The following is a 57,671-nucleotide window of genomic DNA, read 5'->3' as shown; positions in this document are numbered from 1 at the left end:
TGTAGTCAGGCACGCTTCTGGCATTCGGAATCTTGTGCTTGCCATTCTGATCGTGCCCATTTCGTTCAGTGCGAACGTCATTCGTGTCATGACGCTGACGCTCATCACCTATTACCTTGGCGACGAGGCCGGGCAGGGTTTCCTGCATGGTTTCGCTGGCATGGTCCTGTTTCTAAGTGCCCTGATGCTCATCATTGCGGCTGACTCCCTCGTTCGCGTGGGTGTCCGTGGAGCGAAGAGTTAGTTCAGGAAGAACCGAGCACGCGAGTGCATTTTTTTGAAGGGTTGTCTGTTGTGAATAAGAAAGTTGCGTTGATCACTGGCGTCACGGGTCAGGATGGCGCCTATCTGGCTGAACTGCTGCTGGGCAAGGGCTATGAAGTGCACGGCATCAAGCGCCGTTCGTCGTCGTTCAATACCGACCGCATCGATCACCTGTACCAGGATCCGCACGTCAGCAACCAGCGCTTCAAGCTGCATTACGGCGACCTGACCGACTCGACCAACCTGATCCGCATCATTCAGCAGGTGCAGCCCGACGAGATCTACAACCTCGCGGCGATGAGTCACGTGGCGGTCTCCTTCGAAGAGCCCGAGTACACCGCCAATGCCGATGGCATCGGCACGCTGCGGATCCTCGAGGCCATCCGCATCCTGGGCCTGACGAAGAAGACCCGTTTCTATCAGGCCTCCACCTCCGAGCTGTATGGCCTGGTGCAGGAGATCCCGCAGAAGGAAACCACGCCGTTCTATCCGCGCAGCCCCTACGCAGTCGCCAAGATGTACGCCTACTGGATCACGGTCAACTACCGTGAGGCCTACGGCATGTACGCCTGCAATGGCGTGCTGTTCAACCACGAGAGCCCGCTGCGGGGCGAGACCTTCGTCACCCGCAAGATCACGCGCGCCGTTTCCCGTATCGCGCTGGGCCTGCAGGACTGCCTGTACCTGGGCAACATGAGCGCGCTGCGCGACTGGGGCCACGCCAAGGACTACGTCGAGATGCAGTGGTTGATGCTGCAGCAGGATCAGGCCGAAGACTTCGTCATCGCTACCGGCGTGCAGTACAGCGTGCGCCAGTTCGTCGAATTCGCCGCCGGCGAACTGGGCATCACGCTCGCGTTCGAAGGCGAGGGTGACCAGGAAGTCGCTCGCGTCACCAAGGTCGAAGGCGACAAGGCCAAGTGCAAGGTCGGCGACGTCATCGTCAAGGTCGACCCGCGCTACTACCGCCCGACCGAAGTCGAGACGCTGCTGGGCGACCCGACCAAGGCCAAGGAAAAGCTGGGCTGGGTGCCCAAGACCCAATTGCGTGAACTCGTCGCCGAAATGGTGCAGGCCGACTACACGGCCGCCAAGCGCGACAGCCTCGTCAAGCTCGCAGGCTTCCAGGCCTACGACCACCATGAGTGAGGCCGTGGCCCCGATCGCGCGCGACGCGCGCATCTTCGTGGCGGGCCACCGTGGCATGGTGGGCTCGGCACTGGTGCGCCGGCTGAAGGCGGGCGGCTACACGAACGTGCTCACCACGTCGCGCCAGGAGCTCGACCTGCTCGACCAGCGCGGCGTGCATGACTGGATGCAGCAGCACAAGCCCGACTACCTCTTCCTGGCCGCAGCCAAGGTCGGCGGTATTCAGGCGAACAACGTCTATCGGGCGGAGTTCCTCTATCAGAACCTGATGATCGAGGCCAACATCATCCACGGTGCGCACCTTGCGGGCGTGCAGCGGCTGATGTTCCTGGGCTCCAGCTGCATCTACCCCAAGCTCGCGCCGCAACCGCTGCGCGAAGACAGCCTGCTGACCGGGCCTTTGGAGCAGACCAACGAGCCCTACGCCATCGCCAAGATCGCCGGTATCAAGCTCTGCGAAAGCTACAACCGCCAGTACGGTCGCCAGTACGTCAGCGCCATGCCGACCAATCTGTACGGCCCCAACGACAACTACGACCTGAACAACAGCCATGTGCTACCGGCGCTGATCCGCAAGGCTCATGAAGCCAAGCAGCGTGGCGACAAGGAACTGGTTGTCTGGGGTACCGGCACACCGCGCCGCGAGTTCCTTTACGTCGACGACCTGGCCGACGCCTGCGTGCACCTGATGGAAGCTGGCACGGAAGACGTGCTCACCAACATCGGTGTCGGCGATGACGTCACCATCCGCGAGTTGGCTGAACTGGTCAAGCAAGCGGTTGGCTTCGAGGGCGAGCTGGTTTTCGACACCTCCAAGCCCGATGGCACGCCGCGCAAGTTGATGGACGTCTCGCTGCTGGCCAGCCGCGGCTGGGTGGCCAAGACGGGCTTGCAGCAAGGCATCTCGCTGGCCTACGCCGATTTCCTGGCGCGCGCCGGCGCCGCGTCCTGACAGCAAGCGTAGGGATCACGTCACCATGCTCCGCCGCTCTCTTCTGGCTTCTGCCGTCATGGTTGCGACCGCAGGCGCCGCACAGGCGCTCAGGCCGCGGCCCGACACCGGCCCGTCGCGTTTCGGCAAGCTCGATGACCTCGTGCCCAAGCAGTTCGGAGACTGGAAGCTCGACCCCTATGCCGGCGGCGGCACGGTCGTCAATCCGTCGCTGGAGAAGGTGCTCAACACGCTCTACTCCGATCAACTCTCGCGCACCTACGTCAACGCGGCCGGCCAGCGCGTCATGCTGAGCCTGGCCTATGGCCGCCACCAGAGCCGCGACCTGCAGGTGCACAAGCCCGAGGTCTGCTACGTCGCGCAGGGCTTTCAGCTGCAGTCGTCTGCCAAGGTGTCCGTGGACACCGTCTTTGGCGCGCTGCCAGCCATGCGCATCGTGGCCAAGCAGGGCGGGCGTAACGAGCCCGTCACCTACTGGATCCGCATCGGCGACAAGGTCATCCGTGGCTGGCTGGAGCAGAACCAGGCGCGTGTCGCCTACGGCCTGCGAGGCCTCGTGCCCGACGGCCTGCTGGTGCGGGCCTCCACCATCGACAACGACTCCGCCCACGGCTTCTCGGTGCAGGAGCGCTTTCTGTCTGACATGGTGGCTGCCATCGCGCCGCAGGATCGCGCCATGTTTGTAGGCGCTGTCAGCGGCAACGCGAGCGCCGCCTGAACAACGAATGAAAATCAGTGTTGTCATCCGCACCTACAACGAGAGCAAGCACCTGGGTGCGCTCTTGCAGGGCATCCAGGACCAGCAGCTCGGTGAGCACAGCGTCGAGACCGTCATCGTGGACTCCGGGTCCACCGATGGCACGCTCGACGTAGCGGCCCGCTTCCCGGTCAACGTCGTCGGCATCCGCAAGGAAGAGTTCTCCTTCGGCCGGTCACTCAACATCGGCTGCGCGGCAGCCACCGGCGACGTGCTGGTGTTTGTCAGCGGCCATTGCATCCCAGTGGACCCGCACTGGCTCGCCGAGTTGGTCAAGCCGATCGCTGACGGCCTGTGCGTCTCCACCTACGGCCGCCAGGTCGGCGACGACAGCAGCCACTTCAGCGAGCGCCAGATCTTCGGCAAGTACTTCCCGGCGCAGGACAAGCTGCCGCAGGACGGCTTCTATTGCAACAACGCCAACGCCGCCGTGCTGAAGAGCGTGTGGCTTGAGCACCGCTACGACGAAGAGCTGACCGGCCTGGAAGACATGCATCTCGCCAAGCGACTGGTGGCGCAGGGCTACAAGATCGGCTATGCGTCCAAGTCTTGCGTCTATCACCTGCACAGCGAGACGTGGGCTCAGGTGCGCCGCCGCTTCGAGCGTGAGGCCATCGCGTTGCAATTCATCATGCCCGAGGTCCAGCTGGGCCTGCCGGACGTGATCCGCTACTTCTTCAGCGCTGTGTTCCTCGATCTCGGCGCAGCCCTGCAGGAGCGCCAGATGCGCGCTCACTTCACCAGCATCCTGCGCTATCGATACAACCAGTTCCGCGGCGCCCACAAGGGCAATCACTTCCACCGCCGTGTGTCGCGCGAGATGAAAGAAGCCTATTTCTATCCCCGCTGACTACTCACACTCTCTTCCCACCATGACATCTGCTGCCCCCCCCCGCATCGTCGCCCTGCTGCCCATGAAGGCCAACAGCGAACGTGTTCGCGGCAAGAACTTCCGTGACTTCAACGGCAAGCCGCTGTTCCGCTGGATCCTCGACACGCTGCTGGCCGTCGAGCAGATCGACGAGGTCATCATCAACACCGACGCCCGCGCCATCCTGGCCGAGAACGGCCTTGTCGACGGCCCGCGCGTGCGCATCCGCGACCGCAAGCCCGAGATCTGCGGCGACTTCGTCAGCATGAACCTCGTGCTGGCCGACGACGTGGCCAACGTGCCGGCCGACGTCTACGTGATGACCCACACCACCAACCCGCTGCTGTCCGAGCGCTCGGTGCGTGGCGCGATCGACCTCTACCTCAAGGGCATCGTCGACGGCAGCTGTGACTCCGTCTTCACGGTCAACAAGTTCCAGACCCGCTTCTACCGCGCCGACGGCAGCGCCATCAACCACGACCCGGACAACCTCATCCGCACCCAGGACCTCGAGCCCTGGTACGAGGAGAACTCCAACCTCTACATCTTCTCGGCCGACAGCTTCGCCGGCACCAACGCCCGCATCGGCCGGCGCGCCAAGATGTACGAGATGGGCCGCACCGAGTCCGTCGACATCGACGACCAGGAAAGCTGGCACATGGCCGAAGCCATGTGCAAATACATCCAGACCCAATCGACCTGAGCCCCGCCATGACGCTGAAAGTACTGGTCACCTGCCCGCCCATGCTGGGCATGATTGAAGAATTCCGTCCGCTGTTCGAAAGCCGCGGCGTCGAGGTCACGCCCGCCAAGGTCGTGCAGACGCTGAGCCAGGACGAACTCTGCGAGCTGCTGCCGCAGTACGACGGCTGGATCATTGGCGACGACCCCGCCACCCGCCGCGTCTTCGAGGCCGGCAAGGCCGGCAAGCTCAAGGCCGCCGTCAAGTGGGGCATCGGCGTGGACAACGTCGATTTCGCCGCCTGCAAGGATCTCGGCATCCCCATCACCAACTGCCCCAACATGTTTGGCGGCGAAGTGGCCGACGTGGGCATGTCCTATCTGGCCGCGCTGGCCCGCGAGACCTTCACCATCGACCGCGGCGTGCGCGACGGCAAGTGGCCCAAGCCGCGCGGCCTGTCGTTGTCCGGCCGCACGCTGGGCCTCATCGGCCTGGGCGACATCGGCCGCAACCTCGCCCGCCGTGCGCTTGCCGCCGACATGAAGGTCGTTGCCTACGACCCCTTCTACCAGGGCGAACTGCCCGCGCAAGTGCAGCGCGCCACCTGGCCCGCACGCGTGGAAGAGGCCGACTTCCTCGCCTTCACCTGCGCGCTCACGGCGGCCAACACGCACATGCTCAACGCCGACGTGCTCGCCAAGTGCAAGCCCGGCGTGCGCATCACCAACGTCGCGCGCGGCCCGCTCATCGACGAGCAAGCCCTTATCGCCTCGCTGCAGTCCGGTCACGTGCACTCCGTGGCGCTGGACGTCTTCGAGGTCGAGCCCCTGCCGATGGAATCGCCGCTGCGCGGCATGCCCAACACCATCTTCGGTTCGCACAACGGCTCCAACACCGTGGACGGCGTCGTGCGTTGCAGCGAGTTCGCCATCGCGACCCTGCTGGGCTACCTGGGCGTGCCGGAGAAGGCCTGATGACCGACGCCCGACCCGTGGCCCTCATCACCGGTGCCGCTGGCGGCATCGGTGCGGCCCTGGTCGAGGCATTCGAGGCAGGTGGCTGGCAAGTCGTCTCCACCGACCGCAAGCCGCTCACGCGGGCGGGCCATGTGGTCGGTGATGTCGCTGCGGCGGCCGACCCGGAAAGTGCCGAGGGTCGCGCGCTGATCGCCGCGCTTCGCGCAGCGACCGGCGGTCGCGCCACGGCCGTCATCCACAACGCCGCCCACCAGGTCGTCAAGCCGAGCGTTCAGCTCAGCACCGCCGACTGGGCCGACAGCCTGGGCGCCAACCTGCTGGCGCCCTTCTGGCTCACCATGGCGCTGCGCGAAGAACTCGTTCGCAACCAGGGCTGCATGCTGGCCATCTCCAGCATCCACGAGCGGCTGACCAAGCCCGGCTTCGTCGCCTACGCCACCAGCAAGGCGGCTTTGTCCGGACTCGTGCGTGCCATGGCCGTGGACCTTGGTGCGGAGCTGCGCTGCAACGCGTTGTGCCCCGCTGCCATCGCCACGCCCATGCTGCGCGCCGGCTTCGAAGGCCGCGAAGCTGCCTACCGCGAGCTCGAAGCCCACCATCCCGTGGGCCGCGTCGGCACGCCGGCGGAAGTGGCCGCCACCGCGCTGTTCATGTGCTCGGACGCCGCCCGCTTCATGAACGGTGCGTGCGTGGACCTCAGCGGTGGCATCAGTGCACGCCTGCACGATCCCGTGTGAGCCGCGCATGAAAGCGCTGCTCGCCCGCCTCTGGAACTCCCCCACCTTCACCACCTGGGGCAGCCTGGCCGTGCGCCTGGGCGGCGTCGTCCTCGTGCTGCCCTGGGTGCTGGCCACCTATGCCTCGGCCGAAGTCGCCGTCTGGCAGCTCTTCAGCAGCGTCTTCACGCTGGCGCTGATCCTCGACTTCGGCCTCGCCCCGACCTTCACGCGCATGCTGTCGTTCGCACGCGGTGGCGCCAGCCTCGAAGCCATCCAGGCCATGCCAGGAAAGGCGCGTGGCGTCACAACGCCCGTGCCCGCCGTCGCGCCAGCCTCTGACGCCAGCGCCGCCGACACGCTGGGGCGTGTCTACGCCTTGCTGCGCTGGCTCTACCCCAGGCTCGGTCTGGGCGTCGTGGCCCTGCTTGCGCTGGCCGGCAGCTATGCCATCGCCGGCCCCATCGCAGCCACCGCCGCACCCGGCCAGGCCTGGCTTGCCTGGGGCCTTGTGCTGCTGTCCACCTGGGCCGGCTTCATGGGCAACGCCTACTCGGTGGCCCTGCAGGGCATGAACAACATCGCCGTGCTGCGCCGCTGGGAGGCCGCCACCGGCCTAGCCCAGATCGGCAGCACCCTGATCGTGCTGGCGCTGGGCGGCTCGCTGCTGGCACTGGTAGCCAGCTACCAGGTCTGGATCGTGCTCAACGCGCTGCGCAACATGGCGCTGATGCGCTCACTGCACCCGCAGCTGTCGCACGTGCGGGCGCAGCGCGACCACGTGCTGCTGCGCGCGCTCTGGCCCGCCACCTGGCGCAGCGGCCTGGGCGTCGTGATGGGGCAGGGCATTATTCAGTCCAGTGGCTGGGCCTACGCCCAGGTCGCACCCGTCGCCGAAGTCGCCTCCTACCTGCTGGCGCTGCGCCTCATCACCATGGTCAGCCAGTTCGCGCAGGCGCCGTTCTACAGCAAGCTGCCGCGCCTTGCCGAACTGCAGGCCAAGGGTGAACGAGGCCAGCAACTCACGCTCGCGCGCCACGGCATGCGTGCCGCCCACTGGGTGTTCGTCGCCGGGGCCATCGTGCTCGCCGTCGTCGCCGTGCCCCTGCTCACGCTGCTGCACAGCAAGACCGCCTTCGTGCCGCCCGCCGTGTGGGCCCTCATGTGCGCGGCCTTCTTCGTCGAGCGCTACGGCGCCATGCACCTGCAGCTCTACAGCCTCAGCAACCACATCGTCTGGCACATCGCCAACGGCGTCACCGGCTGCCTGATGTTGGCTTTTGCCTTGCTGCTCTACCCGCGGCTCGGCATGCTGGCCTTTGCGCTGGCCATGCTGCTGGCCTACGCGGGCTTCTACGCCGTCTATTCGGTTGCGCACTCGCGGCGCGCCTACCAGTTCAACCTTTGGACCTTCGAGCGCGCCATCTCCCTGCCGCCGGCCCTGGCCATGCTGGCCGCGCTGGGCGTTGCCCGCCTCGTTCCCGCCTTGAGAGCATTCACGTGACCGACACCACCATCGACCCCCTGCTGGAACAGCGCGACGTTCTGAACCCCTACCGAATCGGCCTCGGCTTCATGCTGCGCCGCCTCAAGTGGGACCTGAACCCCCAAAGCTGGCGCTCGCGCGGCGTGCTGCGCGCCTGCAAGGACAGCCATGTCGGCCAAAAGGCCGTCATCCTGTGCAACGGCCCCAGCCTGCTGAAGGTCGACTTCGACGCCCTGCACCAGTCCGGCGTGTTCTGCTTCGGCCTGAACAAGATCAACCTGCTGTTCGACAAGACCGTCTTCCGCCCGAAGTGCGTCGTCGCCGTCAACCCGCTGGTGCTTGAGCAGAACCAGGCCTTCTACAACCAGACCGACCTGCCGCTCTTCCTGGACAGCCACGCGGCCCCCTTCGTGAAGGGCCGCCCCAACGTCGCCTTCCTGCACAGCAACGTCTTCCCCATCTTTGCGCGTGACGTCAGCCTGAGCCTGTTCCAGGGCTACACCGTCACCTTCGTGGCCATGCAACTGGCCTTCCACATGGGCTTCCGCGAAGTTGCCCTGGTGGGCGCGGATCACACCTTCGCCACCAAGGGCCCGGCCAACAAGACCGTCGTGTCGGGCGAAAAGGACGAGAGCCATTTCGACCCCAACTACTTCGCGGGCGGCGTCCAATGGCAGCTGCCTGACCTGTTCCAGAGCGAAGTGGCGTACACGATGGCGCGGGATATGTATGCGGCGTTTGGGGGGCGGGTGGTGAATGCAACCGAAGGCGGGAAGCTCGAGGTGTTTGAACGCCAGGCTTTGTCAGCTTTCTTAAAGGGCACCTGACATGCAATCGAATGAGAAGCGTATCCGGCCGTCAGTATTTGTTGACGCGCTTCTGATTAGTTTTGTGCCTCTGGGCCTCAACCTGCTGCGCGTCGTCGATCCGAATGGCAGCAAGCTGCCTGGTATTGCGCTGCTGCTATTGATAATTTTCAAGAATCTGCTGCTCTTGCCCGGTGTGTCTTGGCGTTATCAAAAAGTTTTTCATCGAAGCAATCTTGATGATTTTTTCGACCTGAGAATATTGACGCCACTGGTTTTGATGCTGATGCTGGGCTGCATTTCCGTCGCCAGAGGACTTGGCTATTACTACACGTTCTCGAACGTGTTTTCCAATATTATCCTGCTGCTGATAGGCCTCGTTGCGGCAGTTACGGCGTTCTTGAATACCACCAATGCAAAAGAAAGAAATCTGCTGATCTGTGCTGCGCCCGCTGGCTTGGTTATTCTGGTCGTTGCTAATTTGCTTGGCTTCGCTGCCGGGCTTGCCTCGGTGCCGATGCTGGGTGACGAGCGCTTGAATCAGACTTTGAAGATGTTTGGTATCACGGTTGGCCGAATTTATTTTCCGCTGATGGCTGGTACGAATACTTTTGGCAGTGTTTGTGCGCTTGGACTGTTGGCATCGATTGCCTTCTGGCGCACGGAGAGCGCTTTGGCAAAGGTACTGACCGGCATGTCCGTTCTGGCTTGCTTTGTCGCGTTGGTAGCGGTCGATTCTCGCGGCGCAATGCTGGCGGTAGTGGTCGCGATGATGTGGTGGATGCTCATTTCCAAGTCGTCGGTAATTCGGGTGCTCCCGTTGGGCTTGGTATTGTTGAGTCCGTTTGTACCGTTTCTGCTGTCTGCAATATTTTCGTTTGTCAACGAGCAGGGGCTCTTGTCCGGTTTGGTGCGATCGGGCACGCAGGGAAGTAAGCTGGGGGTTGGAACGGGTCGCCAATATATTTGGAATGCTGCGCTCGGCGAAATTTCCAACGGCAACATCATCCACCTGATCGGGTATGGCGCGTTCGGTCACGTTCAATCGAAACTATCCGCGGCCTATTCATGGATCTTCAACGAGTTGGGCCAGACCACCACGTCCGTGCACAACACTGCGCTGCAGATCTTCTTTGACATGGGTTACATCGGGGTGGTTGCCTGGGTCGCGCTGATGTATTCGCTCGTCTCCGGCTTGTTGAGACTTGCCAAAATTGAGGGCTATAAAGGACCGATGGTTGTCCTGTCAGCATCAATAATTTATCTTCTGCTGCAGAGTCAAACTGAAGTTGCCGTCACCATCTATACACCCGAATTGATTTTTTATTTCATAGTGGTCGCAACGGGAATATCGTGTGCCCTTAGGCGCTCCGGCGAACTGGTGGGGGCACGTTCATTGAAGGAAAAGCCCTCCATCCGTATGCCCTCGCTAGCGCATTGATTGTTAATGACCACTTCAGTTCCTTTGTCATCTAAAAATCTTTCCTTGGCCGGAGTGATCAACGTTCCTGCGCTGGATGGCTTCCGCGGCTTTTTGGCCATATGGGTTCTGCTTTCTCACGTGACCCAATTCGTTGATGGGCCGCGGGGTCTTATTGACCGTGGCGGCATCGCAGTTGATTTGTTTATGCTGGTCTCGGGTTTCTTGATGTTTTGGAACATCGAGAGTCGCTTCAAGCGAGAGAATCCGTACGTGGCAGGAACCTGGAAGAAGTTCTTTGCGCGTCGTTTTTTTAGAATCGCGCCCCTTTATTTTCTGGCGTTGGTGGTGTCAATGGTTTTGGAAGATTATTTCAAGACCGAATTGCGAGCCATCTATCTGACCCAGGGCGCTGAATTCACCCGTCCATTTGAAGCGTGTCATCGAGAGGCGATCGCGAACGTCTTTCTTCACGTAAGTTTTCTTTTTGGCTTCCACCCGTGCTACGCGGCCTCCAATGTCATCCCGGATTGGAGCCTTTCATTGGAAATGCAGTTCTACCTCTGCTTTCCGCTGCTTTATTTCGCTTTCAAAAGATGGTCGGCAATTCCTCTTGTGCTTGTTGCAGCAGTTTGTGTCGGCATTTCATTGCAGAATATTTCTGTATACACGATCGACCCTTCCAAGTGGATGTCGTTTCCGCAGCCATCTATCTTGATACTGCGGTTGAACTGTTTTGTTGCCGGCATAGTGTTGGCAAAAATCGTGTGTTCTGAAAGAGCATCCGTAATGGATTTCATCGCGTTGATGCTATCGGTTTTTCTTTTTCAGCGACTGACTTTCGCGGTGATTGCATGCTTCTTGACCGCTGTCATTCTCCGGCAATTGATTTCCAATCGGATTGGATCAAAGCTGATCGACTCCGTCCTTGATAGAAGCGCCACCTTATTTGAGGCGCCGTTTTTCCGTCGCCTCGGGGATCTGTCGTACGGGGTGTATTTGGTCCATATATTCCTGCTCATTCCCGCGGTGCGCTTCTTGCAATCCACAACTTGGTTTCTCCAGTTGGGTGGGGCTTCGCGGTTCATTTTGGTTGCCGGCGTTGTGATTCCGTTGGCTTTGCTGCTCGCGAAAATTGCTTTTGAGGCGATCGAGAAGCCGTTTATCAACGTGGGGCGCAAAGTCGCGAGTCGTTTGGCATGAAAATTTCGATAGTCACGATTGTTCGAAACGCTGAACACTATGTCGATCGGACGATTCGATCCGTATTGGCCCAGACGCATCCGGATATCGAGTACCTGGTTATTGATGGCGCCTCCACTGACGGGACGCTGGAAAAGATTCGCGCCTATGAGGGGCGCATCACCAGAATTGTCAGCGAGCCCGACAAGGGTATTTCAGATGCGTGGAACAAGGGCCTGCGCATGGCCACGGGTGAGGTGATTGGCCTGTTGAACGCCGGTGATGAGCATGCGCCCGATGCCGTGGCCAAGGTCGCTGCGGCGATTGCGGCCGGGGCGGACATCGTCTTCGGCGATACGCAATTGGTGGACGACGACGGCCAGGTGCTGATGTTCAACCAGGGCAAGTTCCATCCTTGGTTCTACTCCGCGGGATTTGGCATGTACCACCCGTCGGTCTTCGTGCGGCGCAGCGTGTACGAGAAGGTGGGCGAGTTCAACCCGACTTACCGGTATGCGATGGACTCGGACTGGCTGTCGCGCGCCTACGTGGCCGGCGCCAGGTTCCAGCATTGCGAATCCTTGACTCGCATGGTGGACGGTGGCATCAGCGTGCAGCGGCGTTTCGCGGCCTATGGTGAGCACCTGCAGGCCATGTATTCGGCGGGCATGCCAAAGAGTTTTGTCTACCGCTCCATGCTCATGACCGGCGTGCGTGGGTTGGTGCGGCTGATGCGCCCGCGTTGAGGTCGGAACGGTGATGACAGACCTGCAGGTACTGAAGAACAACGCCTTCGAGGGGGCGGCTGACGCGACGCCGCTGGTATCGGTGCTGGTGCCGTTCTACCGTTTCGATTGTTCTGCCCTGGTGGCGCGGTTGGGCGAGTTGGCGGGGCCAGAGCGTCTCGCCTTCGAACTGGTGCTGGCCGACGACGGCAGCCCGCAACCCGAGTTTGCGGATGCCGTCTGGGCGACGCTGCAGGCCAGCCCGGTGCCGGCCACGCTGCTGCGCTTCCATCGCAACCTGGGGCGGGCGGTGATCCGCAATCGACTGGCGCAGGCCGCGCGCGGCAGTTTCGTGCTCTACCTCGACGCAGACATGATGCCGGACGAGGCGGACTACCTGCAGCGCTACGTCGACCTCGCGCGGCGCGGCGCGGCGGACATCATCTATGGTGGCCGCAGTGCCAAGTTCTGCGATCGCGAGAACCCGGTGGTGCAGTTGCACCGGCGCTTCACGGAGCTGCGCGAGGCCGTGCCGGCCGAGGTCCGCGCGCAGGCGCCCGCCTACCACTTCTATTCGTGCAACTTCCTGGCCCGGCGCGAGGTACTGAACGCGATCCCGCTGGACGAGAAGTTCGTCGGCTGGGGTTGGGAAGACTGCGAGTGGGCCGCGCGAGCGAGCGAGCGCTACACGTTGCTGCACATCGACAACCCGGCCTCCCACCTGGGGCTGCTGGCGCCCGCGCAGATCCTGGCCAAGTACGACGAGTCGGTGGGCAATTTCCTGCGCATGCTGTCGCTGCGGCCGGCCATGGTGCTGCCCACCACGCTGTACAAGACCGCGCGGCTGATCTCGCGCTGGCACGCCGGTGGCTTAGTGCGTGCCGTGGCGAGGCGCCTGGCCCTGTCGTCTGGCGCGCCGATGCGCCTGCGCATTGCCTGCCTGTCCTTCTACAAGGCCGCGCTGTACAGCGCGGCGGTCTGAGCCCATGAAACCTGTTCGTGGCATGGGAAACATGCAGCGCCGCGGTGCGGCCGAGGTGTCGGCGCGATGAAGCTGCTGATCTACGGCATCAACTTCGCGCCCGAGCTGACCGGCATCGGCAAGTACTCCGGTGAGATGGCCCAATGGCTGGCCCACCGTGGCCACGCAGTGGAGGTGGTGACGGCGCCGCCCTACTACCCGGCCTGGCAGCGCGCCGAGGGCTACCCTGCCTGGGGCTATCAGCGCGAGACCCGGGGCGAAGGCGGTTCGGTGCGTGTAACGCGCTGCCCGCTGTGGGTGCCCAGCAAGCCCTCGGGGTTGAAGCGCTTGCTGCACCTGGCCTCGTTTGCGCTGAGCAGCGCCCCGGCGCTGTGGCGTGCGCTGCGCGACGGCAGCCGGCGGCCGGATGCGGTGATCCTCGTGGTGCCGACCTTGTTCACCGCCCCGGCAGCCTTGTGGTTGGGCCGCCGCTACGGCGTGCCGGTCTGGCTGCATGTGCAGGATTTCGAGGTCGACGCGATGCTGGGCATGGGCATCGTCGGCGGTGGCGGCGGGCTGGCCAACCTGGCCTACCGCTTCGAGCGCTGGTGCCTGCAGGGCGCCGCCGTGGCATCCAGCATCACGACCAAGATGGTGGAGCGCCTGCTGGCCAAGGGTGTGGCGCCGCAGCGCGCGCAGCTGTTCCCGAACTGGGTGGACTTGAGCAGCGTCTACCCATTGCCGCGTCCGAACGCCTTCCGCGCCGAGCTTGGCCTGGCGGAGACGGACGTGCTGGTGCTGTACTCCGGCAACATGGGCGAGAAGCAGGGGCTGGAGCTGGTCATCGAGGCTGCGCGCCGGCTGCAGGCGATGCCCGGGCTGCGCTTTGTGCTGGCCGGCGATGGCGGTGCCCGCGAGCGGTTGATGGCGCAGGCACAAGGCCTCACCAATCTGCAGTGGCTGCCGCTGCAGCCGGCCGAGCGCCTGAACTTGATGCTCAACGCGGCGGACATCCATGTGCTGCCGCAGCGGGCCGACGCGGCCGACCTGGTCATGCCCTCCAAGCTGACCGGCATGCTGGCCAGCGGCCGCGCGGTGGTGGGCACGGCGGCGGCGGACACGCAGCTGGGCGGTGTGCTGACGCAATGCGGCGTGCGCATCGAGCCCGGTGATGCGGTGGCGTTGGCCGATGCCTTGCAGGCCCTGGCCCAGCAACCGGAGCGCCGCGACACGCTGGGCGCGGCGGGGCGCGCCTACGCACAGGCCGAACTGGCACAGGACGCAATCCTGCTGAAGTTCGAGGCTGCTCTGCAGGCTTTGCCCAAGCGCTGAAGGCCGCGGGGCGCGCCGCCCCGTTGGTTCAGCGGTTGGCAGCGCCCTGGTTCACGACTTTGATTGACGCGACGCATGGGTGCGATTCCACCGTCGCGTCCGACGAGAACACCAGCGTGTTCAGCCGGCGCCAGGCGCCACTCTTCACGGCGAGGTTGTTCTGCGTCGTGGTCTTGCCCTCGGGTGGATGGACTTCCAACGTCCAATTCGGTTTATCCGCCCCAAGGGGTGCCTGCATGCGGAAGCGTGTCCAGCCGCCGACCGGCACGGGCGCGATTACCTTGCCAGCGACTTCGGCGCCGGCTGATGTGATGCGCACCGACGGGCCGGCGACGTAGGGCGATGCGTTGTCGCGCCATTCCACCAGCATGGCGGTGGCGGCGTCGATCTTCAATTCGAACTCCACGACGGTGTTGCCCTGCGTGTGGTTCAGCGTGGCGAATGCGGCAGGCTCCCAGCGGTTGGCCAGGGCGGGGCTGTCGTTGAAGGCCAGGCATTTGCCGTGGGGTGCACCGGCTTGCGCCTCCACCTGCAGGGTGGCAGCTTTGTCGGCGGGCAGGTAGCGCAGGTTCACGGGCCGGGCGGCAGGCGCCGTGCCGGCGATGTCCACCGTCAGGTCGGTGGGAGGCGCGATGGTGGCTTTGGCCGGCTCGGCCACGCCCGCCAGGCTGCGGGCAGCGGGCTCTGCGTTGCCGGGCGCCGCCGTGGCGCCAGCGTTTGCCGCTGCTTTGGCGGTCGGACCGTCGGGACTCTGGCTCGCCGCAGCGGCCTTGGCCGACGAGGAGCCGCCGCCGCGCCAGGTGGCGAGCGCCGTGTTGATGACGCCCATCCATGCCGGGTTGGCGCTGCGGATGTCGGTGGGTGCGGCACCGGCCTGCACGTTGGCGCTGCCCTGCGCGCAGCCGTCACCGCAGGGGCCGATGTCGGCGCCCTTGCCGCCCAGGGCCGAGCTCACCTCGTTGCCCTGGAACTGGATGTTGGCGCCGCGCGCGAACTGATCAAACGGCCGTGCACCCTTGGGCGCGATGAGGTTGCCCTGAACCTTGAGGTTGGTGTCGGCCTCCGGCTTGGTGACGCGGATCTCTGCGGCGTCGCCGCCCGCAAGGATGTTGCCCTTGAGCGTGTTGTCCTTGCCGAAATGCAGGTGATAGCCGCCGGAGTCGGTGTCGAGCACGACATTTCCCTCCACGACAAGGCCGCTGCTGCCCTCGTCGTTGTAGATGCCCCAGGCGCCCGAGCCATAGCCGTCATAGCCGCGCACGGTACGGATGATGTTGTTGGCGATCACGGTACCGGGCGAGCGTCCCAGCGTGTAGATGCCCGCCAGGTCGGCCAGCTGGCGACGGCCGATGTTGTAGATGAGGTTGCCCTTGACAAGGTTGCGGCCCGACGTGGCGGGTCCGTAGCCCCAGGTCCAGCCCACCGAGATGCCGGTGTAGGTGGTGTCGTGGATGGTGTTGCGCAGCAGCTGGTTGTCCCACGACTGGCCCACGAAGATGCCCACGGCACTCGGGAACACCTGGCCGGTTTGCGAGATGGTGTTGCCGATGAGTTGGTTGTCACCGGTGGCGCCACCGTCCGACGGCGACTGGTTGGCCAGGCCCACCTTGATGCCGCCGGCGCCCAGATCGGTGAATGTGGAGTCGGTGACCTTGGCGTCGCGCACGCTGTCGCGCAGCCAGAGGCCCCAACCGCCCGTGTGCTGCACGCTGCCGTTGCTGAAGACAAAGCCGGTGGCCTTGTTGACCTCGATGGCGGCGCCCACGATGTAGGCGGCCTGGTTGTCGGTCACGCCGGCCTCCGGCGTCAGATAGCGTGTGTGGGCGAAAGACAGCCCTACCAGATGAAGATGGTTGGCACCCTGCGCGACAACCAGTTTCTCGAGCGTCGGCAACGTGGCCTGCAAGGACTTGCCGGCCTCGTCGCTGCGGCTGATGTAGCGCACGGCACCATCGCCGTAGATCCATTCGCCGGGAGCGTCGAGCGCGGCGACCACGTTCTCGATGAAGTAGCGCTGCGACGTACCGCCCAGGCTCAGGAACGGCCACAAGGCGCGTGGCGCAATGCGCACGCTGCTGGGCGGCGTGGGCTGGCCGGACAGGCGATGCTGGCCGGTTGTCCAGGACTGGTAGACCTCGACGATGGCGCGCTTCTTGTCGGCCGCGCTCAAGCCGTTGATCCAGCTCAGGTTGGCCGGGGCAGCGGCGAAGGCTTCCGAGCCTTGCTTGCCCGCGGCTTCGCCGGGAACGCTCACCGCGCTCTGGACGAACCAGGTCTCGTTGCCATTGGGCTGGCGGGCCAGCGTGGCGCGCCGCCCGTTGACGAACAGCTGCGAGCCCCCATTCGCGGCGGCAGGGTTGGCTGGCGCCTTGTAGGTGAGGGTGGCGCCCGCACGCGAGGCGGGCTGGCTGCCGAGATCGACGCCGCCGCTGATGCGGACGGTGCCGGGCTGCCGGGCTTCGTAGCTGACAGGTGCGTCTGCCGTGCCCGAGTCAGCGGGTGTGAAGGTCAGCGTACCGCCGAGGGGGTAGTCGCCCGGGCCGATCAGCACGCGCACGGGTGCACGAGGAGCGGCGCCGGCCACCATCGCGGCAATGCGGTTGCGGGCCAGGGCCTGTGCGCGGGCGAGTGTCTTGACGGCGCCGGAGGCAGCATCGCCGTTGGCGCCGTCCGAACCGGCGGCATCCACATTGATGATCACCGCTTCGGCGGCCGCAGCCGACTTTGCGGGAGCTTCAGCCGGAGCGGCATGCACGCTGGCCGAGGCGGCCAGCACGACCAGGGAAAGCAGTTGGGGAAAAGGGCGTTGGGGCATGCGAGCAGTCCTCGCCGATCCATGCCGCAGTCCGGCGGGAGCCGGTGTCTGCGCACGACCGACGGGCGCCATGCCCGTGGCGTCGGCTGAGGTCAGCGTAACGCTTTTGCTGCGCCGCAGCGTGACCTGCTTTCAGGGGGATGTAACCACAGACAAATGATTCGCCGTCCACGCGGCTTGCCTGCCGGCCCGGAGTCAACGATCCAGGTAATCGTTGATCCGGGCATGCCGGGTTACTTCAGATTGCTGGCCTTCAGGCCGGCGATGCAAGGCGTGGAGGTAACGGCAGCGTCCGACCAGAAACCCAGCCAGTTCAGGCGACTCCAGCCGGTGTTCTTGTTGGCGATGTTGTCAATCACCACCTTTTGGCCATTGGCGCGTGTGATCTCAAGTTTCCACTTGCCCGAGCCTGCCAGGCTGGTGATCTGGAACTTCGTCCATTCCCCGGTGCTGATCGTGGCGACCACCTTGCCCGCAATCTCCACGCCCGCAGGCGTGATGCGCATCGAAGGTCCGGCAAGATAGGTGGTCGCGTTGTCCCGCCATTCATGAAAGAACACGGTCGATGCATCGATCTTGAGTTGGAACTCGGCGACCGTCGTGCCGGTGTCGTAGTTGAATTGGGCGACCGCCAGCGGCTCCCAGCGGTTGGTGTAAGTCGCCGAATCATTGAAAGCCAAGCACTTGCCTGCCGGAGCATCAGCCATCGCCGCAACTGCAATTGCCCCGAGATTGCCCGCCGGCAAATAGAGCATGCCCAGCGGCCTCTTGCCGATGGCGAGTTCTTCAATGACAGCATCGAAGTCCGTCGCCGGCGCAACCAACGCCGTTGGCGCATCCGCCACAGGCGGCAGATTGGCGGCGGCGACCTTGGCTGCCACTTGGTCGGCCGGGACACCCGACCACTGGGCGACGGCATTGGCAATCGTGGTGGAGGCCATGGCGTTCGACGTCTTGACGTCGACGGGTTGCGTCGTCGATGTCACCGATGCCGTGCCGAGCGTGCAACCCGCGCCGCATTTAGTGATGGAGACGCCAGTGCCGCTGAGCGTTGAGGACACCTGGTTGCTCGCGAAATCCACTTCGGGCGCCTGGGCAAACCATTCGAACGGTTCCTTGGTCTTGGGCGCGATCAGGTTCCCTTGGATGGCCAGGTTGATGCCTGTTTCCAGTTTTGTGACGCGCACCTCGGCGAGGTCGCCACCGGCAAACAGGTTGCCACGCACGACGTTGTCCTTGCCGTAGTGGATGTGGAAGCCGCCCCCGTCAGTACCCAGCACGACATTGTTCTCGATGACGATGTTGCTGGTGCCTTCGTCGCTGTAGATGCCCCAGGCACCTGCGCCGTAGTTCTTGTAACCCCGCACTGAGCGGATGATGTTGTTGGAGATCACCGTGCCGGGCGAGCGGCCCAGCGTGTAGATGCCGGCAATGTCAGCCAGCTGCCGTTGGCCGATGTTGTAGATCAGGTTGCCGCTGATCAGGTTGCGGCCAGAGGTAGGTGTTGCATAGCCCCAGCTCCAGCCGACTGAAATGCCGGTGTAGGTCGTGTTGAAGATGGTGTTGCGCAGCAGCTGGTTGTCCCAGGACTGGCCGACAAAAACAGCTACGGCACCGGGGAAGATATTCCCGGTTTCCGAGATGGTGTTGCCCGTCAGCTGATTGGCACCCGTGGCCGTCGTGTCGGTCGGCGACTGGGCGGTCAGACCGATCTTGACGCCGCCCGCGCCGAGGTCGGTGAAGCGGGAGTTGGTGATCGTGGAATCGCGAACGCTGTCGCGAAGCCAGAGGCCCCAGCCACCCGTCCGGTAGACCGTGTTGCCGGTGAAGATGAAGTTCTTGGCCTTGTTGACCTCGATCGCAGCGGCAATCGGGTAGGCCGCCTGGCCGTCCGTGAATCCGGTGTCTGGCGTGAGATACCGGCTGTAGCCGAAGGTCAGACCGGAAAACTGCAGGTTCACGACCGGCTTCGTGGTTTCGCCCTGCACCAGCACAAGCCGCTCAAGGATAGGCAGCGTCGCGTGCAACTGCGCACCGACTTCGTCGTCGCGGCGGATGTAACCCAGCGTGCCCACGTTCGGGATCCACTCGCCTGCAGCATCGAAGGCCGCAGGGACGTTCTCGATGAAATAGCGCTGCGAGACGCCCCCCAGGCTCAGGAAGGGCCAGGGGGCCTTGGGTGAGACGCGCACGCTGCCGGTTGGCACCGGCTGATCTGACAGACGGTGCTTGCCCGTTGTCCAGGACTGGTACAGGTTCATGACGGCGCGCTTCTTGTCCGCGGCGCTGAGGCTGTTGATCCAGGTCAGGTTGGTGGCCGCAGGGACGAAAGCCTCGGAGCCTTCGCGACCGGCAACCTCGCCGTCGACGGTGGTGGCGCGCTGCACAAACCAGGCTTCACGCTCATTGGGTTGGCGCGCCAGCGCGGCGCGCCGACCGTTCACGTACAACTGCCCACCACCGGCCACTGCAGCGGCGTCCGTCGGGGCGTCATAGGTCAAGGCCGTGGCGGTGGCCGGCGCGGTCTTGCTGCCGAGGTCTGCACCGCCGCTGATCAGAACGGTGCCGGCCTGCGCCGCCTCGTACCTGACGGGCGCCGTGCTGGTACCGGAATCCAACGGCGTGAAGGTGAGGGTGTTCTTGAGCAGATACGCCCCCGGGCCGATGACAACGCGCACCGGTGCGCGGGTGGCGGTGCCCGCCACCATCGCGGCGATCTTGGCGCGCGCCAACTGCTGGGCACGCGTGATCGACTTCACCGGGCCGTCGGCGCCGGTGCTGGTTTGGACCGCGCCGGTGTTCGTGTCGTTGCCGGTGACGGCAAGGTAGATGAAGACGTCGCCCGGGAGCGTTTCTGTGCCGGCTGCGATCTTGGCGCCGGCGCCGGAGTCCACGGTACCGGCCGCTGCGCCCGCCGTGCCGGTTCCGGAGGCAATGGACGCGTTGCCTGCCGTGCCGCCCGTCGAGCCGCTGCTTGTGCCGCCCGTGGAGGTCGCGGTGCCGCTGGATGAGCTGGTCGACGAGCTACCCGTGCTGCCGGAAGTGCCGGCTGTGGTGGGCGTGGTGCCGACGACGCCTGCGGTGGTCACCGGAGCGGAGGCTGCGGCGGATGCTGCCGCGGCAGCCTCGGATGCCGCGCTGGCGGGAGCCGAGGCGCTGTCGGCAGCTGCAGCAGACGCCGCCTGCCCCGATGGCTCGTTGGCGGCCATGGGCTTGGGAGTCTCCGAACCGCCGCTGCCGCCGCCGCATGCAGCGAGGAGGGCGCTCGTTGCCAGAAGACTTGCCAGTGCGCTGAGGCGGGCTTGCGGAAGGATGGCGCGTGATTTCATGGTGGGACCCAGGAAGTTGGCGCCAGCCGTACAGCCTGTGGCCAGCGCGATTTCATGATTGTCGACACTGCCTGCGAAGCGCTTAGTGCGATAACTCGCGGTTTCCTCGCGGCAGGGGTAAGGCATTGAAACAGCTGCGCAGTAGTGCCGGGTGGCCCGGCCAGTCGGGCCCTGCGTGTGCACCTGGTGGGTGCGCTGGCAGTGGCTGCGATTGGCGAGTTAGGAGTGTGCTCCGTTTCGTCGGGCGCGGCACGTGTCGCGCGGGTCATTGTTTGTCTAAAGTCGAGGTGACGCCAGGGTCAACGTAGGGTGAAGCCGTGGATTTGAGCCTGCATCCCTGTTGCGGTTGGGCCGAGGCCCCGCCGAAGTCACGGGTGCTGAGCGAGAATGCCGCCGCGTTGGCCCGGCGGCTCCAGGCGCCGCCCGCGTTTACCCACTGGGAGATTCCGTGAAAGTACTCGTCACCGGCGCAGCCGGCTTCATCGGCATGCATGTCAGCCAGATCCTGCTCGCGCGCGGCGACCAGGTCGTGGGCCTGGACAACCTGAACGACTATTACAGCCCCCAGCTCAAGCATGACCGACTGGCACGGCTGACGCCAAAGGCCGGCTTCAGCTTCGTGCAGATGGACGTGGCTGACCGCGCCGGCATCGCCAAGCTGTTCCAGGACGAGCGTTTCGACCGTGTCGTGCACCTGGCCGCCCAGGCCGGGGTGCGCTACTCCATCGAGAACCCGCACGCCTACATCGACAGCAACATCGTCGGCTTCACCAACATCCTGGAGGGTTGCCGCCACAACGGCGTGCAGCACCTGGCCTATGCGTCCAGCTCCAGCGTGTACGGCGGCAACACGCACATGCCTTTCTCGGAGCACCACAGCGTTGACCATCCCATCAGCCTCTACGCCGCGACGAAGAAGGCCAACGAGCTGATGGCGCACACCTATTCGCACCTGTTCGGCCTGCCGACGACGGGGCTGCGCTTCTTCACGGTCTACGGGCCTTGGGGCCGGCCGGACATGGCCCTTTTCCTGTTCACCAAGGCCATCATCGAAGGACGGCCCATCAACGTGTTCAACCACGGCAAGATGATCCGCGACTTCACGTTCGTGGATGACATCGCCGAGGGCGTCGTGCGCGTGCTGGACCGCACGGCCACGTCCGACCCGGACTACGACCCCGCCAAGGCCGATCCGGCGCGCTCCAGCGCCCCGTACCGCGTGTTCAACATCGGCAACCACGCGCCCATCCAGTTGATGAGCTTCATCGAGGCCATCGAACAGGCCGTGGGGCGCGAAGCGGTAAAGAACTTCATGCCGCTGCAGGACGGTGACGTGCCGGCGACGCATGCCGACGTCGAGGAACTGGCCGCGTGGACGGACTTCCGCCCGGCCATGCCGGTGCCTGAAGGCATCAAGCGCTTCGTTGCCTGGTATCGGGACTACTACAAGGTCTGAGCCCCGCGCGGCCACGGCCGCGCCCGCTTTGTGACTGCAACATGATTGCCATGTTGCCGCCACGGCACCGTCATGCACGCTTGCTTCAATGCCGTCGCGCAGTTTGCGACGGGAGGCTAGCGAATGAAGGTCACCACCATTGGCACCGGCTATGTGGGTTTGGTCACGGGCGCTTGCCTGGCCGAGATGGGCAACCATGTGGTCTGCCTGGATCTGGATGCTGACAAGATCAGCATGCTCCAGGGTGGCGAGATTCCCATCCACGAGCCCGGGTTGGCCGATGTCGTGCGCCGCAATGCGGCGGCGGGGCGGCTGCAGTTCACCACCGACGCGGACTACGCGGTGCAGCACGGCACGCTGCTTTTCATCGCGGTGGGCACGCCGCCGGGTGAGGACGGCTCCGCCGATCTGAGCCATGTCGTTGCGGCTGCGCGCACCATAGGCCGTCGCATGACCGACTACAAGGTCGTGGTCGACAAGAGCACGGTGCCAGTAGGGACGGCCGACACGGTGCGCAGCACCATCGCCGGCGCCTTGCGGGAACGCGCGGTCGCGCTCGAGTTCGCGGTGGTCTCCAACCCGGAATTCCTCAAGGAAGGCGCGGCGGTGGAGGATTTCATGCGGCCTGATCGCATCATCGTGGGCTCGGACGACGAGCGCGCGACGCTGCTGATGCGTGCGCTGTACGCGCCGTTCACGCGCAACAACGACCGCATGCTGGTCATGGATGTGCGTAGCGCTGAATTCACCAAGTACGCGGCCAACGCGATGCTGGCCACGCGCATCAGCTTCATGAACGAGATGGCGTTGCTGGCCGAACAGCTCGGTGCCGACATCGAACTTGTTCGTCGCGGCATAGGCTCGGACCCGCGCATCGGCTACCACTTCCTGTACGCCGGTGTCGGCTACGGCGGCTCCTGCTTTCCCAAGGACGTGAAGGCCTTGATCCACAGCGCTGCCGGTATCGGCATGCCGCTGCGCGTGCTGGCCGCGGTGGAGGAGGCCAACGAGTTCCAGAAGCAGGTGCTGGTCAACAAGGTCGTCGCACGCTTTGGCCCGGATCTGCATGGCCGGCGCTTTGCGTTGTGGGGGCTGGCCTTCAAGCCCGACACGGACGACATGCGTGAGGCGCCCGCGATCGTCATCGTCGACGAGTTGCTGCGCCGCGGCGCGAGCGTTGCGGCTTACGACCCGGTTGCGCTGGCCGAGGCGGCACGGCATTTCGGCGGCCGTGCCAATCTTGAACTGTGCGCCAGCGCCGAGGACTGTCTGGCAGACGCCGACGCACTCTTGGTCGTGACCGAGTGGCGCGAGTTTCGCGCGCCGGATTTCGACACGATCAAGGCGTCGCTGCGCTCACCGGTGATCTTCGATGGCCGCAACCTCTACGACCCGGCATTGATGCGTGCCTTGGGCCTGGAGCACCACGGCATTGGCCGCGGTCAGTCGAACTTCCTGGCTTCGGCCCAGAGTGGCGCGGTCACGTCCTTGGCCGACAGCTGGGGCGTGATGCCGGCCAGCGGCCATTCGACGCCGATGGTCGGGTCGTCCCAGCGCACGGCGGCTTCACACTCGGGAGCGTAGCGGCCGCTGGTCTTGTAGAGGAAGTCGGCGGTTTCGCTGCTGACGACGAAGCCGTGCGCAAAGCCCGGCGGGATCCACAGCTGGCGCTGGTTCTCGGCCGTGAGGTCATAGCCGACCCAGCGGCCGAAGTTGGGGCTGGACTTGCGCATGTCCACGGCGACGTCGAACACCGCGCCGGACACGCAGCGCACCAGCTTGCCCTGGGCATGTGGGTCAAGCTGGTAGTGCAGGCCGCGCAGCACGCCGCGCGCCGAGCGCGAGTGGTTGTCCTGCACGAAATGCACGTCGTAGCCCAGGGCGGCGTTGAAGCGCGCCTCGTTCCAGCTCTCCGTGAAGAAGCCGCGAGCGTCGCCGAAGACCTTGGGTTCGACGATCAGGACCTCAGGCAGTGCGGTGGGTGTGATCTGCAGCATCGTGTCAGAACGCCTTTTCGGTCAGCACCTTGAGCAGGTATTGGCCGTACCCGTTCTTGGCCAATGGCTTGGCCAATGCTTCCAACTGGGCGGCATCGATCCAGCCTGCCCGGTAGGCGATTTCCTCGGGGCAGGCCACCTTCAGGCCCTGGCGCTTTTCCAGTGTTGCGATGAACTGGCCGGCCTCCATCAGGCTGTCGTGGGTGCCGGTGTCAAGCCAGGCGTAGCCACGGCCCATGATTTCCACGTTGAGCTGGCCGCGCTTCAGGTATTCGGCGTTGACGTCGGTGATTTCCAACTCGCCACGCGGGCTGGGCTTGATGGCGGCCGCGATGTCGCAGACCTGTTCGTCGTAGAAGTACAGGCCCGTGACGGCGTAGTTGCTCTTGGGCGCCTTGGGCTTCTCTTCGATGGACAGCGCGCGCCGCTGCGCGTCGAAGTCGACCACGCCATAGCGCTCGGGGTCGTGCACGTGATAGGCGAACACGCTCGCCCCCGCGTCGCGTGACGTGGCGTTGTTCAACAGGCCGGCGAAGTCATGGCCGTAAAAGATGTTGTCGCCCAGCACGAGGGCGCTGGGCGCGCCACCCACGAAGTCACGGCCGAGGATGAAGGCCTGGGCGAGGCCATCGGGGCTGGGCTGCACGCAGTAGCTGATGTTCAGGCCCCACCGCGTGCCGTCGCCCAACAGCGCCTTGAAGCGCGGTGTGTCCTGCGGCGTGCTGATGAGCAAGATGTCCCGGATGCCCGCGAGCATCAAGGTGCTCAGCGGGTAATAGACCATGGGCTTGTCGTAGACCGGCAGCAGTTGCTTGCTGACGGCCAGCGTGGCCGGATGCAGCCGCGTGCCGGAGCCGCCGGCGAGGATGATGCCTTTACGGTTTGTCATGACGATCCTTCAGAGGATTTCTTCGAGCATGCGTTCGACGCCTTGCTGCCAGGTGGGCAGCTTCAGGCCGAAGCGCTGTTGGAGTTTGGCGGTCGACAGCCGTGAGTTCAGCGGCCGGGTGGCTGGCGTCGGGTAGTCGCTGGTCGGGATCGCGAGAACCTGATCGGCGGCAACCTTGATGTCGATACCGCGGATGCGTGCGTACTCGATGACCAGGCGGGCATAGGCGTGCCAGCTCGTTTCACCGCCGGCGACGGCGTGATAGGTGCCGCTCAGCGCCGGGTTCGCTCGCGCGGCCCGCAGCATGTGGGCGGACAGGTCGGCCAGCAGATCGGCGCCGGTCGGCGCGCCGATCTGGTCGGCAATGACCTTGAGCTGCTCGCGCTCGCGAGCCAGGCGCAGCATGGTCTTGGCGAAATTGCCGCCCCGGGCCGCGTAGACCCAGCTCGTGCGCAAGATCAGGTGCTGGCAGCCGCTGGCACGGATGCCGTCCTCGCCATCCGCCTTGGTGGTGCCATAGACGCTCAGCGGCGCGATGGCTGCTTCCTCGTCGCGCGGGCGGTCGCCGCTGCCGTCGAAGACATAGTCGGTTGAATAGTGCACCAGCAGCGCACCGGTTCGCTTGGCCTCGATGGCGAGCAGGGCGGGTGCCTGGGCATTGATGGCGCGGGCGGTTTCGGCGTCGCTCTCCGCCTTGTCGACGGCGGTGTAGGCGGCCGCATTGACGATGACCTGGGGCGCTACCGCCTGCACTGCCGCCATCAGTGCCTGGGAATTGCCGAGGTCGCCCCCGTTGTGCCGGTCGAGCGACGTGACGTCGCCGACCGCGGCCAGCGAGCGCTGCAGTTCCCAGCCGAGCTGGCCGTTCTTGCCAAGCAGCAGGATCTTCATGCGGCGGTGTAGTGCTGGCTGATCCAGTCGCGATAAGCGCCGCTTTGCACGCGGGCAACCCAGTCCGGGTGATCGAGGTACCACTGCACGGTCTTGCGGATGCCGGTCTCGAAGGTCTCGGCGGGGCGCCAGCCGAGTTCGCGTTCGATCTTGCGTGCATCGATGGCGTAACGACGGTCGTGGCCGGGACGGTCCTTGACGTAGGTGATCAGTCGCTCGTACTTGCCGGCTGGGTCGGGCCGCAGCTCGTCGAGCAGCGCGCAGACGATCCTGACGATGTCGATGTTGGCCTGCTCGTTCCAGCCGCCGATGTTGTAGGTCTCGCCCAGCTTGCCGCCGGCCAGCACAGCGCGGATGCCGCTGCAATGGTCGGTCACGTAGAGCCAGTCGCGGATCTGCTGGCCGTCCCCGTACACGGGCAGGGGCTTGCCCGTCAGCGCGTTGACGATCATCAGCGGGATCAGCTTCTCGGGGAAGTGATAAGGCCCGTAGTTGTTCGAACAGTTGGTCGTGACGACCGGCAGCCCGTAGGTGTGGTGCCAGGCGCGCACGAGGTGGTCGCTGGCGGCCTTGCTGGCCGAGTAGGGGCTGTTGGGCTCGTAGGGGTTGGTCTCGGCAAAGGGCGGGTCGTCGGCCTTCAAAGAGCCGTAGACCTCGTCGGTCGAGACGTGGTGAAAACGGAAGGCCGCCTTGGCTTCAACTTCCAGCGTGCTCCAGTAGGCACGCGCTGCCTCGAGCAGCGTGAAGGTGCCGTCCACGTTGGTGCGCATGAAGGCGCCCGGGCCGCTGATGGAGCGGTCGACATGGCTCTCTGCCGCAAAGTGGACGATGGCGCGCGGACGATGCTGTGCCAGCAGGCCGTCGACGAGAGCGCGGTCACAAATGTCGCCCTTGACGAAGACGTGGCGGGCGTCGCCATCGAGCGACGCGAGGTTCTCGAGGTTGCCCGCGTAGGTCAACACGTCGAGATTGACGACAGGCTCGTCGGACTGGCGCAGCCAGTCGAGCACGAAGTTGCTGCCGATGAAGCCGGCGCCGCCGGTGACGAGGATGGTCATCTTGGATCGTTGTGAATGAATATCGGCCTGGTGCGGCCGGGATGCATTCTCCAACAGCGCCAGGCCGAGCGACATTGCGGCGCGCTACGGATGCGCGCCGCTTGGGGCGCAGCAGCGCCCGCACGGGCCTCAAGTCCTGCCGTAGGTGTCCTCGAAACGGACGATGTCGTCCTCGCCCAGGTAGGAGCCGGATTGCACCTCGATGATCTCCAGCGGCACCTTGCCGGGGTTGGCCAGGCGGTGGGTTTGGCCCAGCGGGATGTAGGTGCTCTGGTTCTCGGTCAGCATGATGGTCTTGTCGCCGTTAACGATCTCGGCGGTGCCGCTGACGACGATCCAGTGTTCCGCGCGATGGTGGTGCATCTGCAGGCTCAAGGCCGCACCCGGCTTGACCATGATGCGCTTGACCTGGAAGCGCTCGCCCGAGTCGATGCTGTCGTACCAGCCCCAGGGACGGTGCACCTTGCGGTGCAGCGCATGCTCGCCGCGCTGGTCCGCGCCGAGGCGGTTGACGATCTGCTTGACCTCCTGGCTGCGCGAGCGGTCGCTGACGAGGACGGCATCCGCCGTCTCGACGACGACGATGTCGGTCAGGCCGACGACACCGACCAGGCGGCTCGTGGCATGCACCAGCGTGTTGCGGCTGTCGGCGAACAGCGCATCGCCCACGAAGGCGTTGCCGCTCTCATCCTTCTCCGCGACCTGCCAGACGGCTTCCCAGGCGCCAAGGTCGTTCCAACCGGCATCCAGGGCGACCATGCGCAGCGGGATGTCGGTGCCGGGGCAGCGCTCCATGACGGCGTAGTCGACCGACTCGCTGGGCACGGCGGCGAACTCGGCCTTGCCCGGGCGCACGAACTTGGCGTCGGTCTTGCGGGCGATCCAGGCGGTGCGGGTCGCTTCGGCGATGTCGGGTCGGAAGCGCTCGAGCGCCTTCATCCACGCGCTCGCGCGCAGCACGAACATGCCGCTGTTCCAGTAGTAGCCGCCCTCGGCGAGGTAGCGCTGGGCGGTTTCGAGATCCGGCTTCTCGACGAACTGGGCGACAGCCAGGGCGCCGGCGTCGGCGGTCGTGCGGATGTAGCCATAGCCCGTTTCCGGGCGGTCGGGCGTGATGCCGAGGATGGCAATGGCGCCTTCCGATGCGATGCGAACCGCCTCCTGCAGCGCCGCGGTGAAGGCGGCAGGCTTGGTGACGGTCTGGTCGGCTGGCGTGACGACGAGGACCGGATCCTGGCCGCCCTCAAGCGCGGCCAGCGCGGCCAGCGTCAGCGCGGGAGCGGTGTTGCGGCCGGACGGCTCCAGCAACACGCTGCTGGGCTCCAGGCGCGTCTCGCGCAGTTGGTCCAGCACGAGGAAGCGGTGCTCCTCGTTGCCGACGATGCAGGGGCCGGCCAGCTCGAACTCCGGCGAGGCGAGGGCGGCGAGGCGGCGCGCGGCAAGCTGGAACAGGCTTTCGTTGCCCGACAGCACCAGGAACTGCTTGGGATAGCCGGCGCGCGACAGCGGCCACAGGCGCGTGCCGGAACCACCGGCCATGATGACCGGCTGAACGGGGATCTTGTTGAGGGTAGACATAGGAGATCGGATCAATTGAAGCCGTGGGGATTGAGGTGCTGCCAGCGCCAGCTGTCCTCGCACATGCGGGCCAGGTCGAGCCGTGCTTCCCAGCCAAGCAACTCGCGGGCCATGGCCGGGTCGGCCCAGCAGGCGGCGATGTCTCCGGGGCGCCGCGCGACGATGTCATAGGGCACGCTGCGGCCGCTGGCGGCCTCGTAGGCGCGCACCAGATCGAGCACGCTGTAGCCGAGGCCCGTGCCGAGGTTGACGGTCAGTGAACCTGGCTGATCCAGCAGCCGGCGCAGCGCTGCGACGTGGCCCTCGGCGAGATCGGTGACGTGGATGTAGTCGCGCACGCCGGTGCCATCGGGCGTGGCGTAGTCGCCGCCGAAAACCGACAGCCGGTCGCGCCGACCCACGGCCACCTGGGCGACATAGGGCATCAGGTTGTTGGGGGTGCCGCGCGGGTCCTCGCCGATGCGGCCGCTTTCATGGGCGCCAACCGGATTGAAATAACGCAGGCAGGCGGTCTGCCAGGCGGGATCTGCGACGCCAAGATCGCGCAGGATCTGCTCGCCCATCAGCTTGGTCGCGCCGTAGGGGTTGGTCGCCGAGGTCGGGGCATCCTCGCGCAGCGGCAACTGCTCAGCGGCGCCGTAGACGGTCGCACTGGAGCTGAAGACCATGCGCGAGCAGCCATGACGCTTCATGGCCTCGCAGGTGTTGACGAGGCCACCGAGGTTGTTGCGGTAGTAAGCCAGCGGCTGACTGACCGATTCGCCGACCGCTTTGTAGGCCGCGAAATGCACGACGGCGGCGGGGCGATAGCGATCAAAGATCTCATTCAGCGCAGCCGCGTCGCAGACATCGGCGCGCTCGAACTCGATGGGCGCCGAGGCCAGCTCGGACAGACGTTCCAGCACGACGGGCGAGCTGTTCGAGAAGTTGTCGACGCCCACGACGCGATAACCGGCCTGCTGCAGGGCCAGCCAGGTGTGCGAGGCGATATAGCCGGTCGCGCCGGTGAGCAGGATGGTGGTGGTCATCAGTAGAGGATGGCTTGGCCGGTGCAGCCGTAACTGCTGGCGCTGTAGACGTACTGCGGCACGCTGCTGTCGCGGCTGGCGCGGTTGTACTGACAGGAGAGGCTGAGGCCACGCGAAAAAGCCCAGCGCGCGCCGATGCCATACATCTCGTCGTTGTCGAAAGCGTCCGTCACCTGGCCGCCTGAAACGCCATCGCGATGGCTTCGGTTGCGACTGGCGTTCGCGTTCAGGCCCAGCTTGGCTGTTAGCGCGTAGCTGCCGTTAAGGCGCCAACTCGTGTAGATGCGGTTCACGTCGACCGCGCTGCCCGCGGTTTCCTGGCCGGTGTCTCGTGCGTACTGAAGGCCGAGATTGATCTTGCCCGTGGGGCGCCAGTTCCAGCCGACCGACCCGGTCGTCCCACTGAAGTCCCGCAGGCCGTAGATGCCTGTCACCAGACTGTTCGTCACGCGACTGCGGCTCAGACGTGTGTTCAATGTGCTGCTGCCGCCCGTGGTCCAGTTGGTCGTGAAGTCGAAGTCGTTGCGCGTGTAGTCATTGGGCGCGACGCCGATTTGCACGATGGGTGAGTTCGGCAAGCTAGGGATGAGCGGCGCGTAAACCGGATAGCGTGGGTTGTTGCCTGTGGTGTGTCGGCCCACCAGGCCTAACCTCACGTTGCCGCCCGGCATCGCGTAGACGCCCAATTGCCCGGTGTTCTGGCTGTAGATGAACCGGTCGTACTGTTCGGCGGTGAAGTCGCGTCGCTTGTGGGTCCAGCCGCCTTCGAGCGAGTAGCGCGTCAGCATGCCCAGGCGAACGATGGCCGCGTATTCGTCGTTGCGCTCGGTGTTCTTGCCTCTGAAATCCGAATCCGCACCATTGCCGATATTGAAATCGGCCAGCGAGCGATCTGACTTCACGCTCACCACGCCGGACAGGTTGCCGACCGTCTGCCAGTTCAGCGCGCCCCGAAGGCTGTGGGAGCTGTTGTTCAGGCCGCGGTTCGTTGAATAGCGGTTGTTCTGGAGTGAACCGTCCAACGTCAGATGCTGTCGGCCCAGGCGCTGATCGATGCCGCCAAGCAGGCCGATGCTGGTGACGGTGTCGCTGTTGCCGGCATCGGCCTGGCGGTAGACGTTGGATACGTGCGAGACGCCCACAGAGCCCCCCACGTAGAACGGCGACGTGTCATCCGTCTGGCCATGGGCAGCATTCGCGAGCGCAACGCTGACAGCGAAGGCTGCCAGCCGCAGGGAAGAACAACGCGGATGAAATTTAATAGGCATGACGGTCAAACACCACCAGCCTCACGGTGCGCACGATGATCTGCAGATCGAGGGCCAGCGACCAGTTGCGCAGATATTCCAGATCGTATTCGACACGTGCCACCATCTTGTCGATGGTGTCGGTCTCGCCACGCAGGCCGTTGACCTGGGCCCAGCCGGTGATGCCGGGCTTGACCTTGTGGCGCACCATGTAGGCCTTGATGAGCTTGCGGTATTCCTCGTTGTGGGCGACGGCATGCGGTCGCGGACCCACGATGCTCATGCGGCCTTGCAACACGTTGATGAATTGCGGCAGTTCATCCAGAGACGTTCGGCGGATGAAGGCGCCAAACGGCGTGATCCGTGAGTCCCCCTTGGTAGCCTGCTTGACGACGGCACCGTTGTCCTGGGCGCGCATCGAACGGAACTTGTAGACGATGATCTCCTCGCCATCCAGCCCGTTGCGCCGCTGCTTGAAGATGACCGGGCCCGGCGAGCTCAGCTTCACGCCGATGGCCAGCGCGATCAGGATCGGGGAAATCAGCACGAGGATCAGCGAGGCAAGGACGACGTCGCTGATGCGCTTGATGAGCTGGTTGGTGCCGGTGAACGGCGTCTCGCAGATACCGACGACCGGCACGCCGCTGATGTCCTGCAGGCGCCCCTGGATGATGCTGATGCCGAACACGTCGGGCACGAAGAACAGCGAGGCCGTGGTGCCCTGGACCTGCTCCAGCAGCTCGACGATGCGCGGCTGCGAGCCCAGTGGCAGCGTGATGTAGACCTCGCGCACGCCCTTGTCGCGCACGTATTCGCTGAGTGTGGCCAGCGGGCCCAGCAGCTCGGCACCGGCGTCCGGATGCAGTCGCTCGGGGTTGCGGTCGTCGAAGTAGCCCAGGCAGATGACGCCTTGCGTGTCGCGCAGCGCGCGTGCCACCTTGTGGCCCAGCGCACCGGCGCCAACGACGACGGCCGTCCGGCGGGCGCTCGGATCGCGGGCGCGCCACTGTTGCAGGCGGCGACCGATCGCAATGGCTGCCATCTGCAGGACCGGCGTGATGGCGGCCCACCACAACAGCACTTCGTCATCGAAGTAATGCAGGCTGCTGGTGGCGTAGCCGCACAGCAGCAGGATGCCCAGCAGCACCAGCCAGGACGACACCACGTCGACCAGGGCGCTCGCGGGGTGGTCGTTGAAGCGGTTTCGGCCCGGGAAGGTGAGGGCAAAGACCAGCAGGCACAGCGTCAGCGTCGGACGCATGACCGGCTCATCGAAATGGCCGTTCACCAGCAGGAAAGTCAGGACGATGATGCCCGGCTCCAGAAAGGCGGCGATCAGCGATTCGACCGACTGCGGTGCGCTGTAGAACGTCCTCTTGTAGCTGCGATCCTCGAACATCAGGTAATTTGGTGGCCCGTTGGAATGGGCATCTGGCATGCAAAAAGCGATCCGGGATTCTCTACCAACAATTTTGACAACCGATCGCGGCTCGTCCCCTGTTCATGGTCCGCTGCCTACAATCTTGAGCATGTCTGCCCCCTGGCCTCTGCCCTCCCTGTCGCCGCTGCTGATGCCGGCCCTGCAGGACCGTCTCGTCCTGCTGATCAACCATGTGCTGTCCCGGGAGCCCATCGCCGCCCAGCGCCTCAGACCGCTGGCCGGGCGCAGCCTGGTGGTGCATCTGGCCCGCTGGCCGTCTTTGCTGCCCGCGGCGCCCGACTTGATACTGGGTGTAACGCCTGCCGGCCTGTTCGAACGGCTGGACGCCGCCCCCCCCGGGTTGGGTGGCCTGCGCATCGAGGTCGATGCGTCCAACCCCGCCAAGCTGGCCTTGGGCGCACTCACGGGTGAGGCGCCGTCAGTCAGCGTGCAGGGTGATGCCGCCTTTGCCGGCGAGATGCACTGGCTGATGGACAACCTGCGCTGGGACATCGAGGACGACCTCGCCGCGCTGGTCGGCCCGCTGGCGGCGCGTCAGCTGGCGCAGTTCGGCCGCACGCTGCGGCGTTCGCTGTCGGGGATGGCTGCGCGGTTCGCACCGTCGACGTCCGGTAGCGGCGCATGAGGTTTGTCTCGCGGCTGTTGGTCATCCTGTGGACGGTCTGGCGCTTCGGTCTCGATGACCTGGCCTTGTCGGGCCTGAGGCGGCGGCGCTTCCAGCTGTTGCGGCGCGTCACGCGCCTGGGTCGGCGCTGGCAGGAGCCGCGTGGCGTGCGCCTGAGGCTGGCGCTGGAACACCTGGGCCCCATCTTCGTCAAGTTCGGCCAGGTGCTGTCCACGCGGCGCGACCTGCTGCCGCACGACGTGGCACAGGAGCTGGCCAAGCTGCAGGACCGCGTGCCGCCGTTCCCGGCCGTGCGCTCCCGCGATCTGGTCGAGCGCGCCTTCGGCCGCCCGCTGGAGCAGCTGTTTGCCAGCTTCGACGCCGAGCCCGTCGCCAGTGCCAGCATCGCCCAGGTGCACTTCGCCACGTTGAAGGACGGCCGCGAGGTGGCCGTCAAGGTGCTGCGCCCCGGCATGCTGGACGTCATCGACGACGACTTGTCGCTGATGCGCAAGCTCGCCGTCTGGATCGAACGCTTCTCGGCCGACGGCCGGCGCCTGAAGCCGCGCGAGGTCGTTGCCGAGTTCGACATGTATCTGCACGACGAGCTGGACCTCGTCCGCGAGGCGGCCAATGCCGCGCAGCTGCGCCGCAACATGGCCGGGCTGGACATCATCATGGTGCCCGAGATGCACTGGGACCTGTGCAGCTCCGAGGTCATCGTCATGGAGCGCATGAAGGGCGTGCCGATCTCGCACCGGCCCGCGCTGGAGGCTGCCGGCGTCGACATCAAGAAGCTGGCCCGCGACGGCGTGACCATTTTCTTCACGCAGGTGTTCCGCGACGGCTTCTTCCACGCCGACATGCACCCGGGCAACATCCAGGTCAGCTTGGCGCCGGACACGTTCGGCCGCTACATCGCGCTGGACTTCGGCATCATCGGCACGCTGACCGAGGTGGACAAGGACTACCTGGCGCAGAACTTCATCGCCTTCTTCCAGCGTGACTACAAGCGCGTTGCCGAGCTGCACATCGCCTCCGGCTGGGTGCCGCCTGAGACGCGCGTGGATGCGCTTGAAAGCGCGGTCCGGGCGGTTTGCGAGCCGCATTTCGACCGGCCGCTGAAGGACATCTCGCTGGGCCAGGTCTTGATGCGGCTGTTCCAGACCTCGCGCCGCTTCAATGTCGAGATCCAGCCCCAACTGGTGCTGCTGCAGAAGACGCTGCTCAACGTCGAAGGCCTGGGGCGCCAGCTCGATCCGGAGCTGGACCTGTGGGCCACCGCCAAGCCCTTTCTGGAGCGCTGGATGAACGAGCAGGTCGGCTGGCCGGCGTTCAACAAGCAGTTGATGAAGGAGGCGCCGCGCTTCGCGCAGCTGATCCCCGAGCTGCCGCGCCTGCTGCACGACGCCCTCAAGGGCCAGGCCAAGCACAGCGGCGACGCCGAGATGCGGGCCCTGGTGCGCGAGCTGCGCAGCACGAACCGGCTGCTGTCGGGCCTGATCTGGGCTGGCATCGGCTTTGCATTGGGTGTGGCGCTGACCTGGTTGACTGCACGCTTTCTGGGCATCGCGCCCTAGCCTGGCCCCAGGCCGGCGCCTACATAATCCGCGCCAATTTTTCCGGCCCAACGCTCGTCCATCCCCATGAACACCACGCTGATCGTTTTCGTCGTGCTCTACCTGCTCGGCACGCTGGGCATCGGCGTCTGGGCCGGCACGCGGGTCAAGACGACCAGCGACTTCGCCGTCGCCGGCCGCAGCCTGCCGCTGATCATGGTCATCACGACGACCTTCGCAACGTGGTTCGGCGCCGAGACGGTCATGGGCATCCCGGCCAAGTTCGTGCAGGGCGGTCTGGGCGCCATCATCGAAGACCCGTTCGGCGCCGGCCTGTGCCTGGTGTTCGTGGGCCTGTTCTTCGCCGCCAAGCTCTATCAGAAGAACCTGCTGACCATCGGCGACTTCTACCGCCAGCGCTATGGCAAGGGCGTCGAGATCTTCTGTTCGCTGGCCATCATCCTGAGCTACCTGGGCTGGGTGGCGGCGCAGGTCACGGCGCTGGGCCTGGTGTTCAACATCCTGACCAACGGCGCGATGAGCCCCGAGATGGGCATGATCGTGGGCCTGGCGGCTGTGCTGGTCTACGTCGTCATCGGCGGCTTCCTGGCGGTGGCCTGGACGGACTTCATCCAGATGATCGTGCTGGTCATCGGCCTGTCCATCATTGCGGTGTTCTCGGCGGACCTGGCCGGTGGCGCAGGCGTCGTGCTGGACCTGGCCGCGAAGAAGGATCTCGGCCGCTTCTTTCCCGAGCCCACGTTCACGCAGATCGCGATGTTCCTCGGCGCGGCGCTGACGATGATGTTGGGCTCCATCCCGCAGCAGGACGTGTTCCAGCGCGTCATGTCCGCCAAGGACGCCAAGACCGCCCAGCGCGGCGCCATGATCGGCGGCTTCAGCTACATCGCCTTCGCCTTCGTGCCCATGTTCATCGTGCTGGCCGCCGTGGCCGTCATGGGCGACAAGGCGCTGGACCTGGCGCAGAACGACTACCAGCGCGTGCTGCCCACGTTCATCATGGGCCACATGCCGCTGCTGATGCAGATCCTGTTCTTCGGTGCGCTGCTGTCGGCCATCAAGAGCACGTCCTCGGCCACGCTGCTGGCGCCGACCACCAGCTTCGTCGAGAACATCCTCAAGCAGATCCGCCCCGGCATGAGCGACAAGCAGTCCCTCGTCGCGATGCGGGTGACGCTGGTCATCTTTGCCTTGTGCGTGCTCGCCTACTCGATCGCGCTGCAGGGCACGCCCATCTACGAACTCGTCAGCGCGGCCTACCAGGTCACGCTGGTCGCGGCCTTCGTGCCGCTCGCTTTCGGCCTGTACTGGAAGCGCGCGACCACACAGGGTGCGGTGTTCTCCATCTTTGCCGGCATCACCGTCTGGGTGGCCTTCTTCCCGCAGGTCTCGACCTGGGGGGAGTTCTTCCCCGGCCAGCTCGCCGGGCTGCTGGCCGCTCTGGTCGGCATGGTGGTCGGCTCGCTGGCGCCGCAGCTGCTGACGGACCGGCGCGAGCACGTCAGCCACCATTTGCAGCCTCATTGATCGAGCTGTCCCTTAAAATCGCGGGCTTTGCGCCTTTTCAGAGCCCGACCATGCCGATCTACGCCTACCGCTGCAGCGCCTGTGGCCATGCCAAGGATGTGCTGCAGAAGCTGTCCGACGCGCCGCTGACCACCTGCCCGGCCTGCGCAGCTGAGAGCTTTTCCAAGCAAGTCACCGCCGCCGGCTTCCAGCTCAAGGGCTCGGGCTGGTACGCGACTGATTTCAAGGGCGGCGGCACCGCCGCGGCCACCGGCGCAACCGCTGCTGCGGCCCCGGCCGCCAGCGAGGCGCCCAAGTCCGAGGCCAGCGCCTCGCCGTCGTCCACCTCCTGCGGCGGCTCCTGCGCCTGCCACTGAACAGGACTTCCGTGGCCGCCTCACTTCGCAAATACCTGGTTGCCGGCCTGCTGGTCTGGCTGCCGTTGGCCATCACGATCTGGGTGCTGGCCCAGGTGCTGGACGTCGTCAACGGCGTCTTCGGCTCCATGCTGGCCGCGCTGGCCCTGGTCATGCCGACCTCGCTGCGCGAGGCCATCCTGGAACTGCGCCATGTGCCCGGCCTGGGCCTGGCCATCCTGGTCGGCGGTCTGCTGCTGACGGGCCTGTTCGTCGCCAACATCTTCGGCCAGTGGCTGCTGACGCAGTGGGACCGGCTGCTGTCCCACATCCCCATCGTCAAGAGCATCTACAGCTCGGTCAAGCAGGTGTCGGACACGCTGTTCTCCAGCAGCGGCAACGCCTTCCGCGAAGCCGTGCTGGTGCAGTACCCGCGCGCCGGCTCCTGGACCATCGCCTTTGTCACGGGCACGCCCAGCGGCGAGGTGGCCTGCCACCTGGAGCAGGAGCACGTCAGCCTTTACGTGCCGACGACGCCCAACCCGACGTCGGGCTTCTTCCTCATCGTGCCCAAGGCCGACGTGAAGCCGTTGCACATGACGGTGGACGAGGCGCTCAAATACATCATCTCGATGGGCACCGTGGCACCGCTGCCGCATGTGGGCGACACCGCCGCGGCCATCACGGACGCGGCGCGAAATCAGCCGGGTTGAACGCCCCGGCAGGCGTTCAATCCTGAGGACCACCGAGTCCGTCAGCGCCCACCAGACACCCCTGCAAAGAATTCGGAGAAGAACACCATGCGTACCTGCTATGCCGGCCAAGTCAGCGAGAAGCTGCTCGACCAGACCGTGACCCTGATGGGCTGGGCCCACCGCAGCCGTGACCACGGCGGCGTCATCTTCATCGAATTGCGCGACCGCGAAGGCCTCGTGCAAGTCGTCTGCGACCCCGACCGCCCCGAGATGTTCAAGGTGGCCGAGACGGTGCGCAGCGAGTACTGCCTCAAGATCGTCGGCAAGGTGCGTGCGCGCCCCGGTGACAAGCAGAACGCCAACGTCGCCAGTGGCAAGGTCGAGGTGCTGTGCCACGAGATCGAGGTGCTGAACCCGTCGGTGCCGGTGCCCTTCCAGATCGACGAGGACAACCTCAGCGAGACGACCCGCCTCACGCACCGCGTGCTGGACCTGCGCCGCCCGTACATGCAGAACAACCTGATGCTGCGCTACCGCGTGGCGATGGAAGTGCGCAAGTTCCTGGACGAGCATGGCTTCGTCGACATCGAGACGCCGATGCTGACCAAGTCCACGCCCGAAGGCGCGCGCGACTATCTCGTGCCCAGCCGCGTGCACGACGGCCACTTCTTCGCGCTGCCGCAGTCGCCCCAGCTGTTCAAGCAACTGCTGATGGTGTCGGGCTTCGACCGCTACTACCAGATCACCAAGTGCTTCCGTGACGAGGACCTGCGCGCCGACCGTCAGCCCGAATTCACGCAGATCGATATCGAGACCTCGTTCTTGACCGAGGAAGAGATCCGCTCGATGTTCGAGGGCATGATTCGCCATGTCTTCCGCAAGGCGCTGAACGTCGAGCTGGGCGACTACCCGGTCATGAAGTACGCGGAAGCCATGCACCGCTACGGCTCCGACAAGCCCGACCTGCGCGTCAAGCTCGAGTTCACCGAGCTGACCGACGCGATGACCACGGTGGACTTCAAAGTGTTCTCGGGTCCCGCGACGACGCCAGGCGGCCGTGTGGTCGCGCTGCGCGTGCCGGGCGGCGCCGCCATGAGCCGCGGCGAAATCGACGCCTACACCGAGTTCGTCAAGATCTACGGTGCCAAGGGCCTGGCCTGGATCAAGGTCAACGAAGTGGCCAAGGGCCGCGAAGGCCTGCAGTCGCCCATCGTCAAGAACCTGCACGACGAAGCCGTCGCCGAGATCCTCAAGCGCACCGGCGCCCAGGACGGCGACCTGCTGTTCTTCGGGGCGGACAAGGCCAAGGTCGTCAACGACGCCATCGGCGCCTTGCGCCTGAAGGTCGGCCACAGCGACTTCGGCAAGGCCAACGGCCTGTTCAATGACGTCTGGGCGCCGCTGTGGGTGGTCGACTTCCCGATGTTCGAGCACGACGAGGACAACAACCGCTGGGCGGCCGTTCACCACCCGTTCACGGCACCGAAGGACGGCCACGAGGACCTGATGACGTCCGACCCGGGCAAGTGCATCGCCAAGGCCTACGACATGGTGCTCAACGGTTGGGAGCTGGGCGGCGGTTCGGTGCGTATCCACCGCGCCGAGGTGCAGGCCAAGGTGTTCGAGGCGCTGAACATCAGCGCCGAAGACCAGCGCATCAAGTTCGGCTTCCTGCTGGACGCGCTGCAATACGGCGCCCCGCCGCACGGCGGCCTGGCCTTCGGCCTGGACCGCATCGTCACGATGATGACCAAGGCCGACTCCATCCGCGACGTCATCGCCTTCCCGAAGACGCAGCGTGCCCAGTGCCTGCTGACCGGCGCGCCGTCGCTGGTCGACGAGAAGCAGCTGCGGGAACTGCACATCCGCCTGCGCAACGCGACGCCGGCGGCCTGACCGTCAGCGCTCAAAAAAGAAGCCCCGCCATTTCAAGTGCGGGGCTTTTTCATGCCTGCGACTTTTGACGGCTGTCGGAACGCTGGTTATGCGCGTGAGCCGGAGGCTCGTCAGGGCGCGACCGGATCGGGACTTGACGACGCGCGCCTGCGGCGCGACGCCAGCGCCACCACCAACGCCAGTCCACCCGCCATCAACGCGCTGATCCCGGGTTCGGGAACCGGCGCAGACAAGCCCGCATACATCTCGAACAGGTTCGTTCCTTCCATTCCCGGGCCGCCTGTGGTCACGCCGCTGGCGAAGAAGTAGTTGCCGTTGAAAAAGATGCCAAGCCGGGGCCCCATATCAAAGCCGTTGAGGTTCACCTGGAGATAGGTGGTGCCCGTGAACAGGGAGGCGTCGAGACCGAACACCTGGAGGTAGAAGCCGTTGTTCACCTGCACGTGTTCCGTACCCAGGTTCGCCAGCAGGTTGCCGCCGGTCGGACTGTCGTAGATGCCTTCCGTGAAGATCATGTAGGGCGCGGCGGTGATCCGGTTGCCGAACCCATCTGTCAGAACACCGGTGATCTCCAAAGAGGTGGGGTCGGCCACAGCGTGGGACATGCCCAGGACGAGGGCGGCACAGTTGGCCGTGCGGAGCGCAGTTGCAAACAGCTGATGGGCTTTCACGGGGGTCTCCTGATGGTGCGCCCACAGCAACACGTGCGAGCGGCGCCATTTCATGCCCGCTGCTGAGCAGCAGCCATCCCCTAACCCACGAGCAATGACGCAGCGCAGCCTGCTTGCCGGGCGCCTTCTGATCAGGCGTTGGACGAGCCACCCTGCATCGCCGGGGCTGCGTGCTTACTTGGACAGCGCGGCCAGCAGCTTGTCGTGGATGCCGTCGAAGCCGCCGTTGCTCATGCACAGCAGGTGGTCGCCCGGCTTGGCCGCCTTGACGACCGCGGCCACCAGCGCGTCCGCGTGGGCGCCGACGACGGCCTGTGCGCCCATGGGTGCCAGCGCCTCCTTGGCGTCCCAGGTCAGCCCCTGCTGATTGCAGAAGGCGAGATCCGCCTCCTCCAGCGCCCAGGGCAGCTGCGCCTTCATCGTGCCGAGCTTCATCGTGTTGGAGCGCGGTTCGAAGATCGCCAGGATGCGGTCGGCCGGTGCGATGCGGCGGCGCAGGCCGTTGATGGTCGTGCGGATGGCCGTCGGATGGTGGGCGAAGTCGTCGTAGACCTTGATGCCGCGCGCTTCGCCGCGCAGCTCCATGCGCCGGCGCACGTTCTGGAACTCGCTCAGCGCCGCGGCCGACTGCTCGGGTGACACGCCCACGTGCTCGGCCGCCGCGATCGCGGCCAGCGCATTGAGCTGGTTGTGTTCGCCGATCAGGCCCCATTCGACGCGCGCGACCTTCAGGCTGCCGCGCAGCACGTCGAAGGCCTGCGGCTCGCCGCGGGCGCGCAGCATGCCGGCCTCTTCCTTCTTGGCGCCGAAGCGCAACACCTCGCTCCAGCAACCGCGCGCGATGACGCGTTGCAGCGCCTCCTCGCGGGCGTTGACGACCAGGCGGCCACTCGCCGGCACGGTGCGCACGAGGTGATGGAACTGCGTCTCGATGGCGGCCAGGTCCGGGAAGATGTCGGCGTGGTCGTGCTCCAGGTTGTTCAGCACGGCCGTGCGCGGCCGGTAGTGCACGAACTTGCTGCGCTTGTCGAAGAAGGCGGTGTCGTACTCGTCGGCTTCGATGACGAACGGTTTGCCTTCGCCCAGCCGTGCCGACACGCCGAAGTTCTGTGGCACACCGCCAACCAGGAAGCCCGGCTTCTGGCCGGCATGCTCCAGGATCCAGGCCAGCATGGACGTCGTCGTCGTCTTGCCATGTGTGCCGGCCACGGCCAGCACGTGGCGGCCTTGCAGCACATGCTCGGCCAGCCATTGTGGGCCCGAGACGTAGGGCAGGCCGGCGTCGAGGATGGCTTCCATCAGCGGGAAGCGCTCGCCGCGCGTCACGACGTTGCCGATGACGAAGACGTCGGGTTTCAGTGCCAGCTGCTCGGCACCGAAGCCGGTGATCAGCTCGATGCCCAGGGCTTCGAGCTGGGTGCTCATCGGCGGGTAGACATTGGTGTCGCAGCCGGTGACCTTGTGGCCCGCCTCGCGGGCCAGCGCTGCGAGGCCGCCCATGAAGGTGCCGCAGATGCCGAGGATGTGGAGATGCATGTCTCGAAGGCGCCCCAGGGCGCGGGTATTCAGCGCAATGCGGTGCGCGCGGCCGTCAGCGTCGCGTCGATGTCGGCCGCGCTGTGCGCCGCCGACACGAAGCCCGCCTCGTACAAGGCCGGAGCAAGATAGATGCCGGCGTCCAGCATCGCATGGAAGAAGCGGTTGAAGCGCTCCTTGTCCGTCGTCATGACGGTGGTGTAGTTCTGCGGCAGCTCCGGCATCAGGAAGAAGCCGAACATGCCGCCTTCGCTGTCGGCGCTGAACGGCACACCGTTTTCGGCGGCAACCGCCTTCAGGCCTGCCACCAGCTGCTGCGTGCGAGCGGTCAGCGCGTCAAAGAACCCCGGTTTCTGGATCTCACGCAGCGTCGCCAGTCCGCAGGCCGTGGCCACCGGGTTGCCCGACAGCGTGCCGGCCTGGTAGACGCCGCCCAGCGGCGCCAGATGCTGCATGACCTCGCGCCGGGCACCGAACGCCGCCAGCGGCATGCCGCCGCCGATGACCTTGCCGAAGACCGAGATGTCCGGCGCGAAGCCGGGGATGAGCTTGGCGTAGTGCGCCTGCGCGGAGCCCAGCCCGACGCGGAATCCTGTCATCACCTCGTCCAGCACCAGCAGCGCGCCGTGCTGTGTGCACAGGCGCCGCATCGCCGTCATGAACGGCACGGACGCGCGCACGAAGTTCATGTTGCCGGCGATGGGCTCGACGATGATGCAGGCCAGCTCACTGCCGTACTGCGTGAACGCGGCTTCGAGCTGCGCGACGTTGTTGTATTCCAGCACGACCGTGTCGGCGGCCGCGCCGGGCGTGACGCCCGCGCTGGTCGGATGACCGAACGTGGCCAGGCCGGAGCCGGCCTTCACCAGCAGCGCGTCCGTGTGGCCGTGATAGCAGCCCTCGAACTTGATGAACTTGGCGCGCGCGGTGGCGCCGCGTGCGAGGCGGATGGCGCTCATCGTGGCCTCGGTGCCCGAGCTGACCAGGCGCACCTGTTCCATGCTGGGCACCAGCTTCAGGATCTCTTCGGCCAGCTCGATCTCGCGCTCGGTCGGCGCGCCGAACGAGAAGCCTTCGGCTGCGGCCTGGGTGACCGCTTCCAGCACGGCCGGGTGGCCGTGGCCCAGGATCATCGGCCCCCAGGAGCCGATGTAGTCGACATAACGCTTGCCTTCGGCGTCATAGATATAGGCACCTTCACCGCGGGCGATGAAGCGCGGCGTGCCGCCCACGGCGCGGAAGGCGCGCACGGGAGAGTTCACGCCGCCGGGGATGACGCGCGCGGCGCGCTCGAAGAGCTCGGTATTGCTGGCCATGGGGAAAGGATCAGGGTGTCAGTGCATGCGCCGAGGTGTCTTGGGCGGCTGCTCGGGTTCGGTCTCGGCTTCCTCGAAGCCCGGTTCGGTGCCGTCTTCGTCCGCCGGGGGCAGGGCCCAGAAGAAGCGGTCGGGGATGACGTTGCCCATGCCGGGCCGAAAGCCCGCGTCCAGCGACTGGTCCAGGAAGGACAGCGCCTCGCTGACGGCCGAATGCAGCTCGGCGCCCACCGACAGCAGCGCCGCCAGCGCTGCCGACAGCGTGTCACCGGCGCCGAGGAAGGCGGTCTCGAAGCGCTCGAACTTCTCGCCGGTGATGGGCCCCTGGGCGTTGGCCAGCACGTTGTCGACGAACTGGTTGGGCAGCTGGATGCCGGTCACCAGCACATGCTGGGCGCCAGCCTGGGCTGCGGCGACGGCCAGTTCCCGAGCCGAAGGTGCCCGCTCGCTGTCCCAGTCGGGCAGCAGGAAGTCCGTCATCGTCTTGTGGTTGCCGACCAGCACCACCGTCTGCGGCAGCACCAGTTCGCGCAGCGCATCCAGATACTGTTGCTGCTCGTCCTCGTCGATCCAGGCGACTGAGGGCAGGTAGGTCACCAGCGGCACGTCGGGGTAGTCGCTCAGCACCTCGGCGACGGCGCTGACGGCTTCGGCGTTGCCGAGGAAGCCGACCTTCCAGGCCGTGATCGGCACGTCCTCCAGGATGTGGCGGGCCTGTTCCGCGACGGTGTCGGGGTCCAGATTCTCGTGCTCGAAGGTCTCGGCCGTGTCGCGCAGCACAACGGCGGTGACGACGGGCAGGCAGTGCGCGCCCATGGCCGCAATCGTGGCCACGTCACCGGCCAGGCCGCCCGCGCCGGAGGCGTCGCTGGCGTTGAAGCTCAGCACGCAAGCCGGCGGTGGGCTTTCCTGTTCGTCTTGGGGTGCATCGGCCTCGGGATCGGCGGGAAGGGGAGTTGGGCTCATGGGAGGTCGTGGCGGGCGCGGCCAAAGAGCTGCCGCAAAGCGTGGAGTCTGCCGCTAAAAGGGCGCTCCTGAGGCCCAGGGCACAGGCGTTTGCCCTCAGCATTGCGCTCTCGGGCCCTGGCTAGAATGATTCGATTGTAGTGAGCAAACTCTGAGCACCGTGAGCGAACCCAGTACCTGGATGTGCCTGATCTGTGGATGGATCTATGACGAGGAGACGGGCGATCCCGAGCACGGCATTGCGCCGGGCACGAAGTGGGCCGACGTCGACATGAACTGGGTCTGCCCCGACTGCGGCGCACGCAAAGAGGATTTCGAGATGGTGCGCATCTGACTCGGCCTCACAAACCGCCGAAAGGGCCTGGCCCCGAGCTGAAGTTCCGAGGAGACGAGGTTTGAACGAGCAAGTTTCCGGTGCGGGACCCACCCGCATCCTGGTCATCGACGACAGCAACACCATCCGCCGCAGCGCGGAGATCTTCCTGAAGCAGGGCGGCCATGAGGTGGCCCTGGCGGAGGATGGCTTCGACGCGCTGGCCAAGCTGGGGGACTTCCGGCCCGACCTCGTCTTCTGCGACATCCTGATGCCCCGACTGGACGGTTACCAGACCTGCGCGATCATCAAGCGCAACCCGCAGTTCTCGGGAGTGCCGGTGATCATGCTGTCGTCAAAAGACGGCCTCTTCGACAAGGCCCGCGGGCGCATGGTGGGCTCGCAGGACTACCTGACCAAGCCTTTCACCAAGGACCAGCTGCTTCAAGCGGTGCTGCAGCACCGGCCCTGAGAAGCACCTATTGAGAGACAACGCCATGAGCATTCACAACATCCTGCTGGTTGACGATTCCAAGACCGAACTGCACGCGCTGTCCGAGATGCTGGTCAAGCGCGGCTACAGCGTGCGCACGGCCGAGAACGGCGAAGAGGCGATGAAGCGCCTGGCCGAAGCCAAGCCCGACCTGATCCTGATGGATGTCGTCATGCCCGGCCAGAACGGCTTCCAGCTGACCCGCGCGATCACGCGCGATGAGCGCTATGTCGGCGTGCCCGTCATCATGTGCACGAGCAAGGGCCAGGAGACCGACAAGGTCTGGGGCATGCGCCAGGGCGCCAGCGACTACGTCGTCAAGCCCGTCAAGGCCGAAGAACTGCTGGCCAAGATCAAAGCCCTCGGCTGAACATGGCAAACAAAACCGCCCTCCGCGAACTCCAGCAGCGCCTGGCCGAGCGCATGCAGGCCGCGCGGGAGCAGACGCTCATCGCGAACTGGCTGGCCGTGGAGTGCGCGGGCGTGGGCCTGCTGTTCTCGTTGAAGCAGGCCAGCGAAATCTTCGCGCCGGTGCCGATCAAGCCCGTGCCCTATGCCAAGCCCTGGCTGACCGGCGTGGCCAATCTGCGCGGCGGCCTGTTCACCGTGGTCGACCTGGCCGTTTATCTCGGCCTGCGCGAGCCGCTGATGAACCGCAGCGTGTCGCCCCAGGCGCGGCTGGTGTCGCTGGGCACCGACCTGAATCTGAACTGTGCGCTGCTGGTGGACCGTCTGGCCGGCCTGCGCAGCGACGAACAACTGCCGCTGGCCGCCGAGCAGCCCGCCGGGCCGCTGCCGCGTTTTGCCGGCGCGCTGCGGCGCGACGAAGCCGGTCGCAACTGGCAAGAAATCAATCTCGAAGCGCTGTCGAAGCAGGAGAACTTCCTGCACATCGTCGCGTGATGGACTTTGACAAGCCTCACGGCTCGCGCTGGAGCGCGGGCACCACAAACACTGAAGGACGAGGGTGAGATGAGCCTGCTGGACAAGATCAGGGGAAAGTCCGAAGCCGATGAGCTGCCGCACGCAGCGCCGGAGGCTGCCGACACGACCATCGATTCGCACGGTGCCGTTTTCGACACGACGCGCAACGCCGACTCCACCCTTGCCGGGATCGAGCTGCCCACGCGCACCGAAGCTTTCGTGCGCACGGAGGCGCCCTCCATCATCTCGCCGGCCGTGCCGACCGAGCCCGGCCCGAACAGCGAGTTCCCGGCCAGCTCGCTCAACTTCGCGCAGACCACCCAGGCCGCCGACCCGACGATGCTGGCGCCCCCTGCCGCCACCGGCGCCGAGAAGCTGGGCGACCTGTTTGGCCGCTACCGCCAGCGCGTGCTGACGGGCCTCGTCGTGCTGGGCCTCATCGGCACGGCCGCCTCGGTCAGCCTGGTGCTGGTCAGCTCCAACCGCAGCGCGGCGCAGGTGCGCGCGGCCGGTCAGGCGCTGATGCATTCGCAGCGCATGGCCAAGTCCGTGTCGGCGGCCCTGGTGGGCAACCCCACGGCTTTCGCGGAACTGCGCGAGTCGGTCGGCACGCTCAGTGGCGTCGTCACCAACCTGCGCACCGGCGAGGGCGAACTGGCCGTGGCGCCGGCTGCCGTTCAGCCGACGCTGGAATCGATCAAGCCGCTGGTCGAACGCGCCGAGAAGAACGGCAAGGTCGTGCAAGCCCAGGAAAAGATCCTGACGCAGGTCGGTACGGCGCTGCGCGCCATCAACCGCCAGTCCAGCGACCTGCTCGAAAGCGCTGAGGCCGTGTCATCTCAAGCGCTGCAGATCGGCTCGTCGGCGGGCGAGGTCTCCGCGGTCGGCCAGCTGGTCATGCTGACCCAGCGTATCGGCAAGAGCGCCAACGAATTCCTGACGCAGGAAGGCGTGAGCCCCGAAGCCGTGTTCCTGCTGGGCAAGGACTTGAACTCCTTCAAGCTCATCACCGAAGCGCTGATCAGCGGCAGCCCCGAGCTGCGCCTGAACGCGGCGCGCGACCCGCAGCTGAAGGAACGCCTGCAGACGCTGCTGAAGCAGTACGAGCAGACCCGCACGCAGGCGTCCGCCATTCTGGGCAACCTGCAGGGCCTGGTGTCGGCGCGTGAAGCGCAGACAGCCATCCTGAACGACTCCGAACCGCTGCGCAAAGGCCTGGAGCAGGCCGCGGCCGACCTCGAAAAATCCGGCGGCGCGGGCATCGGCCTGATCCTGCTGATGCTGGCTTCGCTGGCTGCGCTGGTCGGCGGTGCCTTCGGCTTCTTGCGCCTGTTCGTGGCGGACCAGTCCGAGCGCGCCACGCTGGCCGACTCGCAGCGTCGCGAGGCAGAGGCCCAGGAGCAAGAGGCCAAGCGCGTCAACGACGCGAACCAGGCGGCCATTTTGCGGTTGATGAACGAACTGTCCACGGTCGCTGAAGGTGACCTGACGCAGCAAGCCACCGTGACCGAGGACATCACCGGCGCCATCGCCGACTCGGTGAACTACACCGTGGAAGAGCTGCGTAACCTGGTGGGCCAGGTGCAGGCCACGGCGGCGCGGGTGACGGACACGACCGGCGCGGTCGACCAGACGTCGACCGACCTGTTGGCCGCGTCCAAGGAGCAGCTGCACGAGATCCGCGCCACCGGCGAGGCCGTGCTGGGCATGGCGAGCCGAATCACCGACGTGTCCGCGCAGGCGCAGACGACGGCCGAGGTGGCGCGCCAGAGCCGGCAGGCCGCCGAGCTGGGTCTCTCCGCGATGCAGAACAACATCGCCGGTATGAACACCATCCGCGACTCCATCCAGGAGACGTCCAAGCGCATCAAGCGTCTGGGCGAGTCCTCGCAGGAAATCGGTGAAATCACCGAGCTGATCTCGGACATTACGGAACAGACCAACGTGCTGGCGCTGAACGCAGCCATCCAGGCGGCGTCCGCCGGTGAGGCCGGTCGCGGCTTCTCGGTGGTGGCGGAAGAAGTGCAGCGCCTGGCGGAACGCTCCGGCGACGCGACGCGCCGTATTGCCGCGCTGGTCAAGACCATTCAGACCGACACCCACGACGCCGTGGCCGCCATGGAGCGCTCGACGCGCGGTGTGGTGGAAGGTACCCAGCTGTCCGACGCTGCCGGCCGCGCGCTGGAAGACATCGACAGCGTGTCCCGTCAGCTGGACGAACTGATCGGCCGCATCTCGAACCAGGCGCAGCAGGAAGCCGCATCCGCCAACGAGGTGGCCTCCAACATCCAGCACATCTTCGCGGTGACCGAGCAGACTTCGGAAGGCACGCGCTCCACGGCCCAGATGGTGCATGAACTGTCCCGGTCGGCCGAGGCGTTGCGCACGTCCGTGTCCCGATTCAAGGTCGCTTGAACACCATCCGCACCGAGCAAGAAAGCCCAGGCATGGACAGCTCCCTGCGAGACTCCGAACTCCCGGCCGACCTCAGCCCACTGGCCTGGGTACAGGAGGAATTGCGCCGTTCACTGGAGGCGGTTCACAAGACCCTGCATCGCCTCGTGCGCGACGGCAGCGACAACCGCCTCTCCGCCTTTGGTGGCGACGCCCAGCCCAGCCTGCCGCTGCAGCAGGCGGCCGCCCAGCTGCACCAGGTCAGCGGCGTGCTGTCGCTGGTCGGGCTGCCGGCGGGTGCTGCCGTGCTGCGTGCCGCCGAGACGGCCGTCGCGCGGCTGGCCGAGCGCCCGCTGGAAGTCGAGACCAGCACCGTCGAGACCATCGAGCGCGCCGACTTCGCGCTGCTCGCCTATGTCGCCCGCCTGCTGGCTGGCAACAAGACCTCGACGCTGGCGCTGTACCCCAGCTACCGCGAGCTGCAGCAGCTCAATGGTGCCGAGCGCATCCACCCGGCCGACCTCTGGCAGTACGACTGGGCCTGGCGCAGCATCCCGCTCGAAGCGGGCGTGTTGCCCCGTTCGCCCGAAGCCGTGCGCGCGCCCTTCGAAGCCGCGCTGCTGCGTCACATGCGCGAGCCCAGCTCGGCGCATGCGGCCAACCTGTCCGGCCTGTGCGCGGGCCTTGCCGCCTCCTTGCCGGCCGGCACGGGTCGCACGCTGTGGCAGCTGGCCGCCGCCGTGTTCGAAGGTCAGGCGCTGAAGCTGATAGTCAGCGACGCCTACACCAAGCGCCTGGGCTCCAGGCTGCTGCATGAGCTGCGGCTCGTGGGGCAGGGCGACCAGAACGACCCGCAACGCGAACGACTCGCCCAGGACCTGCTGTTCTTCTGCGCGCAGTGCCGCATCACCAAGGGCGCCGGCCCGCGCCTGACGGCCGTTCACGAGGCCTACCGCCTGGGCGACGAGCAAGGCGGCGACTACGAAGACGCCAGCCTCGGTCGCATCGACCCCGCCTGGGTGGCGCAGGCCAAGCGCCGCGTGCTCGCGGCCAAGGAGAGCTGGTCCAGCGCCGCCGAGGGCGACCAGCACCGGCTGGCCGGCCTGGATGAGCAATTCGCCGCGCTGGCCGAATCCCTGACCCGCCTGTTCCCCAGCGGCGAGGTGCTGGCGCAGACGCTGCAGCGCGCCGTCGTGGCGACGCTGCGCTCGCGCGCTGCGCCGACACCGGCGCTGGCGATGGAAGTCGCCACCAGCCTGCTGTATGTCGAGGCTGCGCTGGAAGATGCCGCCTTCGACCAGCCCGAGCAGGCCGACCGCGTGCGCCGCCTGGCGCGCCGTGTCGAGGCCGTCGCCCACGGCCAGCCGGCCGAGCCGCTGGAAGACTGGATGGAGGACTTGTACCGCCGGGTCTCCGACCGGCAGACGCTGGGCAGCGTCGTTCACGAGTTGCGTGCCAGCCTGTCCGAGGTCGAGAAGCAGTGCGACGACTACTTCCGCAGCCCCACCCAGCGCGAGCTGCTGATCCCCGTGCCCGGCCAGTTGCAGGCCATGCGTGGCGTGCTCAGCGTGCTGGGCCTGGACCAGGCCGCCCAGGCCACGCTGCGCATGCGCGACGAGGTCGACAGCCTCGCCAGCACCGAGATCGACTTCGAGCGCGCCGGTGCCCGCGGTGTCTTCGAGCGTCTGGCCAACAACCTTGGCGCCTTGGGCTTCCTGATCGACATGCTCAGCGTGCAGCCGCAGCTGGCCAAGCGCATGTTCCAGTTTGACGAGGCCACCGGGCGGCTTGACGCCGTCATGGGTCGCCGCGAAGGCGCCGTCGAATTGCCCGACTTCGAGGCCAGCGGCTTCCATGTCGACCTCGAGCCCGAGGTCGCACCCGCCCACGACGCGACGCAGCCGCTGCGCATCGACTTCGCCTCGCTGGACCTGCCCGATCTCAGCCTGCCCGACGTCGACCTGTCCGAGCCCGCGCCCGCCGCGCCGGCCCCGGCACCCGTGGTCGAAAGCGGCCCCAGCGTCGCCGACGACCCGGAGATGCGCGAGATCTTCCTGGAGGAAGCCGACGAGGTCATCACGAACGCCCGCGCCGCCATGGAGGCGCTGCGCGAGTCGCCGACCGATCAAGGTCAGCTGACCATCGTGCGCCGTGCCTTCCACACGCTGAAGGGCAGCGCCCGCATGGTGGGCCTGAACGACTTCGGCGAAGGCGCCTGGGCCTGCGAACAGCTCTACAACGCCCGCCTTGCGGAGGCCCATCCCCAGGCCGACGCGGCACTGGCGGGTTTCACGACCGAGGCGCTGGACTATTTCGCCCATTGGCGCGAGCAGATCGCCGGCAATGCGGCGGGCCACAGCCTGCCCGACCCGCTGCGTCGCAGCGCCGACGCGCTGCGCCTGCACGGCCAGGCGCTGCCGCTGCATGAGACCGTCGAGGCGCCGGCGGTGGCCAGCCCCGATCTGCCGCTGCAAGCCGAGGCAAGCGCCGAAGTCATCGAGGTTGTCGAGTTCGGTCCCGAACTGGTGGCCGAGGGCGAACCTGTCCTCGAGGCCGTCGACATCCCGGTGGCGGCCAACGACGAAGAAGCGCTGCCGATCGCGCCCGACTTCGTGCTGGACATCGCCGAGCCGGCGACCCTCGGCGACCAGCCGACCGAGGCCGAGATCGCTGCCGTGGCCAGCCTGACGCTGCCCGACGATGAGCCCACGCTGGACCTGAGCGACTTCGCGGAAACGATGCCGCATCCCGTGCCGAGCGAGTCCATGCCGCTGGCACCGCGCGAGGAACAGACGCTGGCCGACTTCCGCCTCGAGCTGGATCTGGATGAGCCCGCGACCTTCGAGGTCATGCCCGTGGGTGAGCCGCCACCGCGGCCGGAAGAGACCACGCTGGCCATCCCGGCGCTGCAGCCCGCCGAGCCTTTGCTCAGCCTGGTCCAGGCGCCCGCGCCTGAACCGGAGCCCGAGGCTCTCGATCCGGACGAAGGCTTCAAGGTCATCGGCCCGCTGCGCATCAGCATCGCGCTGTTCAACATCTTCCTGAACGAGGCCGACGAGCTGTCGCGCAAGCTGTCCATCGGCCTGGCCGAATGGGCCGCCGAGCTGAGCGGACCGGTGCCGCAGAGTTGCGAGGTGCAGGCCCATGCACTGGCCGGCAATGCCGGCACGGTCGGCTATGACGACTTGTCCCTGCTGGCCCGCGAGCTGGAGCACGCCCTCGGTCGCGCCCAGCGCGCCGTGCGCTACGAGCAGGCCGACGTCGACCTGTTCGTGCGCGCCGCCGACGACATTCGCCGCCTGCTGCACCAGTTCGCTGCGGGCTTCCTGAAGCCCAACGACCCCGACGTGGTCGCCCGTCTGCATACCTACGAGCCGCAGGATGAGCCGATGACGGCTGCGGCGTCGCTGGACGAGGCCCCGCTGCGCGCGAGCCACGACACCAGCGTTGCCGCGCTGGATGAGGCGCTGCCGGAGCCCGTGCTCGCCGAGGTGGTGGCCAGCGAGCCGGTCCCCGAGCCCGCGGTGGAGCCTGAGCCCGAGCCGGGCCTGCCGGACAACATCGAACCCGAGCTCTACCCGATCTTCGAGGAAGAGGGTCGCGACCTGCTGCAGCAGCTGCATGCTGCGCTGCGCGACTGGCTGGCGCACCCGGGCGAGCTGGGTCGCTCCGATGCCTGCATGCGGGCCCTGCACACCTTCAAGGGCGGCGCCCGTCTCGCCGGCGCCATGCGCCTGGGCGAACAGGCCCACCACCTGGAGTCCGCCATCGAGGCGCTGTTGCGTGCCGGTACCGCCGAGTTCGGCCAGGTGCAGGCCTTGCAGCACGAGGGTGATGCGCTGGAGCACGCTTTCGAACAGCTGGGCCGCAGCCTGATGGCGCCTGCCGTGGCGGCGTCCGTGGTGGCAGCCGCACCGGTCAGCGCGCCGGTGGCCGCTCCCGCCGTCGAGCCGCGACCCGAACTGCTGGCCCGTTTCGCGACCCCGCTGCCGGTTGCCGACGTGGCACCCGAGCCGGCCCGCGAGATCGACTGGAGCCGCTTCACCGATGCCGCGGAGGTGGCCGCCGGCAGCGACAACCTGGCCATCGGCCAGGCGCTGGTGCGCGTGCGCGGCAGCCTGCTGGAGCGCATGGCCACGCAGGCCGGCGAAGTCAGCATCCGCCGTGCGCGGATGGAGTCCGAGCTGGCCCAGATGAAGGGCGCGCTGCTCGATCTGGACGACAACCTGGAGCGCCTGCGCACCCAGCTCCGCGAACTGGATCTGCAGGCCGAGGCGCAGATGCACGCCCAGCAGGAGCTGGCGCAGCAGGGTGGCCGCGAGTTCGATCCGCTGGAGTTCGACCGCTACACCCGCTTCCAGGAACTGACCCGCATGCTGACCGAGTCGGTCGGTGACGTGGCCACGCTGCAGCGCACGCTGGGCCGCAACGTGCAGGCCGGTGAAGACGAACTGGCCGCCCAGTCACGGCTGACCCGCGAGCTGCAGGACGACCTGCTGCGCACCCGCCTCGTCGAGTTCGACTCGATCGGCGAGCGCATGCACCGCGTCGTGCGCCAGGCCGCGCGCGACAGCGGCAAGCAGGTCAAGCTGGAGATCAGCGGTGGCCAGACCGAGCTGGACCGTTCCGTGCTGGAGCGGACCGCGGGCGCCTTCGAGCACCTGCTGCGCAACAGCGTGGCCCACGGCATCGAGATGGCCGACGTGCGCACGGCGGCCGGCAAGGACCCGGTGGGCACGCTGCGCATCGAGGTCAGCCAGCATGGCAATGAAGTGCTGCTGAACTTCGCCGACAACGGCGCCGGCCTCAACCTCGCCCGCATCCGCGAGCGTGGGCTGCAGCTGGGCCTGATCGCGCCGGACGCCGAGCCCGACGATGCCCAACTGCGCCGCCTGATCTTCGCGCCCGGCTTCTCGACGGCCAGCCAGATCACCGAGCTCAGCGGTCGCGGCATCGGCATGGACGTCGTGCGCGCTGAGGTTGGCACGCTGGGCGGCAGCATCGAGACGGCATCCGTCGCCGGCGAGGGCACCAACTTCCTGCTGCGCCTGCCGCTGACCACCGCGCTGACGCAGATCGTGCTGCTCAGGAGTGGCGACCAGGTCGTCGCCGTACCGGCGGCGCTGATGGAATCCGTGCAGCGTGTGCCGGTCGATGCGGTGGAAGCTGCCTATGCCACCGGCAAGCTGCAACACGCCGGCGCCGAGCTGCCCTTCTACTGGCTGGGCGGCCTGCTGGGCCATGGCGGCCGCGGCCACCCGCACGGGCGCCACGCGCCCATCGTGCTGGTACGCAGCGCGCAGGGCTCGCTGGCCTTGCACATCGATGAAGTCATCGGCAACCAGGAAGTCGTCGTCAAGAACCTGGGTGCCCAGCTCAACCGCGTGCCGGGCTTGGCGGGCATCAGCCTGCTGGCGTCGGGCGAGGTGGCGTTGATCTACAACGTCGTCGCACTGGCCGACTGGTACGGCGTCGACGCCCAGGCCCGCCTGGCGGCGGCCCATGCGCTGTCGCAGTCGCCGCTGCCGGCCGTGACGGTCATCGAGGACGCGCCGCAGGCACCGCTGGTGATGGTGGTCGACGATTCGCTGACGGTGCGTCGCGTGACCCAGCGTCTGCTGGAGCGCGTGGGCTATCGCGTCACGCTGGCCAAGGACGGCTTGGATGCGATGGAGAAGCTGGCCGGCGACGAGCTGCCGTCGGTGGTGCTGTCGGACATCGAGATGCCGCGCATGGACGGCTTCGACCTGGTGCGCAACATGCGCGCCGATTCGCGGCTGGCCGGCTTGCCCGTCATCATGATCACCTCGCGCATCGCGCAGAAGCACCGCGACTACGCGGCCCAGCTGGGTGTCGACCACTACCTTGGCAAGCCCTATGACGAAGAGCATGTGCTGAGCCTGATTCGCCAGTACACGCAGGCCGCGGTGGTAGCCTGACGACATGTCCCAGGTTGTCGACCATCTTGCCGAGCTGACGGGGTTCCGTGACCGCGACGTCATGGACGTCACGCTCGTCATGGCGCTGCGCGACCTGCTCGAACCCGAGTCGGTCGCGATCTACCGCAGCGTCGGCGAGCCCGGCGACGAGCGCTGGCTGACGCGCGCCCACCTGCGCGCCGGCGATGCCGTGGCGTCGGCCGACCCGCTGTGGGCCAAGCCCGAGGCCTTGCCCAAGACGGCCGACCACCCGTTGCGCCTGGACGCGATGCGCAGCCGCAGCGTGACCCAGGTCGCCCAGGGCGGCCAGTGGCTCTACCTGTTCCCGATCGCCACCGATCGCGACGTCGTCGGCGTCATCGAGATCCTGTCCACGCGACGCCTGGGCACGGGTGCGCAGCGCATGGTCAGCAGCGTGCTGCGGATCTATCACAACTTCCAGGGCCTGCTCGACTACTCCGAGCGCGACACGCTGACCGGGCTGCTGAACCGCAAGACTTTTGACGAGAGCTTCCTGAAGGTGCTCTCCGAGATCCCGGTGCGGCCGGACGTCAGCCGCGAGGCCGACGATCGCCGCCACGAGACGGCCACGCCGCACTATGTGCTGGGCGTCATCGACATCGATCACTTCAAGACCGTCAACGACCGCTTCGGTCACCTGATCGGCGACGAAGTGCTGCTGCTGCTGTCGCGGCTGATGCGCGGCTCGTTCCGCTTCCACGACCTGCTGTACCGCTTTGGCGGCGAGGAGTTCGTCGTGCTGATGCGCTGCGACGAGGAGGTCCACGCGGGTGAGGCGTTCGAGCGCCTGCGCCTGAACACCGAGCGCTATGCCTTCCCGCAGGTGGGCCGCATCACCGTCAGCATCGGCTTTACCGAGGTGCGCGCGGGCGATGCACCGGCCGCCGCTTTCGAGCGCGCCGACAAGGCCGTCTATCACGCCAAGGGCCATGGCCGCAACCAGGTCCACAACTACGCGGCGCTGGTCGCCAGCGGCGTGATCCTGGAAGCCACGCAGCTCAGCGACGTCGAGCTGTTCTGACGCCGGCGGCGCTGCCGTCCTCACGCTTTCGTTGCGCGCGGCAAGACCGCGGCTTGCTGTTTAGCTGCCTCGGCCATGGCGTGGCCGCGCTGTTGCTGCGCGACGCACGCAGGCGAACCAGCAGCGGCTCAAGACGACCTTGCCAGTCACGCAGTCGGGGCATCTAAACGACAAGCCAGCGACCCGACGCCTACAACGACACGATCAGTGTCACCTTGACCTGCTTCCGCGCGCCTGAACGAGGAGCGGTGTGGCAGCATCGCCCACCGCCTCGGGACAAGGGCCGCTTCATGACGCTCGCAGACAACGCACGCCGGCTGGTGGCCGGCATGGCGTGCCTATGGGCGTTCGCGCTCCAGGCGGCCGGTCGCGGTCAAGGTCTGCCTGCCGGACATCGACGCCCCGCCGTATTCCTACCGCGACCCGCAGCGTCCCGGCCTGTTCAACCGCTTGCTCATCGACGCCGGCCGCGATGTCGGCCTGGCCGTGACGGTGCTGCGCCAACCCAGCGCGCGCTGCCGGCTTGGCCTCACCAGCGGCGAGATCGATGCGATGCCGCTGCCGGCCATTCCGCTCTACATGGGCGACCTCGATTTCCCGCTCGGGCCTCAGGGTCAGGTCGACAGTGGGCTGCGCATGGCGCGCTTTCAGTTCGTCCTGGTGCGCCGCCGCGGCGACGTTGTGGAGTGGGACGGCTTGCGCTTCCTGCCGGCCAGCCCGGTGGTGGGCGTAAGGCGCGGAGTCTCGACGCTGGTGCAGCGGCTGCAAGGCCTGGGCGTGACGTTGGATGACAAGGCCTCGGCCAACGACCAGTTGCTGGCCAAGCTGCTGGCCAGGCGCGTCGACCTGGCGGCCATGAGCCGCGAGGAGTTCCAGGCGCTGGCGGCTTCCCAGCCGGCGCTGGAAGCCCTGTCCACGCCGCTGATCAGCACCGACCTGCACCTGGCCGTCGCCCGCCAGTTGAACGGCCCGGTGCGCGAACGCCTGCAGGCCTGGCGCGAGCAGATCGCACGATTGCGCGACAGCCCGGCCTACCGCACCGCGCCGCCTACAACGCCCGGCTCTTGACGACGGCATAGCGCGCCAGCGTGCGCTCGCGTGCGGCCGCATGGTCGACGACGGGGCGCGGGTAGTCGCGGCCCTGCATCTCCAGCGGCGCGGCCTTCCAGGGCTCATGGACGGCCGGCGCGGGCAGATCCGCCAGCTCCGGGCAGTAGCGGCGGATGAAGCGGCCCTCGGGGTCGAATTTCTCGCTCTGGCTGGTGGGGTTGAAGATGCGGAAATAGGGTTGAGCGTCGCAGCCGCTGCTGCTGGCCCATTGCCAGCCGCCGTTGTTGGCGGCCAGGTCGAAGTCCAGCAGCTGTTCGGCAAAGTAGGCCTCGCCGCGCCGCCAGTCCAGCCCCAGATCCTTGGTCAGGAAGCTGGCCGTCACCATGCGCAGGCGGTTGTGCATGTAGCCGGTCTGGTTGAGCTGGCGCATGGCGGCGTCCACCAGCGGGTAGCCGGTGCGGCCCTCGCACCAGGCCTGGAAGAGCGAGTCGGCTTGCGGGCCGGTCTCCCAGGCAATCGCGTCGTACTCGGGGCGGAAGGCCGCCGTCATCGCGTGTGGATGGTGGTGCATGACCTGGTGGTAGAAATCGCGCCAGATCAGCTCCGACAACCAGACCTCGGCGCCATGGTCGCCGCCCAGCATGCGCTGGTGGGCGAGGCGCGCCAGGCGCCGGATCGACACGGTGCCGAAGCGCAGGTGCACGCTCAGGTAGCTGGGGCCCTTGACGGCGGGAAAGTTGCGCTTGGCCTCGTACTGGTCGATGCGGTCCAGGAAATCGTCCAGCAGCGCCTCGGCGCCGCGGCTGCCCTGGCCGACATGCGCGATCAGCCCGGCAGGCTCGAAACCGATGTCCCGCAGCGACGGCACACCCTTGGCGAGCGCGGTCCCGGCCAGCCTCGCCGCATGGCGCTCGACCGGGTAGCTGCTCAGGTAGAACCCGTCCACCTTGCGCAGCCAGGCGTTCTTGTAGGGCGTGAACACGCCGTACGGCCCGCCCGCGGCGGTCATGACCTCGCGGCGCTCGAAGATGACATGGTCCTTGAACGTGCGCAGCTCGACGTTGAAGCTGGCCAGCAGGTCGGCCACGAGTGCGTCGCGTCGCAGCGCCTGCGGTTCGTCGTCATGGTTGGTGAACACGGCCTGCACGCCCAGCTCCGCCGCCAGTCGGGGGATCTCGTCCGCCGCGAAGCCGTGCCGCACGATCAGCGCGCCGCCCTGGGCGCGCAAATCCTCGTCCAGCACCTGCAGCGCGCCGAGGATGAATTCCACGCGCCGGTCCGCGCGGGGCAGGGCGTCGAGGATGTCGCGGTCCAGGATGAAGGCGCAGAACACTGCCTTGGACGCCTTCAGCGCGTGGTACAGCGCGGCCTGGTCGTCGGCCCGCAGGTCGCGGCGAAACCAGACCAGCGAGCGGTCGAGGAGGGGAGCCATGCCCGCAGGATAGGTGGATTGCGCGCGCCGTTTGGTGCCCAGGCCCCGTCAGGCCCCACACTCCAGGCGATAAAGAACTGAAGCGCAGAGAGCCCCGAATAAAATGCCGCACATGCCCGCCGACCGGATCGTCCTGACCAACCAGTTCCTCATCGCCATGCCCGGCATGGCCGACGAGGCCTTCGCAGGCACGGTGGTCTACCTCTGCGAGCACAACGACAACGGCGCCCTGGGCCTGGTCATCAACAAACCCATCTCGCTGACGCTGGGTCATCTGTTCGAGAAAGTCGAGCTGAGCCCACCCGCCGACCCGCTGGCCGACACGCCGGTGTTCTACGGCGGCCCGGTGCAGACCGACCGCGGTTTCGTGCTGCACGAGCCCCTGGACGAGGCCGGCGGCCACTACAACGCGACGCTGGCCGTGCCGGGCGGCCTGGAGATGACCACCAGCCGCGACGTGCTGGAGGCGCTGTCCAACGGCGCCGGCCCGCGCAAGATCCTCGTCACGCTGGGCTACAGCGGCTGGGCCGCCGGTCAGTTGGAAGAAGAAATCGGCCGCAACGGCTGGCTGACGGTGGACGCCTCGCCGGCCATCATCTTCGACACGCCGGTGGAGCAGCGCTACGAGAAGGCGCTAGGTCTGCTGGGCATCGACCCGCGCATGCTCAGCTCGGACGCGGGCCACGCGTGATGGCGGCCGTGATGGCGCCCTCGCAGCTTCAGACCTTCCTCGCTTTTGATTTCGGCACCCGCCGCATTGGTGTGGCGTCTGGAACGCGTCTGTTGGGCGCCGCCGAACCGCGCGGAACGCTGAAGAGCGGCGACTTCGACGCCATTGCCGCCCTCATCGAGACCTGGGCGCCCGACGCGCTGGTCATCGGCGTGCCGCGCCACCCGGACGGCGCGCCGCACGAGATGACCGCCAAGGCGCAGAACTTCGGCCGGCGGC

General features: G+C 66.4%; 47 protein-coding genes and 1 pseudogene (2 of these 48 only partly in view). 33 read left to right on the top strand and 15 right to left on the bottom strand.

Going from position 1 to position 57,671, the window contains the following annotated elements; all coding sequences use genetic code 11:
- From xrtB to AC1D29_RS26170, 15 genes are all read left to right on the top strand, one after another.
- Positions 1–244, top strand: the final stretch of a protein-coding gene (gene xrtB, locus AC1D29_RS26240) for an exosortase B (protein ID WP_477903081.1). 644 nt of this gene lie to the left of the window's left edge; the window shows 244 of its 888 coding nt (coding positions 645–888); its start codon lies off the left edge, out of view; its stop codon occupies positions 242–244.
- A gap of 50 nt (positions 245–294) precedes the next feature.
- Positions 295–1,413, top strand: a complete 1,119-nt coding sequence (gene gmd / locus AC1D29_RS26235; RefSeq protein WP_477903079.1) for a GDP-mannose 4,6-dehydratase — start codon at positions 295–297, stop codon at positions 1,411–1,413.
- 13 nt (positions 1,414–1,426) lie between these two features.
- Positions 1,427–2,365, top strand: a complete 939-nt coding sequence (gene fcl, locus AC1D29_RS26230) for a GDP-L-fucose synthase (RefSeq protein WP_477903277.1) — start codon at positions 1,427–1,429, stop codon at positions 2,363–2,365.
- 25 nt (positions 2,366–2,390) lie between these two features.
- The gene (epsI, locus tag AC1D29_RS26225; RefSeq protein WP_477903076.1) at positions 2,391–3,083 is read left to right on the top strand and encodes an exosortase-associated protein EpsI, B-type; all 693 of its coding nucleotides are present in this window, start codon (positions 2,391–2,393) and stop codon (positions 3,081–3,083) included.
- A 7-nt stretch (positions 3,084–3,090) separates the two neighbouring features.
- Positions 3,091–3,972: a glycosyltransferase family 2 protein gene (locus tag AC1D29_RS26220; protein WP_477903074.1), complete on the top strand. Its 882-nt coding sequence runs from the start codon at positions 3,091–3,093 to the stop codon at positions 3,970–3,972.
- Positions 3,973–3,994: 22 nt separating this feature from the next.
- Positions 3,995–4,696: an acylneuraminate cytidylyltransferase family protein gene (locus AC1D29_RS26215; RefSeq protein ID WP_477903072.1), complete on the top strand. Its 702-nt coding sequence runs from the start codon at positions 3,995–3,997 to the stop codon at positions 4,694–4,696.
- 8 nt (positions 4,697–4,704) lie between these two features.
- The gene (locus tag AC1D29_RS26210) at positions 4,705–5,649 is read left to right on the top strand and encodes a phosphoglycerate dehydrogenase (protein ID WP_477903070.1); all 945 of its coding nucleotides are present in this window, start codon (positions 4,705–4,707) and stop codon (positions 5,647–5,649) included.
- Positions 5,649–6,389, top strand: coding sequence for an SDR family NAD(P)-dependent oxidoreductase (locus AC1D29_RS26205; RefSeq protein ID WP_477903068.1), 741 nt, complete (start codon positions 5,649–5,651; stop codon positions 6,387–6,389). The genes AC1D29_RS26210 and AC1D29_RS26205 overlap by 1 nt, the downstream gene beginning before the upstream one ends.
- A gap of 7 nt (positions 6,390–6,396) precedes the next feature.
- Positions 6,397–7,872: a polysaccharide biosynthesis protein gene (locus AC1D29_RS26200; protein WP_477903066.1), complete on the top strand. Its 1,476-nt coding sequence runs from the start codon at positions 6,397–6,399 to the stop codon at positions 7,870–7,872.
- Positions 7,869–8,681 carry a 6-hydroxymethylpterin diphosphokinase MptE-like protein gene (locus tag AC1D29_RS26195; protein WP_477903064.1) on the top strand — a complete coding sequence of 271 codons (813 nt, stop codon included), beginning with the start codon at positions 7,869–7,871 and terminating at the stop codon, positions 8,679–8,681. Before AC1D29_RS26200 ends, AC1D29_RS26195 begins: the two co-directional genes overlap by 4 nt.
- A gap of 1 nt (position 8,682) precedes the next feature.
- Positions 8,683–10,101, top strand: a complete 1,419-nt coding sequence (locus tag AC1D29_RS26190; RefSeq protein ID WP_477903062.1) for an O-antigen ligase family protein — start codon at positions 8,683–8,685, stop codon at positions 10,099–10,101.
- 6 nt (positions 10,102–10,107) lie between these two features.
- Complete coding sequence (locus tag AC1D29_RS26185; RefSeq protein WP_477903060.1) at positions 10,108–11,283, top strand: acyltransferase family protein; 1,176 nt, start codon at positions 10,108–10,110, stop codon at positions 11,281–11,283.
- A complete protein-coding gene (locus AC1D29_RS26180) occupies positions 11,280–12,008 on the top strand; it encodes a glycosyltransferase family 2 protein (RefSeq protein WP_477903058.1) in 729 nt (242 codons plus the stop codon). Before AC1D29_RS26185 ends, AC1D29_RS26180 begins: the two co-directional genes overlap by 4 nt.
- Positions 12,009–12,021: 13 nt before the next feature.
- Positions 12,022–12,969, top strand: a complete 948-nt coding sequence (locus AC1D29_RS26175; protein ID WP_477903056.1) for a glycosyltransferase family 2 protein — start codon at positions 12,022–12,024, stop codon at positions 12,967–12,969.
- A 66-nt stretch (positions 12,970–13,035) separates the two neighbouring features.
- Positions 13,036–14,280, top strand: a complete 1,245-nt coding sequence (locus tag AC1D29_RS26170) for a WcaI family glycosyltransferase (protein WP_477903054.1) — start codon at positions 13,036–13,038, stop codon at positions 14,278–14,280.
- Between the two features lie 28 nt (positions 14,281–14,308).
- Here AC1D29_RS26170 and AC1D29_RS26165 read toward each other — a convergent pair whose 3' ends face one another.
- Complete coding sequence (locus tag AC1D29_RS26165) at positions 14,309–17,095, bottom strand: right-handed parallel beta-helix repeat-containing protein (RefSeq protein ID WP_477903052.1); 2,787 nt, start codon at positions 17,093–17,095, stop codon at positions 14,309–14,311.
- Between the two features lie 233 nt (positions 17,096–17,328).
- A complete protein-coding gene (locus AC1D29_RS26160; protein WP_477903050.1) occupies positions 17,329–20,424 on the bottom strand; it encodes a right-handed parallel beta-helix repeat-containing protein in 3,096 nt (1,031 codons plus the stop codon).
- Between the two features lie 448 nt (positions 20,425–20,872).
- Here AC1D29_RS26160 and AC1D29_RS26155 point away from each other — a divergent pair, with 448 nt between their 5' ends.
- Both AC1D29_RS26155 and AC1D29_RS26150 read left to right on the top strand, forming a co-directional pair.
- On the top strand, positions 20,873–21,880 hold the full coding sequence (locus tag AC1D29_RS26155; protein ID WP_477903048.1) for an NAD-dependent epimerase: 1,008 nt from the start codon (positions 20,873–20,875) through the stop codon (positions 21,878–21,880).
- A gap of 123 nt (positions 21,881–22,003) precedes the next feature.
- Positions 22,004–23,320: pseudogene (locus AC1D29_RS26150) on the top strand (UDP-glucose dehydrogenase family protein); the annotation flags it as partial.
- Between the two features lie 2 nt (positions 23,321–23,322).
- On the opposite strand, the gene rfbC reads toward AC1D29_RS26150, so the two are convergent.
- The 8 genes from rfbC to AC1D29_RS26110 all read right to left on the bottom strand — a co-directional run bounded on the left by rfbC (position 23,323) and on the right by AC1D29_RS26110 (position 32,006).
- A complete protein-coding gene (rfbC, locus tag AC1D29_RS26145) occupies positions 23,323–23,874 on the bottom strand; it encodes a dTDP-4-dehydrorhamnose 3,5-epimerase (RefSeq protein ID WP_477903275.1) in 552 nt (183 codons plus the stop codon).
- A gap of 7 nt (positions 23,875–23,881) precedes the next feature.
- Positions 23,882–24,766 carry a glucose-1-phosphate thymidylyltransferase RfbA gene (gene rfbA / locus AC1D29_RS26140; RefSeq protein WP_477903046.1) on the bottom strand — a complete coding sequence of 295 codons (885 nt, stop codon included), beginning with the start codon at positions 24,764–24,766 and terminating at the stop codon, positions 23,882–23,884.
- A 9-nt stretch (positions 24,767–24,775) separates the two neighbouring features.
- On the bottom strand, positions 24,776–25,657 hold the full coding sequence (gene rfbD / locus AC1D29_RS26135) for a dTDP-4-dehydrorhamnose reductase (RefSeq protein WP_477903044.1): 882 nt from the start codon (positions 25,655–25,657) through the stop codon (positions 24,776–24,778).
- Positions 25,654–26,715 (bottom strand): dTDP-glucose 4,6-dehydratase, encoded by a 1,062-nt coding sequence (gene rfbB / locus AC1D29_RS26130; RefSeq protein ID WP_477903042.1) that lies wholly within the window; start codon positions 26,713–26,715, stop codon positions 25,654–25,656. The genes rfbD and rfbB overlap by 4 nt, the downstream gene beginning before the upstream one ends.
- A gap of 129 nt (positions 26,716–26,844) precedes the next feature.
- Entirely contained in the window at positions 26,845–28,293 is a 1,449-nt protein-coding gene (locus tag AC1D29_RS26125; protein WP_477903040.1) for a mannose-1-phosphate guanylyltransferase/mannose-6-phosphate isomerase, read from the bottom strand.
- 11 nt (positions 28,294–28,304) lie between these two features.
- Positions 28,305–29,321 (bottom strand): UDP-glucose 4-epimerase GalE, encoded by a 1,017-nt coding sequence (gene galE, locus AC1D29_RS26120; protein WP_477903038.1) that lies wholly within the window; start codon positions 29,319–29,321, stop codon positions 28,305–28,307.
- Positions 29,321–30,598 (bottom strand): porin family protein, encoded by a 1,278-nt coding sequence (locus tag AC1D29_RS26115; protein WP_477903036.1) that lies wholly within the window; start codon positions 30,596–30,598, stop codon positions 29,321–29,323. The genes galE and AC1D29_RS26115 overlap by 1 nt, the downstream gene beginning before the upstream one ends.
- On the bottom strand, positions 30,579–32,006 hold the full coding sequence (locus AC1D29_RS26110; RefSeq protein ID WP_477903034.1) for an undecaprenyl-phosphate glucose phosphotransferase: 1,428 nt from the start codon (positions 32,004–32,006) through the stop codon (positions 30,579–30,581). Before AC1D29_RS26110 ends, AC1D29_RS26115 begins: the two co-directional genes overlap by 20 nt.
- 91 nt (positions 32,007–32,097) lie before the next feature.
- Between AC1D29_RS26110 and AC1D29_RS26105 the strand changes: the two genes are divergently transcribed.
- From AC1D29_RS26105 to aspS, 6 genes are all read left to right on the top strand, one after another.
- Positions 32,098–32,634: a hypothetical protein gene (locus tag AC1D29_RS26105; protein ID WP_477903032.1), complete on the top strand. Its 537-nt coding sequence runs from the start codon at positions 32,098–32,100 to the stop codon at positions 32,632–32,634.
- A complete protein-coding gene (gene ubiB / locus AC1D29_RS26100; RefSeq protein WP_477903030.1) occupies positions 32,631–34,193 on the top strand; it encodes a ubiquinone biosynthesis regulatory protein kinase UbiB in 1,563 nt (520 codons plus the stop codon). Before AC1D29_RS26105 ends, ubiB begins: the two co-directional genes overlap by 4 nt.
- A 66-nt stretch (positions 34,194–34,259) precedes the next feature.
- Positions 34,260–35,720 carry a high affinity choline transporter 1 gene (locus AC1D29_RS26095; protein ID WP_477903028.1) on the top strand — a complete coding sequence of 487 codons (1,461 nt, stop codon included), beginning with the start codon at positions 34,260–34,262 and terminating at the stop codon, positions 35,718–35,720.
- A 50-nt stretch (positions 35,721–35,770) separates the two neighbouring features.
- Positions 35,771–36,076 (top strand): FmdB family zinc ribbon protein, encoded by a 306-nt coding sequence (locus AC1D29_RS26090; RefSeq protein WP_477903026.1) that lies wholly within the window; start codon positions 35,771–35,773, stop codon positions 36,074–36,076.
- Positions 36,077–36,087: 11 nt separating this feature from the next.
- Positions 36,088–36,768, top strand: a complete 681-nt coding sequence (locus AC1D29_RS26085; RefSeq protein ID WP_477903024.1) for a DUF502 domain-containing protein — start codon at positions 36,088–36,090, stop codon at positions 36,766–36,768.
- An 87-nt stretch (positions 36,769–36,855) separates the two neighbouring features.
- Positions 36,856–38,646, top strand: coding sequence for an aspartate--tRNA ligase (gene aspS, locus AC1D29_RS26080; RefSeq protein ID WP_477903022.1), 1,791 nt, complete (start codon positions 36,856–36,858; stop codon positions 38,644–38,646).
- A 110-nt stretch (positions 38,647–38,756) separates the two neighbouring features.
- Here aspS and AC1D29_RS26075 read toward each other — a convergent pair whose 3' ends face one another.
- From AC1D29_RS26075 to thiD, 4 genes are all read right to left on the bottom strand, one after another.
- Positions 38,757–39,317 (bottom strand): PEP-CTERM sorting domain-containing protein, encoded by a 561-nt coding sequence (locus AC1D29_RS26075; protein ID WP_477903020.1) that lies wholly within the window; start codon positions 39,315–39,317, stop codon positions 38,757–38,759.
- A 174-nt stretch (positions 39,318–39,491) separates the two neighbouring features.
- Positions 39,492–40,853: a UDP-N-acetylmuramate:L-alanyl-gamma-D-glutamyl-meso-diaminopimelate ligase gene (mpl, locus tag AC1D29_RS26070; protein WP_477903018.1), complete on the bottom strand. Its 1,362-nt coding sequence runs from the start codon at positions 40,851–40,853 to the stop codon at positions 39,492–39,494.
- A 29-nt stretch (positions 40,854–40,882) separates the two neighbouring features.
- Entirely contained in the window at positions 40,883–42,169 is a 1,287-nt protein-coding gene (gene hemL / locus AC1D29_RS26065; protein ID WP_477903016.1) for a glutamate-1-semialdehyde 2,1-aminomutase, read from the bottom strand.
- A gap of 18 nt (positions 42,170–42,187) precedes the next feature.
- A complete protein-coding gene (gene thiD, locus AC1D29_RS26060; RefSeq protein WP_477903014.1) occupies positions 42,188–43,135 on the bottom strand; it encodes a bifunctional hydroxymethylpyrimidine kinase/phosphomethylpyrimidine kinase in 948 nt (315 codons plus the stop codon).
- A 181-nt stretch (positions 43,136–43,316) separates the two neighbouring features.
- Between thiD and AC1D29_RS26055 the strand changes: the two genes are divergently transcribed.
- The 8 genes from AC1D29_RS26055 to AC1D29_RS26020 all read left to right on the top strand — a co-directional run bounded on the left by AC1D29_RS26055 (position 43,317) and on the right by AC1D29_RS26020 (position 55,308).
- Positions 43,317–43,469 carry a rubredoxin gene (locus AC1D29_RS26055; RefSeq protein ID WP_394471142.1) on the top strand — a complete coding sequence of 51 codons (153 nt, stop codon included), beginning with the start codon at positions 43,317–43,319 and terminating at the stop codon, positions 43,467–43,469.
- Between the two features lie 61 nt (positions 43,470–43,530).
- Positions 43,531–43,920, top strand: a complete 390-nt coding sequence (locus AC1D29_RS26050) for a response regulator (protein ID WP_477903012.1) — start codon at positions 43,531–43,533, stop codon at positions 43,918–43,920.
- A 25-nt stretch (positions 43,921–43,945) separates the two neighbouring features.
- Entirely contained in the window at positions 43,946–44,311 is a 366-nt protein-coding gene (locus AC1D29_RS26045; protein WP_056875021.1) for a response regulator transcription factor, read from the top strand.
- A 2-nt stretch (positions 44,312–44,313) separates the two neighbouring features.
- Entirely contained in the window at positions 44,314–44,844 is a 531-nt protein-coding gene (locus AC1D29_RS26040) for a chemotaxis protein CheW (protein ID WP_477903009.1), read from the top strand.
- 69 nt (positions 44,845–44,913) lie between these two features.
- Positions 44,914–47,280: a methyl-accepting chemotaxis protein gene (locus AC1D29_RS26035; RefSeq protein ID WP_477903007.1), complete on the top strand. Its 2,367-nt coding sequence runs from the start codon at positions 44,914–44,916 to the stop codon at positions 47,278–47,280.
- A gap of 32 nt (positions 47,281–47,312) precedes the next feature.
- A complete protein-coding gene (locus AC1D29_RS26030; protein WP_477903004.1) occupies positions 47,313–53,198 on the top strand; it encodes a hybrid sensor histidine kinase/response regulator in 5,886 nt (1,961 codons plus the stop codon).
- A gap of 4 nt (positions 53,199–53,202) precedes the next feature.
- Complete coding sequence (locus tag AC1D29_RS26025) at positions 53,203–54,240, top strand: GGDEF domain-containing protein (protein WP_477903002.1); 1,038 nt, start codon at positions 53,203–53,205, stop codon at positions 54,238–54,240.
- A gap of 450 nt (positions 54,241–54,690) precedes the next feature.
- A complete protein-coding gene (locus tag AC1D29_RS26020) occupies positions 54,691–55,308 on the top strand; it encodes a hypothetical protein (protein WP_477902999.1) in 618 nt (205 codons plus the stop codon).
- On the opposite strand, the gene AC1D29_RS26015 is transcribed toward AC1D29_RS26020, so the two are convergent.
- Complete coding sequence (locus AC1D29_RS26015; protein WP_477902997.1) at positions 55,289–56,722, bottom strand: cryptochrome/photolyase family protein; 1,434 nt, start codon at positions 56,720–56,722, stop codon at positions 55,289–55,291. The two genes, AC1D29_RS26020 and AC1D29_RS26015, sit on opposite strands and share 20 nt — an antisense overlap.
- 112 nt (positions 56,723–56,834) lie before the next feature.
- Between AC1D29_RS26015 and AC1D29_RS26010 the strand changes: the two genes are divergently transcribed.
- Together AC1D29_RS26010 and ruvX are read left to right on the top strand one after the other, a co-directional pair.
- The gene (locus AC1D29_RS26010; RefSeq protein ID WP_477902995.1) at positions 56,835–57,413 is read left to right on the top strand and encodes a YqgE/AlgH family protein; all 579 of its coding nucleotides are present in this window, start codon (positions 56,835–56,837) and stop codon (positions 57,411–57,413) included.
- On the top strand, positions 57,413–57,671 hold the 5' portion of the coding sequence (gene ruvX, locus AC1D29_RS26005; protein WP_477903273.1) for a Holliday junction resolvase RuvX. Its footprint extends 140 nt past the window's final position; 259 of the gene's 399 nt are visible here — the first part of the coding sequence; its start codon is at positions 57,413–57,415; its stop codon lies beyond the right edge, outside the window. Before AC1D29_RS26010 ends, ruvX begins: the two co-directional genes overlap by 1 nt.

The sequence above is a fragment of the Roseateles sp. P1_C6 genome (assembly GCF_056406315.1).
This window is presented reverse-complemented; position numbering and strand designations above follow the sequence as displayed.

Coding starts and splice junctions, on each gene's coding strand:
- AC1D29_RS26110 (WP_477903034.1), bottom strand. CDS start 32,006: ATGCCAGATGCCCATTCCAACGGGCCACCAAATTACCTGATGTTCGAG.
- AC1D29_RS26125 (WP_477903040.1), bottom strand. CDS start 28,293: ATGTCTACCCTCAACAAGATCCCCGTTCAGCCGGTCATCATGGCCGGT.
- AC1D29_RS26035 (WP_477903007.1), top strand. CDS start 44,914: ATGAGCCTGCTGGACAAGATCAGGGGAAAGTCCGAAGCCGATGAGCTG.
- AC1D29_RS26215 (WP_477903072.1), top strand. CDS start 3,995: ATGACATCTGCTGCCCCCCCCCGCATCGTCGCCCTGCTGCCCATGAAG.
- AC1D29_RS26190 (WP_477903062.1), top strand. CDS start 8,683: ATGCAATCGAATGAGAAGCGTATCCGGCCGTCAGTATTTGTTGACGCG.
- thiD (WP_477903014.1), bottom strand. CDS start 43,135: ATGAGCCCAACTCCCCTTCCCGCCGATCCCGAGGCCGATGCACCCCAA.
- rfbA (WP_477903046.1), bottom strand. CDS start 24,766: ATGACAAACCGTAAAGGCATCATCCTCGCCGGCGGCTCCGGCACGCGG.
- epsI (WP_477903076.1), top strand. CDS start 2,391: ATGCTCCGCCGCTCTCTTCTGGCTTCTGCCGTCATGGTTGCGACCGCA.
- AC1D29_RS26095 (WP_477903028.1), top strand. CDS start 34,260: ATGAACACCACGCTGATCGTTTTCGTCGTGCTCTACCTGCTCGGCACG.
- AC1D29_RS26010 (WP_477902995.1), top strand. CDS start 56,835: ATGCCCGCCGACCGGATCGTCCTGACCAACCAGTTCCTCATCGCCATG.
- AC1D29_RS26055 (WP_394471142.1), top strand. CDS start 43,317: ATGTGCCTGATCTGTGGATGGATCTATGACGAGGAGACGGGCGATCCC.
- AC1D29_RS26205 (WP_477903068.1), top strand. CDS start 5,649: ATGACCGACGCCCGACCCGTGGCCCTCATCACCGGTGCCGCTGGCGGC.
- rfbB (WP_477903042.1), bottom strand. CDS start 26,715: ATGACCATCCTCGTCACCGGCGGCGCCGGCTTCATCGGCAGCAACTTC.
- AC1D29_RS26170 (WP_477903054.1), top strand. CDS start 13,036: ATGAAGCTGCTGATCTACGGCATCAACTTCGCGCCCGAGCTGACCGGC.
- ubiB (WP_477903030.1), top strand. CDS start 32,631: ATGAGGTTTGTCTCGCGGCTGTTGGTCATCCTGTGGACGGTCTGGCGC.
- AC1D29_RS26165 (WP_477903052.1), bottom strand. CDS start 17,095: ATGCCCCAACGCCCTTTTCCCCAACTGCTTTCCCTGGTCGTGCTGGCC.
- AC1D29_RS26040 (WP_477903009.1), top strand. CDS start 44,314: ATGGCAAACAAAACCGCCCTCCGCGAACTCCAGCAGCGCCTGGCCGAG.
- galE (WP_477903038.1), bottom strand. CDS start 29,321: ATGACCACCACCATCCTGCTCACCGGCGCGACCGGCTATATCGCCTCG.
- AC1D29_RS26030 (WP_477903004.1), top strand. CDS start 47,313: ATGGACAGCTCCCTGCGAGACTCCGAACTCCCGGCCGACCTCAGCCCA.
- AC1D29_RS26175 (WP_477903056.1), top strand. CDS start 12,022: ATGACAGACCTGCAGGTACTGAAGAACAACGCCTTCGAGGGGGCGGCT.
- AC1D29_RS26105 (WP_477903032.1), top strand. CDS start 32,098: ATGTCTGCCCCCTGGCCTCTGCCCTCCCTGTCGCCGCTGCTGATGCCG.
- hemL (WP_477903016.1), bottom strand. CDS start 42,169: ATGGCCAGCAATACCGAGCTCTTCGAGCGCGCCGCGCGCGTCATCCCC.
- mpl (WP_477903018.1), bottom strand. CDS start 40,853: ATGCATCTCCACATCCTCGGCATCTGCGGCACCTTCATGGGCGGCCTC.
- AC1D29_RS26200 (WP_477903066.1), top strand. CDS start 6,397: ATGAAAGCGCTGCTCGCCCGCCTCTGGAACTCCCCCACCTTCACCACC.
- AC1D29_RS26180 (WP_477903058.1), top strand. CDS start 11,280: ATGAAAATTTCGATAGTCACGATTGTTCGAAACGCTGAACACTATGTC.
- AC1D29_RS26090 (WP_477903026.1), top strand. CDS start 35,771: ATGCCGATCTACGCCTACCGCTGCAGCGCCTGTGGCCATGCCAAGGAT.
- AC1D29_RS26015 (WP_477902997.1), bottom strand. CDS start 56,722: ATGGCTCCCCTCCTCGACCGCTCGCTGGTCTGGTTTCGCCGCGACCTG.
- AC1D29_RS26160 (WP_477903050.1), bottom strand. CDS start 20,424: ATGAAATCACGCGCCATCCTTCCGCAAGCCCGCCTCAGCGCACTGGCA.
- AC1D29_RS26210 (WP_477903070.1), top strand. CDS start 4,705: ATGACGCTGAAAGTACTGGTCACCTGCCCGCCCATGCTGGGCATGATT.
- rfbD (WP_477903044.1), bottom strand. CDS start 25,657: ATGAAGATCCTGCTGCTTGGCAAGAACGGCCAGCTCGGCTGGGAACTG.
- AC1D29_RS26045 (WP_056875021.1), top strand. CDS start 43,946: ATGAGCATTCACAACATCCTGCTGGTTGACGATTCCAAGACCGAACTG.
- AC1D29_RS26220 (WP_477903074.1), top strand. CDS start 3,091: ATGAAAATCAGTGTTGTCATCCGCACCTACAACGAGAGCAAGCACCTG.
- AC1D29_RS26185 (WP_477903060.1), top strand. CDS start 10,108: ATGACCACTTCAGTTCCTTTGTCATCTAAAAATCTTTCCTTGGCCGGA.
- aspS (WP_477903022.1), top strand. CDS start 36,856: ATGCGTACCTGCTATGCCGGCCAAGTCAGCGAGAAGCTGCTCGACCAG.
- AC1D29_RS26025 (WP_477903002.1), top strand. CDS start 53,203: ATGTCCCAGGTTGTCGACCATCTTGCCGAGCTGACGGGGTTCCGTGAC.